The organism is Thioclava sp. DLFJ4-1 (assembly GCF_002020145.1).
Lineage (GTDB): Bacteria > Pseudomonadota > Alphaproteobacteria > Rhodobacterales > Rhodobacteraceae > Thioclava > Thioclava sediminum.
Genome location: NZ_MPZT01000006.1, coordinates 54,933 through 111,223 on the forward strand (window position 1 = coordinate 54,933; position 56,291 = coordinate 111,223).

Genomic DNA, 56,291 nt, shown 5'->3' on the forward strand with positions numbered 1-56,291 from the left:
GGTGTTGCAACACGAATTGGCCCGTGGGGCGCACGATCTGCTGCACCTTGCCCGAGACGCTCATTGCGATCAGCAGGAAGATCATCCCCAGAACCGGTCCGGGAAGCGGCAGCTGCAAGGCGCGGGACAGGATCTCGCCAGCGAGTTGGCAGGCGAGGATCAGGGACAGGGCTGGGATCATCGGACGGCTCCTTGGGACGCACCTGATGCTAAGCCTCCGCGATCAAAAGGAAAAGACAGCGGAGATGCATACCCGACTGCGTCGACGGGCATCTCGCACCCCCGATACCTGCGCAAGAATGCGCCAATATATTGTGGATAACAGCCCCATCATCGCCAGATGCGGTGTCTTTCCATTGACTCGCAGGCCTGCTCTACGGACACTTCTCAGAACTCAGTCAGATTCGGAAAGTTCGGCAATTGCGCTTCTCTCGGCTTCGTCTCAACGGTTTCAAGAGCTTCGTGGACCCCACGGATCTCGTGATCCATGACGGGCTGACCGGCGTCGTCGGGCCCAATGGCTGCGGCAAGTCGAACCTCCTAGAAGCGCTGCGCTGGGTGATGGGCGAGAACCGCCCCTCGGCGATGCGCGGCGGCGGGATGGAAGACGTGATCTTCGCGGGCGCCTCGTCGCGCGGGGCGCGCAACTTCGCGGAAGTCGCGTTGCAGATCGACAATACCGAACGGCTCGCGCCGTCGGGGTTCAACGACAGCGACGGGCTGGAGATCGTGCGCCGGATCACCCGCGATGCGGGCTCGGCCTATAAGGTGAACTCCAAGGATGTGCGCGCCCGCGACGTGCAGATGCTGTTCGCCGACGCCTCGACCGGCGCGCATTCGCCCGCGCTCGTGCGGCAGGGCCAGATTTCCGAACTGATCAACGCCAAACCGAAGAACCGCCGCCGCATCCTCGAGGAAGCAGCCGGGATCTCGGGTCTCTATCAGCGCCGCCACGAGGCGGAGCTGAAGCTGAACGGCGCCGAACAGAACCTGACCCGCGTCGATGACGTGATCGAGCAACTCGCTTCGCAGCTGGCCACCCTCGCCCGGCAGGCGCGCCAAGCCGCGCGCTACCGCACCATCGGCGAAGAGCTGCGCCGCGCCGAGGGGATGCTGCTGTATCGCCGCTGGCGCGAAGCCGATCTGGCCCGCACCACCGCCGAAGAGGCGCATCGCGAGAAGGTCGCCGGGGCCGCGCAGGCCGAGAAAGCCTCCCGCGAGGCGGCGAAGGCCCGGCAGGGCAAAGAAGACGCATTGCCGCCGCTGCGCGAGGAAGAGGCCATCGCGGGCGCGATCCTGCAGCGCCTCACCGTGCAACGCGACGCGCTCTCGGATCAGGAAGATCAGGCGATCGCGCGGATCGAGACGCTGAAGGCGCGGATCGAGCAGCTCGTGCGCGACATGGAGCGCGAAGCGGGGCTCAACCGCGATGCGGGCGAGACGATCGGGCGGCTCGAATGGGAGCAGTCGCAGATCGCGAAAGCCTCCGAAGGGCATGAAGACAAACTGGCGGCGGCGGTCGATGCCGCCCATGAGGCCGCACAGATTTTGCAGGAGCGCGAGGCGCAACTGTCGGAGCTAACCGAGGATGTCGCGCGGCTCGCCGCCCGCCACCAGTCGTCCCAGCGCCTCGTCACCGACAACCGCGCGACGGCGGAGAAATCCGAAGCCGCCGCGGCGCAGGCGAAGCAATCCGCTGAGGCCGCTGCCGCCGCGCTTGCGAAGGCGAACACCGAATTCGAGGCGGCCGAAGGCGCTCAGACACAGGCGCAGGCCGCCGCCGAAGCCGCCGAGGAAGCGCTTGGCCAAGCCGATGACGCGCGCGCCGAGGCGCAGGGCCGCGAAAGCGCGGCCCGGGCGGCGCGCTCGGAAGCCGAGGGCGAAGCGGGGGCGTTGCGGGCCGAGGTGTCGGCGCTCGCGCGTCTGGTCGAGCGCGAAGCCTCCAACGGTCAGCAAATTCTCGACCGCGTCCGGGTGGATCGCGGCTACGAGGCGGCGCTTGGTGCCGCGCTCGCCGATGACCTGCGCGCGCCGGAAGTCGGCGAGGATGACGCGACCGGCTGGCAAGCCCTGCCCGACTATCCCGCGCCGCAGCCCCTGCCCGTCGGTGTCGAGCCGCTCTCGGCTCATGTCGATGTGCCCGATGTGCTGGTCCGCCGGATTTCGCAGATCGGTCTGGTTGAGGATTACGACGAGGGCGTGCGGCTGCAGGATCAACTGGCCCCCGGCCAGCGGCTCGTCTCGACCGAGGGCGACCTGTGGCGCTGGGACGGCTATCGCGCCGGCGCCGAGGATGCGCCGACCGCCGCCGCATTGCGCTTGCAACAGCTCAACCGTCTGGTGGAGTTGAAGCGCGATCTGGAAGAGGCCGAGGCGCGCGCTTCGGGCGCGAAATCCGCCCATGAGGCGTTGACCGCCGCGCTGGCCGAGGCCACCCGCGCCGATGCCGCCGCGCGCGAGGCGCGCCGTGACGCGGATCGCCGTCTGGCCGAAGCGGGCCGCGCGCTCAGCCGGGCCGAGGCCGATCGCTCGATCGCCAGTTCCAAGCTGGAAAGCGCCCAGCTCGCCGTCGCCCGCCACGAGGAAGAGGCTGGCAGCGCGCGGATGGCGCTACGCGAAGCGGAGAATGCGCAATCCTCCCTGCCCGATCTGGACGCCGCGCGCGGCGACGTCGAGGCGGTGAAGATGACCGTCGAAGCGGCGCGGATGACGATGATGACCAAGCGCTCCGCCCATGACGAAATCCGTCGCGAGGGCGAGGCGCGGCTGAAGCGTCGGCAGGAGATCACCAAGGAAATCTCCGGCTGGCGGCACCGCTTGGAGACCGCCGAGAAACGCTCTGCCGAGCTGGAAACCCGCAAGATCGAGAGCGAGGCGGAGTTGAAGGACGCCTCCGCCGCGCCCGAGGAACTGGCCGCGAAACGCGCCGAGCTGTCGGAGGCCATCGCCACCGCCGAAGCGCGTCAGGCCGAGGCGTCGGACAAGCTGTCGGGCGCGGAAAGCGCCCTGCGCGAGGCGCAACTGGCCGAGCGCGAAGCCGAACGTCTGGCCGGTGAGGCGCGCGAAGCCCGCGCCCGCGCCGAGGCCCGCGTCGACGCGGCCCGTGAAACCGTCGCCTATGCCGCCGAACGTATCCTCGAGGAAACCGAGAAGTCGCCGCAGGATCTTCTGGAAAGCCTCGATGCCGATCCCGAGAAAATGCCCGACGCGGAGAAGCTCGACGCGGAAGTGAACCGGCTCAAGCGCCTGCGCGAAAGCCTTGGTGCGGTGAACCTGCGCGCCGAGGAAGACGCCCGCGAAGTGCAGGAAGAGCATGACACGCTGGTGCAGGAGAAATCCGATCTCGAAGAGGCGATCCGCAAGCTGCGCGCCGGGATTTCGGGTCTGAACCGCGAAGGGCGCGAGCGTCTGCTGACCGCATTCGAGCAGGTGAACGAGAACTTCCGCACGCTGTTCACCCACCTCTTCGGCGGCGGCTCGGCGAACCTGCAGCTGGTCGAAAGCGACGACCCGCTGGAGGCCGGTCTCGAGATCATGTGCCAGCCGCCGGGCAAGAAGCTGTCGACGCTGTCGCTGCTGTCGGGTGGCGAGCAGACGCTGACCGCGATGGCGCTGATCTTCGCGGTCTTCATGGCCAACCCCGCCCCGATCTGCGTGCTCGACGAGGTCGACGCGCCGCTCGATGACGCCAACGTGACGCGCTTCTGCGACCTGCTCGACGAGATGACGCGGCGCACCGATACGCGCTTCCTGATCATCACCCACCACGCGGTGACGATGGCGCGGATGGACCGGTTGTTCGGTGTGACGATGCAGGAGCAGGGCGTGAGCCAGCTGGTCTCGGTCGACCTGAAGAAGGCCGAGGCGCTGGTGGCATAACGGCGAGGGGCTCGGCCCCGCGCTATCGCGCCCCCGGGATATTTCGATCAAGAAGAAGAGACGCGAATCCGCTTGCGGGGAAACAGGCGCGCGCCTAGCCTCGCCGCGAAATTTCATGGAGGGCGCAATGGCCAAGATCGAAGCACGTCTCGAAGAGCTGGGAATTCACCTTCCCGATGCGCCCGCACCGGCGGCAAATTACGTGCCCTTCGTGCGCACCGACAATCAACTGTTCGTCTCGGGACAGATCTCGAACGGGCCCGAGGGGCTGATCCGCGGCAAGCTCGGCGACGGGATGGATGTCGAAGAGGGCGCGATGGCAGCGCGGTTTTGCGGGCTGGCACTGATCGCGCAGGCGAAAGCGGCGATTGGCGATCTCGACAAACTCCGCGTGGTGAAGCTGGTGGGCTTCGTGAATTCGACGCCTGAGTTCACCGATCAGCCCAAGGTCGTGAACGGCTGTTCGGACCTGATGGTCGAAGTCTTCGGCGACGCGGGGCGTCACGCGCGTTCGGCGGTCTCGGCGGCTTCGCTTCCGATGGGCGTCGCGGTCGAAATCGAGGCGATTTTCGAGGTCGCGTGATGGCATTGCATCCTGATTTTCTCCGGCTTCCGATCGCGCATCGGGCGCTGCACGACTACACGCTCGGCCGTCCCGAAAACAGCCGCGGCGCAATCCGCGCGGCCATCGCGGCGGGCTACGGGATCGAGATCGACGTGCAACTCTCGGCCGATGGCGTGCCGATGGTGTTTCACGATTACGCGCTGGACCGGCTGACCGCAGAGCGCGGCCCGGTACGCCAGCGCACGTCGGCAGAGCTTGGCGCGATCCATCTAAGCGGCACGCAGGAGGGCATTCCGACACTCGCCGAAGTGCTCACGATCGTCGACGGGCAGGTTCCGCTTCTAGTCGAGATCAAGGATCAGGACGGCGCGCTCGGCCAGCAGATCGGCCCGCTGGAAGAAGCTACGGCGCTGTTGCTGCGCGACTATGAAGGCCCGGTTGCGGTGATGTCCTTCAACCCCCACGCGGTGGCGGCGTTCGGCGAGCTGGCCCCGGGCGTGCCTGTCGGGCTGACCACCTCGGCCTATCAGCCCAATGACTGGGCGCTGCTGCCCGCGGCCCGCGGCGACGAACTGCGCCATATCCCCGATTTCGAGCGCGTCGGCGCGGCCTTCATCTCGCACGAGGCGAAGGACCTGAACGCGCTGCGGGTGACCGAGCTGAAATCGCTCGGCGTGCCTGTTCTGTGCTGGACGATCCGCTCGGTCGACGAGGAGGCGCTGGCGCGTCGGGTGGCCGATAACGTGACCTTCGAAGGCTACCTCTCGGCGCTTCCGGCTTGACGCCGCGCGCTCAGGGTACAGATTCAGGCAAAGGATGGCCTAACCACCCGGGATAAAATGGATCAAAGCGTTGAAATCACGCTTTATTCGGATATTTCCGAAATAAGTGAAGAAGACTGGAACGCCTGCGCCTGCCCCGAAATCGGGGATGGGGAGCGGGCGTTCGACCCGTTCACCACGCATCGGTTTCTCGCCGCCCTCGAGGCTTCCGGCTCGGTCGGTCCGGGGACGGGATGGGATGCGCGGCATCTCGTGGCGCGGATGGGCGACCGGGTGATCGGCGTCGCACCGCTTTACGTGAAATCGCACAGTCAGGGCGAATATGTCTTCGATCACGGCTGGGCGGATGCGTTCGAGCGCGCGGGCGGGCGCTATTACCCCAAGCTGCAATGCGCAGTGCCCTTCACGCCCGTGGCCGGCCGGCGTCTGCTGGTTCTGCCGGGACTGGAAGAGGCCGGGGGCCGCGCGCTGCTGGCCGGGATGGCGCAGATCGCGGAAGGGGCCGGGGTCTCGTCGGTCCATATGACCTTCTGCACCGAGGACGAGGCGGAGCTTGCCGCCGAGGCGGGCTGGCTGCCGCGGCTCGGGCAACAATTCCACTGGTTCAACGACGATTACGAGAGCTTCGAGCAGTTCCTTGGCGATCTGAGTTCGCGCAAGCGCAAAACGCTGCGCAAGGAACGCCAGCGGGCACAGGCCTTCGGTGGCGAGATCGTGCAGCTGACTGGCGACGATATTCGACCCGAGCATTGGGACGCGTTCTGGCAGTTCTATCAGGACACAGGCGCGCGGAAATGGGGCCGCCCTTACCTGAGCCGAGCCTTCTTCGATCTTCTGCACGAGATGCGCGAGGACGTGCTTCTGGTGCTTGCGATGAACGGAGACAGCCCGATTGCGGGTGCGCTGAACCTGATTGGGCGAGATGCTCTGTTCGGACGCTATTGGGGCTGCATCGAGGATCACCCCTTCCTGCACTTCGAGCTTTGCTACCATCAGGCGGTCGATTACGCCATCGCGCACAAGCTGAGCCGGGTCGAAGCCGGGGCGCAGGGCGAACATAAGCTGGCGCGCGGTTATCTTCCCGTCGCGACCCATTCGGCGCATTGGATCGGCCATGAAGGTCTGCGCGGGGCGGTCGCGGAGTACTTGGAAGCCGAACGCGCCGCCGTAGACGAAGATATCGAGATACTTACCGAAATGGGGCCGTTCCGGAGCCCCTCGGGTGGCAGCGATGAGCAGGCGTGATAAGTAGCAGTGTTAAAGGACGTATGACGGGAGCGATGAATGAATTTCAATGACCTGACCGATGTCAGCGCATGGCTGACGCAGGATCGGATCGATGCGGCCATCATGGTTGCGGTGAATGTGGTGGCTGCGCTGGTGATCCTGCTGGTCGCGATGGCGATCTCGGCCTGGGCCAAACGACGCATCGTGGCGCTATCGCAGCGCTACAAACGGCTGGACGACACGCTCTTCGGCTTCCTCGGCAATATGGTGAAATACCTGATCCTCGCGATCGGGGTGATCTTCATCCTCAACCGCTTCGGTATTCAGACCACCTCGCTGGCCGCCCTTGTCGGTGCCGCCGGTCTGGCCATCGGTCTTGCGCTGCAAGGAACGCTGTCGAACCTCGCGGCGGGTGTGATGATCATCCTGTTCCGCCCGTTCCGCCAAGGCGATTTCATCGCGGCGGGCTCGGAAAGCGGCACGGTGACCGAGATCCAGCTCTTCTACACGGTGCTGACGACCTATGACGGCATCCAGATCATCGTGCCCAACAGCGACATCTGGTCGAGCGCGATCACCAATTTCTCCGCCAACCCGACGCGGATGATGGATCTGACCATCGGCGTCGCCTATGACGCGGACCTGAAGAAGACGCAGGAAGTGCTGGAGAATATCTCGCTCTCCGATCCGCGTGCCCTTCAAGAGCCCGCGCCCGTGATCCGGGTGAAGCAACTGGGCGACAGCTCGGTCGATTTCACCTTCCGCGTCTGGGCCAAGACGGAAGATTTCTGGGGCCTGCAGGCGGAATATACCCGCAAGATCAAGGTGGAGTTCGACGCGAACGGCATCGGCATCCCCTTCCCCACGCGGACGCTCGAAGTGGTGCAGGTGCCGAAGATCGAGACCCGCAGCGTGACCCGCGAAAGCGGCGCCGCTTGAACTGGCGGCCCGGGGCTGCAAGGCTGCGGGCCAGCTTAACGCATCAGGGAGTAAGCGATGACATCGAAGCTCGAACCCGAGGAACGCAAGGCGCTGCTCAATGCGCTTGAAGATACCGGATGGCGCGCGGCCGATGGGCAGGATGCCTTGATCAAGCGGCTTCTGTTCAAGGATTTCTCCGCCGCTTGGGGGTTCATGAGCCAAGCCGCGCTCTGCGCCGAGAAGATGGATCACCATCCCGACTGGCGCAATGTCTACAACAAGCTCGAAATCACGCTGACGACCCATGATTGCGGCGGCATCAGCGTCCTCGATATCGAGCTGGCCGGTGCGCTGGATTCGCTGGCCGAGGGCGTGGCCGAGGTCGACCGCGATATCGGACGCCCGGTGATGCGACTGACCGAACCTGTCGAAAAAGACGACGACTAAACGAAAAACGCCCGGCTCCTTGGCCGGGCGTTTTCATGTTCCGGTAAGGGCGCGCGTCAGATTGCCGCGAGGAGCCCTTCGCCTGCCGAGGCTTCGCAGGTGCCGGGGCTATCCTCGACATGCAGCAGCTTGACCACGCCATCCTCGACCAGCATCGCATAGCGCTTCGAGCGGTTGATGAGGCCCGCGGGCGGCGCGGTGAAATCCATCTCGATCGCCTGCGTGAAAGCGGCTTCCGGGTCGGCCAGCATGGTCAGCCCCGCCTCGGTCGCGCCGGTCTCTTCGCCCCAGGACTTCATCACGAAGGGGTCATTGACGGAGATGCAGACGATCTCGTCCACGCCCTTTTCGGCGAATTGGTCCTTGGTGCGGATGAAGCTGGGCACATGGGCGGTGGTGCAGACGCCGGTATAGGCGCCCGGCACGGCGAAGATCACGATCTTGCGGCCCTTCATCTTGTCGCCAAGGCTCACGGGTTGCGGCCCTTCATCGCCCACGGCGAGGAAAGTCGCGCCGGGAAGAACGTCGCCGGTCGTTAAGGTCATAGAAAGCTCCGATTTGTTCGCGTTGCACTTGTTCCGCCCGTCGATATAGGGTCAGGCGCGAGCCGGGCCAGTGGAGAAAGTTATGAGCGGAATAGTGATCGTCGGCGCGGGACAGGCCGCAGCCTCCATGGCCGCGAAACTGCGGGCGCTGAAATTTGACGGGGCGATCACCGTGATCGGCTCGGAGCCCATTCAGCCCTACCAGCGACCACCCCTGTCGAAAGCCTATCTGCTGGGCGATATGGAGCTGGAGCGGCTCACGCTGCGCGCCCCCGACTGGTGGCAGGAGAACGACATCATGCTGCGGCTCGGCACCTCCGTCACCGCGATCGATGCCGAGGCGCAGACGGTCACCCTGTCGGATGGCGAGACGCTCGATTATTCCGAACTCGCGCTCTGCACCGGGGCCACGCCGCGCCGTCTGCCCGCGGCGATCGGCGGCGATCTGGGCAATGTCTTCACCGTGCGCAACCTCGCGGATGTCGACCGGATGCAGCCTCATTTCACCGAAGGCAAACGGCTCTTGGTGGTCGGCGGCGGCTATATCGGGCTGGAAGCAGCGGCAGTCGCCCGAAAGCTCGGCCTTGAGGTCACGCTGGTCGAGGCGGCCCCGCGCATCCTCGGCCGCGTCGCCTGCGAAGAAACTGCAGACGCGATCCGCAAGCTGCACAGCGAGCGCGGCGTCGAAATCCTCGAAGGGGTCGGCCTGACGCGTTTGACCGGCGAGGAGACCGTCACCGGCGCGATCCTCGAGGACGGGCGCGAATTGCCGGCCGATTTCGTGATCGTCGGCATCGGCATCACCCCCGACGAAGAGGTCGCCCGCGAAGCCGGTATCCATTGCGAAAACGGCATCGCCGCCGACGCGCAGGGCAGCACCTCCGCGCCCCATATCTGGGCGGCGGGCGACTGCGCTTCCTTCCCCGGGACCGAGGGACGTATCCGCCTCGAATCCGTCGGCAACGCCATCGACATGGGCGAGCTGGTCGCCGAGAACATGCTGGGAGCAGGCCGCGCCTATGCCCCAAAACCGTGGTTCTGGTCCGATCAGTTCGACGCGAAGCTGCAGATCGCCGGGCTCAATGCGGGCTACGATCAGGTCGTCAGCCGCCGCGATGACGGCAGCAGCTTCTGGTATTTCCGCGCAGGCCGCCTGATCGCGGTGGACGCGATCAACGATGCGCGCGCCTATATGGTCGGCAAGCGTCTCATCGAAGCGGGCAGGCCCGTTACGCCCGAAGCAGTCGAGACCACGGCAGAGCTGAAAGCCCTGATGAAATGAGAATTATCGGTGGGGCGAAACGCGGGCTGAAACTGGCGGATGTGGGTGCAGGCGACATGGATGCGCATCTGCGCCCCACGACCGACCGCGTGCGCGAGTCGATCTTCAACCTGCTGATGAATGGCGGGCATGGCAATCCGGTGCCCGAGGCGCGGGTGCTCGATCTCTTCGCAGGCACCGGCGCGCTGGGGCTGGAGGCGCTGTCGCGCGGCGCGGCCCGCGTGGCCTTCGTCGATGACGGCACCGCCGCCCGCGCACTTCTGCGCCGCAATATCGAGGCGATGCGCGCGATGGGCGTCACCGATGTCTGGCGGCGCGATGCGACCAATATGGGTCCCAATCGCGGCCCCGGCTACGATCTGATCTTCCTCGACCCGCCCTATGGGATGGGGCTGGGCGAACGCGCCCTCGCCTCCTGTCTCGAGAATGGATGGATCGCTCCGGGCGCGATGATCGTTTGGGAAGAGAACACCCCGCCGATCCTGCCCGCCGCCCTCGAACAGCTCGACCAACGCCGCTATGGCGACACGCTCGTAACCCTTGCCCGGATGCCTGAATGACAAACCACCCGAAGATCCCCCATGCCGTCCTGTTCGATTGCGACGGTGTGCTCGTCGACAGCGAGCCCGCGACCTTCGACCTGATTCAGGAAGAATTCGCCCGCTACGGCGTGCATAAGACGATCTCCGAACTGGAAGACGCCTTCATCGGCTCCACCATCGAGAATGTCTATCAATGGGGCCGCGCGCATGGGGCCGATCTGCCCGAGGGCTGGGTCGACAGCTATTACGAAGGGCTCTACGCCCGGCTGCGCGAGGGGACCGAGTTGATGCCCGGCATCCCGCGCCTTCTCGCCCGGCTCGATGCGGAGGGAATTCCCTTTGCGGTCGGCTCGAACGGACGGCAGGCGAAGATGGAGGCGACGCTCGGGCAGCACCCGGATATCCGCACGCGGCTCGAAGGACTTCTGTTCTCGGGGCAGGACATGGGACTGCCCAAGCCGAAGCCCGATCTCTACATCCATGCCGCGCGCCATCTGGGCGCTGACCCGAAGGCTTGCGTGGTGATCGAAGATAGCGCCACAGGCGCGCGCGCGGCGAAAAACGCTGGCATGCGCTGCCTCGGCTATTCGCCGAAAGGCGATAACCCGCGGCTCGCGGCGGAAGGGGCGGAACTGTTCACCGACATGGCCCAAGTGCCGCGGCTCATCGGCCTCGATCCCTGATCTTCGGCTTGGCGGAAATATCCCGGGGGGCTGGCGCAGCCAGCGGGGGCAGAGCCCCCACCAACAGCTAAATCTCAGCGCCAGGTCGGGTGGAAGCGCCCGGCTGGCGAGGTGGTGAAGATCTCGCAGCCATCTGCGGTCACGCCCACCGAATGCTCGAACTGTGCCGACAGCGATTTGTCGCGCGTCACGGCGGTCCAATCGTCAGCCAGAACCTTGGTCTCGGGGCGGCCCAGATTCACCATCGGCTCGATCGTGAAGATCATACCCTCTTCCAGCATCGCGCCGGTGCCCGCGCGCCCGTAATGCAGCACGTTCGGCGGCGCGTGGAAGACCTTGCCCACGCCGTGACCGCAGAAATCGCGCACCACCGACATGCGGTTGCTTTCGACGAATTTCTGGATCGCGTGGCCGATATCGCCAAAGGTGTTGCCGGGCTTCACCTGCTCGATGCCGACCATGAGCGAGTCATGGGTGACCTGAATCAGACGCTCGGCCTTGCGGCTCAGATTGCCTGCCACATACATGCGCGAGCTGTCCCCGAACCAGCCGTCGAGGATCACGGTCACGTCGATATTGATGATATCGCCGTCCTTCAGCTTCTTGTCGCCCGGGATGCCGTGGCAGACGACGTGGTTCACCGAGATGCAGCTCGCGTGCTGATAGCCGCGATACCCGATGGTCGCCGAGGTCGCGCCCAACTCGCCCACGCGGCGTTCGATGAAGGCGTCGAGTGCTGCGGTCGTGACCCCCGGTTCCACCAGATCGGCGACTTCGTCGAGGATCTGCGCCGTCACCTGCGAGGAGGCGCGCATTCCCGCAAAATCGCTTTGATCGTAGATCCGGATTCCGTCCTTCGTGGTGCGGCCCTGAGTATCGTCCAACGGTCTGCTCCTTAAGGGTTTCGGCCTTTAGATAGTCACAAAAGCGGGGCTTGGCCAGTGCCCGGGCTTTTCGCGCCCCGTTCCGCGCCCTATACCAAGTCGAAAGGAGCCAGAAACATGCCAAATCCCACCGCAGCGATCCTGATCATCGGCGATGAAATCCTCTCGGGGCGGACCCGCGAGGGAAACGCGCATTATCTGGCCGGACAGCTGGTCGAGCGCGGAATCACCTGCCGCGAGATCCGCGTGGTGCCGGACGACAATGACGTGATCGTGGCCGCGGTGCGGGAACTCTCGGCAGCCCATGATCACCTTTTTACGGGCGGCGGAATCGGCCCGACCCATGACGACATCACCGCCGATGCGGTGGCCGAGGCGATGGGGGCCAAGCTCGACGTGCGCGAGGATGCCAAGGCGATCCTCGCCGCGCATTACGCAGCCCGCGACACCGAGTTCACCTCCGCAAGGCTGCGCATGGCGCGGATCCCCGACGGCGCGGAGCTGATCGAGAACCCGGTCTCTGCCGCGCCGGGCTTCTCGCTGGGCAATGTCCATGTGATGGCGGGCGTGCCGAACATCTTTCAGGCGATGGTCGAGGGGCTCTTGCCGAAACTCACCGGTGGCGCGCCGATGCTCTCGCGCAGCCTGCAGGTGCTGCGCGCGGAATCCTCGGTGGCCGACGATCTGCGCGCGCTGGCGGGCCGCTATCCCGACCTCTCGATCGGCTCCTATCCCTTCGTGCAGGAGGGCCGCTACGGCACCAATCTCGTGCTGCGCGGCACCGATCCCGTTCAGGTCGACGCGGGCTTCGCCGAGCTGAAGACCGCCTTCCCGGAGGGCACATGATCGACGCCTATGCGATCATCGACGCGACCTGGCCCGCAGCCGAATATCGCCGCGCGGGCGGGTTTCTGATCCGCGACGGGCAAGGTGGCGGGTCGCGCGTCAGCTGCGCGACGCTGGAAGTGCCGCTCGAGCAGGCCGACATTCCGGCCGCCGAAGCCGCGCATCGCGCCTTGGGCCAGCGTCCGCGCTTCATGATCCGCGCGGGCGACGAGGCTTTGGATGCGGTTCTGGAGGCGCGCGGCTACGAATCCTATGACCCGGTGCGGATCTGGTCGGCTCCGATCGCCGTGATGCAGGGCGAGGTGCCGCCCGTGACCGCTTTCGCCCATTGGCCGCCGCTGCAGATCGCCCGCGACCTGTGGACCGAGCTTGATGTCGGCCCCGAGCGCCAAGCGATCATGGATCGCGCCGAGGTGCCGAAAACCTGCGTTCTCGGCCGCAAGGAAGACCGGGCCGCAGGCGTCGCCTATATCGCTGTCTATGAAGGGGCCGCAATGCTCCACGCCCTCGCCGTTGCGCCGCAATATCGCCGGATGAGCCTCGCGCGCGAGATGATCTATGAGGGCGCTCGCTGGGCCGCCGAGGCCGGGGCCGAGCGGTTCGAGATGATCACGACGCTCGCCAATGACGCCTCGAACACGCTCGCCGAAAGCTTCGGTATGGAAGTGCGCGCGCAATATCACTATCGCCGCGCGCCGGAGGTGGCATGAGCAGCCGGGCGACCCTTCTTCTCGCCGGTCTGCTGGCCGTCCCCCTGTCCCACGCGGCGCTGGCCGCATCGGCGGACCTGACACTGCCCGCAGGCGCCACCCAATCCGCGCAGGAAACGAGCCCCGCCACCAGCTACCAGTTGGCGGTCGGGCCGTGGCAGGACGGTCAGCTCGAGACCCGCGATCTGGAAGGCGCACGCTCCGACACCGCCTATCAGCTGCGGGCCAATCAGAACACGACGCTGCAAATCCTCGCGCCCCTGCGCGATCAGCTCGAACAGGCGGGCTACGACATCCTCTATGAATGCGACACGCAGGCCTGCGGCGGGTTCGATTTCCGCTACGCGCTCGACCTGCTGTCAGAGCCCGCGATGCATGTCGATCTGGGCGACTTCCGCTATATCGCGGCGCGCAATGGGTCGGATTACTTCGGAATTACCGTGTCGCGCTCGTCCGAGTCGGGCTTCATTCAGGTGACCGAGATGCGGGTGCAGGACGTCACCCCCGCCCAGCCCGACGATCCGCTCGCCCCGCCGCAAACCGCGCCGATTTTGCCGCGCGCCGATGCGCCGGCCGTCGCCCCCTCCGCGCTTGCGCAGACGCTGGAGGCGCAGGGCTCGGTCGCGCTCGACGATCTCGACTTTCCGTCCGGGGCCTCCGCGCTCGGTTCTGGCGATTTCGCCTCGCTGCAGGCACTGGCCGAGTTCCTCAAGGCCAATCCCGATTTTCAGGTGATGCTGGTGGGTCATACCGATGCGGTGGGCTCGCTTGCGGCCAATATCGCGCTGTCGAAGAAACGCGCGCAATCGGCACGGCAGAAGCTGATCGGCGATTACGGGGTGGCGGCGTCGCAGGTCAGTGCCGAGGGGGCGGGTTTCCTTGCCCCGCGCGCAAGCAATCTGACCAAAGAGGGGCGCGAGAAAAACAGACGGGTCGAAGCGGTTCTCACCTCGACCCGGAGTTAGCGCCAGCCGGCGGAATGGCTCGGCGCGGGAGGGAGTTCGGTCTCACCAGTTGTCGGGGCCCTTCTCGGCGAAGGTCTTGGCGAGGAAATCGATGAAGGCGCGCACTTTCGGCTGCGTGAAACGGCCCGGCGGATAGATCGCATAGATGCCCAGCGTCTCCATCGGCAGATCGGGCATCGCCTCTTCGACGAGGCCTTCGCGCATCGCATCGGCGTAAAGGAACGAGGGCAGGTAAGCGATCCCCAGACCGGCAGTTGCAGCATGCAGCAGCGACTGGCCGTCATTGACCGTCAACCAGCCCGCCGAGCGGACCTGACGCCGCTCGCCCGAAGGCGCGGTCAGCTTCCAGACATTGCCCGCCGATTGGTTGGAGTAATGCAGTAGCTTGTGGTCGTTGAGATCGTCGATCCGCTCGGGGCGGCCGAATTTCTTGAAGTAATCCGGCGAGGCGATCATCCGGCGCGAGGTCTCGGTCAGCTTGCGCGCGCGCAGGCTCGAATCCTCCAGCTCGCCGACGCGGATCGCCATGTCGAACCCTTCGGAGATGAGTTCGACGTATCGATTGTTCAGCACCATATTCACGGTGATTTCGGGGAATTCCTGCAGGAATTCGCCGAGAACCGGCGAGAGAAGATTCACACCGAAATCGGTGGCGACCGAGATGCGCAGCAGCCCCGAGGGCGCCGTCTGCATCGACGTGACCAGCGCATCGGCCTCGCCCGCGTCGTTGAGAACACGACGCGCGCGGTCGTAATAGGCCAGCCCGATTTCCGTCGGCGAAACGCGACGGGTGGTGCGATTCAGAAGACGTGCGCCGAGTCGCGCCTCCAACGCCGAGACGTGTTTCGACACAGCCGATTTGGAGATGCCCATCTTCTTGGCTGCATCGGTGAAGCCCCCTTGATCCACAACGGTGGCAAAGGCTTCCATTTCAGTCAGGCGATCCATCCCAAACACCCTTCGGCTTGTAATTTCTGTTTCTTATTTCCCGCTTATCGGCACGAAATCGGGCGCAATTTAGACTTCGCGGCGACAATACGAGGGTAACAATGGAAGAGAATCCCGCAGGTTGGTGATCCCTGCGAAACGGTGGCGCTTTCGCTCTGACGCCGCGTTCGACGTGACAAGCTTAGCCTTGCGCCGCAGAGTGCGGGCCAAATCAGGGAGGGTTACATGAGCCAATATCCGCATATCTTCACGCCGCTCGATCTGGGCCATGTGACGCTGCCGAACCGCGTGCTGATGGGCTCGATGCACACCAATCTCGAGGAGCGTGGCGACTGGAATGCGGTGGCCGAGTTCTATGCCGAGCGCGCGCGCGGCGGTGTCGCGCTGATGGTGACGGGCGGCATGGCCCCCAATAATGAAGGCGGCGTGTTCCCTGGCGCGGCGGGCCTGTTCACCCCCGAGGATATCGCGCATCACCGCATCATCACTGACCGCGTCCACGAAGCGGGCGGCCGGATCGCGATGCAAATCTTGCACGCCGGGCGCTACGCCTATGGCCCCGATTGCGTGGCCCCGTCGGCCATCAAATCGCCGATCTCGCCTTTCCCGCCGAAAGAGCTCGACGAAGCCGGGATCGAGAAGCAGATCGCCGACATCGCCACCGCCGCCGCGCGCGCCCGCGAGGCGGGCTATGACGGAGTCGAGGTGATGGGCTCCGAGGGCTATTTCCTCAACCAGTTCCTCGTGCGCCACACCAATAAGCGCGAAGACGGTTGGGGCGGCTCGTTCGAGAACCGGATGCGCCTGCCCGTCGAAGTGGTCAAGCGCGTGCGCGAAGCGGTCGGCCCCGATTTCATCGTGATCTTCCGTATCTCGCTGATCGACCTGATCCCCGACGGCTCGACTTGGGAAGAGGTCGTCACGCTCGCCAAAGCCGTCGAGGCGGCGGGCGCCACGATGCTCAACACCGGCATCGGCTGGCACGAGGCGCGGGTGCCGACCATCGTGACGTCGGTGCCGCGCGCGGCCTTCACCTGGCTCACCGGTCGGCTCAAGCCCGAGGTCTCGATCCCGGTCATCACCTCGAACCGGATCAACACGCCGGAAATCGGCGAGAGCGTCCTGGCCGAGGGCTGCGCCGACATGGTGTCGATGGCGCGCCCCTTCCTCGCCGATGCGGATTTCGTGGTGAAGGCGAAAGAGGGCCGCGCCGCCGAGATCGCGCCCTGCATCGCCTGCAACCAGGCCTGCCTGGACCACACGTTCCAGGGCAAGGTCTCGAGCTGCCTCGTGAATCCGCGCGCCGCGCATGAGACCGAGATCGTCATCACGAAAACCGAAGCACCAAAATCCATCGCCGTCGTCGGCGCGGGCCCGGCGGGCCTGTCTGCGGCGATCACCGCAGCCGAGCGCGGCCATGCCGTGACCCTGTTCGACCGCGCCTCGGAACTTGGCGGACAGCTCACCATGGCCCGCGCGATCCCCGGCAAGGAGGAATTCCACGGGCTCACCGACTGGTTCAAGACCATGGTCGAGAAGACCGGCGTGACGGTGAAGCTGGAGACCGACGCCACGCCCGAATTGCTCGCGCCCTTCGACGAGATCATCATCGCGACCGGCGTGCAGCCGCGCGACCCGGAAATCCCGACCGAGGGCGGGCAGGTCGTGACTTATATCGACATCCTCAAGGGCCGCGTCACCGCCGGCAAACGTGTCGCAGTGATCGGCGCGGGCGGCATCGGTTTCGATGTGGCCGAATTCCTGACGGTGACCGACAGCCCGACGCTGGATCTGGAAGAATGGAAGCGCGAATGGGGCGTCGGCGATCCGGCGCAGACACCGGGAGGGCTGACCAAGCCCGAGCCCGAAGCCCCTGCCCGCGAGGTCACCCTGCTGCAGCGCAAGAAGGAAAAGCTCGGCCGCCGCCTCGGCAAGACCACGGGCTGGGTTCATCGCGCGGCGCTGCATATGAAGGACGTGAAAATGATCGGCGGCGTGAATTACGAGAAGATCACTGCCGAGGGGCTGCATGTCACTTTCGGAGAGGCGCGCGAAAATCCGACGTTGATCGAGGCCGATACGGTGGTGCTCTGCGCAGGTCAGCTCTCGGACCGCTCGCTAGCCGATGCGTTGATCGCGGCGGGCCGCACCCCGCATGTGATCGGCGGCGCGGATGTGGCGGCGGAACTCGACGCGAAACGCGCCATCGATCAGGGCACCCGGCTCGCCGCAGCGCTCTGATCACCCTTTCGGCTTGGAAGAAATATCCCGGGGGGCTCGCATCGCGAGCGGGGGCAGCGCCCCCTCATCTTCCTCAGCTGGATCGCCACGCCCCGCCATCCGCGCCGAAGCGCATCGCCAGATCGGCGACCAGTGCCATATCGACCGTATCCAGCGGCCCCTCATGGCGCGGACGGAAGCGCAGGCGGAAAGCGGGCAGGATCGTCGCGAGCGGCGCTTCCGGATAGCCAAGGCTCGAGGCCAGCGCGAGGAAGCTCTCGGGGTCGACCGCGGGAGCCTGTGCCCCACGCTCAGGCCAGATCGCCAAGCCCTGCCGCGCGAGGCGCTGCCAATCGAAACGCGGCCCGGGATCGATCTTGCGCTCGGGCGCGAAATCCGAATGGCCGATGACGTTTTCCGGCGCGATTGCCCAGCGGCGCATGATCTGCGGCAGCAGCGCCTCCAGCGCGGCCATCAGCGGCTCGGGGAACGGACGGTCGCCTTCATTGTCCAACTCGATCCCGATGGAGCGCGAGTTCACATCGCCCAGCCCCTGCCAGCTTCCCAGGCCCGCATGCCAGGCGCGCATCTCCTCCGGAACGAGTTGCTCGACCGAGCCGTCACGCCCGATCAACCAATGCGCGGAGACCTCCGCCTCGGGCAGGCAGAGGCGGGTGCGTGCGGAGTCGCAGGACCGCATCGCGGTGTAATGGATGACGATAAGCTCCGGCACCGCCCCATCGCGGCGCGGGCCGTAATTGGGCGAGGGCCAGTCGGCGCTCACTGACGCGCTTGCTGGAACGGCGTCGGATCCCAACCGCAGGCGAAACCGTCGCCATCGGGATCGAGGTTCAGCCGGTCTTTCTGCGGGCCACCTGCCGAGAGGAAGGCGCGCTGCGCCTGATCGGCGGACGTGTATTTTGCGCAAGCCTTGCTCGCGGAGGTCAGCTTGATGCCCGACCGCTTGTAGACGGAATCACCCGGCCGGTTCGACACCGACAGCGCATAGGCGGCGAGGTTCGGGCCCGAGCTGTCCTGATTGCTGATCGTGTTCTGCGTGACCGGCGCGGTGGCGAGGCTGCTCGACGCGGTGGTGTCGAAGCCCGGCGAGCTGGCCGTGGTGCTCGATCCGGCGGTGCTGTTCGACGCGTCGGTCTGCTGCAGCGCGGCCATCGCATCGGCCCCGATCGCAGCGCCGCTATTGTCGCCGCCATTCGAGCTGGAGGCCGAGGTCGACGGGTCGTCGCCAATGGTGCCGCCCGCGTCGATGGTCGGTGCGGAGAGCGCATTGGTCGTGCCGGGCGTCGCCGTGCCGGTCGCATTCAGCGGCGCGCCGGGTGCGTCGGGGTTCGTCGTGCCGTTGTCGGTCGGCAAGACGCTCTGCGCCGAGGGCGGCACGATGGGCTGGCCGCGCAGTTCGGCCTCGCGACGGGCTTCGGGGCCGCTGTCAGGGATCGAAGAGATACAGCCCGAGAGGGCCAGAACGCCGCCGAGGATCGCGAGTGCCTGTTTCATGTTACCACCATTTCTCCGGTTTGGCTGCGAAGCCCGCCGCCTGTTCGAGGACATGGGCGTGATTCAGCAGATCGCCCTCTTCCCAGGGCCGCCCGATGAGTTGCAGCCCCAGCGGAAGCCCTTTGCTGTCCAGCCTGCACGGCACCGAAACGCCGGGGAGGCCCGCAAGGTTCACCGTCACGGTGAACACATCCTGCATATACATCTCGACCGGATCGGCGCCATCCATCTCGCCCAGCCCGAAAGCGGCCGACGGGGTGGCGGGCGTCAGGATCGAGTCGATGCCCTTCGCGAAGACCTGCTCGAAGTCGCGCTTGATCAACGCGCGGACCTTGCGGGCGCGGTTGTAATAGGCGTCGTAGAAGCCTGCCGACAGCACATAGGTGCCGATCATCACGCGACGCTGGACCTCGGGGCCGAAGCCTTCGGCGCGGGTCTTCTCGTACATGTCGACGATGCCCTCGCCCGCCGCGAGCTTGGCGCGGTGGCCGTAGCGCACGCCATCATAACGCGCGAGGTTCGACGAGGCTTCCGCCGGGGCCACCACGTAATAGGCGGGCAGTGCGTATTTCGTATGCGGAAGCGAGATATCGACGATCTCGGCGCCCGCATCTTTCATCATCGCGATGCCGTCGTCCCAGAGCTTCTGGATCTCGGCGGGCATGCCCTCGATGCGGTATTCCTTCGGGATACCGATCTTCTTGCCGCGAATGTCGCCGGTCAGCGCCGCCTCGAAATCCGGGACCGGAATATCGGCGGAGGTCGAATCCTTCGGATCGTGCGAGCACATCGTGCCCAGCATGATCGCCGCGTCGCGCACCGATTTGGTCATCGGGCCCGCCTGATCGAGCGAGGAGGCGAACGCCACCACGCCCCAGCGCGAGACACGACCATAGGTCGGCTTGATGCCGACGATGCCGGTGAAGGCGGCGGGCTGGCGGATCGAGCCGCCGGTATCGGTGCCGGTCGCGGCAAGGCACAGATCGGCGGCGACAGCAGCAGCGGACCCGCCCGAGGAGCCGCCCGGCGTCAGTTTCCGGTCGTCGATCTTCCACGGGTTCACGGCGGGACCGTAGCACGCGGTCTCGTTCGACGAGCCCATCGCGAATTCGTCCATCGACAGCTTGCCGAGCATCACCGCGCCCGCGTCCCACAGGTTCTGCGTGACGGTGGATTCGTATTCCGGCTTGAACCCGTCGAGGATGTTCGAGGCGGCCTGCGTCGCCACGCCCTTGGTCGCGAAAAGATCCTTGATGCCCAGCGGGATACCGCACATCGCGGGCGCGTCGCCCGACTTGATGCGGGCATCGGCGGCCTTGGCCTGCTCCAGCGCGATCTCGGGGGTCTTGTGCACGTAAGCGTTCAGCGCGCCAGCGCCCTCGATCTCGCTCAGGCAGGACTCGGTCAGTTCGACCGCGGTCACATCGCCCTTTTTCAGCGCGTCGCGCGCGTCGGCAATCGTCAGTTTGTTCAGGCTCATTCGACCACCTTCGGCACGGCAAAGAAGCCCTCGCGGGCATCGGGGGCGTTCTTGAGGATTTTCTCGGGATAACCGCCATCGGTCACCTCGTCGACGCGGCGCTTGAGGCGCATCGGCGTCACGGAGGTCATCGGCTCGACGCCCTCGACGTCGACCTCGCCCAGCTGCTCCATGAAGGTCAGGATGCTCGACAGCTCCTGCGCGAGCTCGGGCAGATGGTCTTCGGGCACCCGGATCCGGGCCAGATGCGCCACTTTGCGGGCGGTGTCGATATCAATGGACATGTGCTTCTCCGCTTGTCTTGGAAGGCGGTTTAGCCCGAGCCACTGGGGCTTTCAAGCGCCGCGCCCCGCATCAGCGGGCCCCTGCCCTGTCACACGCGAATTTGCGCGCTAATCTTGGAACCTGCACAGTGCTGATACGTCACCCTGTCACAATCGAAGTGCCTAACGGAGGAAACCCATATGAAAGTCATTTGGCTCGGCCATTCCGGCTTCCGCATCGAAACCGGCGATGCCGTGATCCTGCTCGACCCGTTCCTGACCGGCTCGCCGGTCTTTCCGGATGACAAGCGCAGCGAAGCGATCAAAGGCGCGACGCATCTGCTGCTGACCCATGGCCACGGCGATCACGCCTCCGATGCGGTGCCGATCGCGAAGGAACTGGGCATTCCGATCTATTGCATTCACGAATTGTCGATCATCCTTGGCGCCGAGGGCGCCGAAACCGTCGGCCTCGGCAAGGGCGGCACAGTCGATGTAGGCGGCGCGAAGGTCACGATGGTCAACGCGACCCATTCGGCCTCGATCGATTACAAGGGCGGCGACCCGGTCTATGCAGGCCAGCCCGCGGGCTTCATGATCGAAGCCGAAGGTCACACGATCTATGTCACCGGCGACACCGACATCATGGCCGACATGGAATGGATGGGCGAACTGCATAATCCCGATATCGGCATTCTTGCCGCGGGCGGCCATTTCACGATGGACATGAAGCGCGCGGCCTGGGCGTCGAAGAAGTATTTCAACTTCAAGACCGTCATTCCCTGCCACTACAAGACTTTCGAAGCGCTGGAGCAATCGGCCCAGCCGCTCATCGACGGCTTGCCCGGCGTGGATGTGATCGAACCCGAGGTGCTCAAAGCGATCGAAATCTGAGCTGCTGCCCGCCGGGCTGCGGGCGGCATTGCTTGCAGCTTGCAGCCCGGCGCGCTAGCTTCTCGCCCGGATCGGGAGGCCGAATAGATGTCAGACTTATTGTCCTTCAAGGAGATGTGCGAGCGGTTCGACGTGACCCCGCGCACGCTGCGCTATTACGAGTATATCGAGCTTCTCAATCCCCAGAAGGAAGGGCGTTCGCGCTATTACGGTCCGCGCGAGGTCGCGCGGATGACGTTGATCCTGCGCGGTCGCCGATTTGGCTTCTCGCTCGAGGAACTGCGCCAGTGGCTGATGATCTACGATCAGCAAGGCACGGAAGAGCAGAACCGCGTCTGGGTCGAACTTGCCGATCGGCAGCTTGACGTATTGACGCAGCAGCGTGAAGAATTGGACGCGGCTATCGACGACCTCCGACAATTGCGTGATCAGGTTCGGGACACACTTGATTCTTGACCCTGAAATGCATTCCTTAACGTCAGCGAGGTCGTGAGAGCGCCTTGTGAGCTTGACGATTATGGCGAGTTTCGAGGAAAGAAACTTGCTTTACCGTACGGTAAAAATTCCCTGACATTACGTCATTGGATTCGTGACGCCACGTTACGGTGACGCGAACGTAAAGAAGTCTTGTAATGTGGCCGCAGGCAGACGATTTGCCGCGTCGCATTACGCAAAGGAAACGCGAGGCAGAGAGTATGACCGACACAGTAATGACGATCCGCGAGATGTGCGACGCCTTCGAGGTGACACCGCGCACCCTGCGGTTCTACGAAAGCAAGGAGTTGCTGTTTCCCATTCGCGAGGGACAGAAGCGGCTGTTTACGCGACGCGATCGCGCCCGGCTGAAACTGATCCTGCGCGGCAAACGTTTCGGGTTTTCGCTGGAGGATATCCGCCAGCTGCTGGACCTCTACGAGATGGGCGACAAGCAGAAGACGCAGCTGAACGAGACGATCAAGCTCGCACAGCAACGTCTGGAGGAAATGACGCGCCAACGCGAGGAACTGGGTCAGGCGATCGACGAACTGGCCGGTCAGATCGAGTGGGCGGAGAAGGAACTGGAGAAGGCGCGCCACGACGACGCGGCCTGATCCGCGAAGACGACTAAAGGGAGCGAACCATGTCGAGCTTTATCGCCAACACCAAGGACATGCAGTTTGTGCTGCATGAGCTGCTCAAAGTCTCGAATTCGGATGTGCCGGGTTACGAGGAAATGGACCGCGACTTCACCGAGGCCGTTCTGGATGCGGCCGGGAAGGTCTCGTCCGAGGTGCTGGCCCCGCTGAACGAGGTGGGCGACAAGGAAGGCTGCGTGCTCGAAAACGGTGTGGTCCGCACGCCCAAAGGTTTCGACAAGGCGTTCGAGGCGATGAAAGAGGGCGGCTGGACCGCGCTCGATTGCGATCCCGAGTTCGGCGGTCAGGGCATGCCCTATCTGCTCAACTGCGCGGTGGGCGAGATGTTCGTCTCGGCCAACATGGCCTTCAACATGTATCAGGGCCTGACCCACGGCGCCTATTCGGCGATCCACACCCACGGCACGGACGAGCAGAAGCAGACCTATCTGCCGAAGATGGTCACCTGCGACTGGACCGGCACGATGAACCTGACGGAGCCCCATTGCGGCACCGATCTGGGTCTCATGCGCACCAAGGCCGAGCCGCAGGACGATGGTTCCTACGCGATCACCGGCACGAAGATCTTCATCTCGGCAGGCGACCACGACCTGTCGGATAACGTGATTCACCTCGTGCTGGCGAAAGCGCCGGGCGGTGGCGAAGGCACCAAGGGCGTGTCGCTCTTCATCGTGCCGAAATTCCTCGTCAACGAGGACGGCTCGCTGGGCGAGCGCAACTCGCTCTCGGTCGGCAAGCTCGAAGAGAAGATGGGCATCCACGGCAACGCGACCTGCGTCATGAACTATGACGGCGCGAAGGGCTGGCTGCTGGGCGATCTCCACAAGGGGATGCGCGCGATGTTCACGATGATGAACGAAGCGCGTCTCGGCGTGGGCCTTCAGGGCTACGCCGTGGCCGAGGCTGCCTATCAGGAAGCCGTGGCTTACGCGAAGGACCGCACGCAGGGTCGCGACGTGACCGGCGTGAAAGCGCCCGAGAAAGCCGCCGATCCGATCATCGTGCACCCGGACGTGCGCCGGATGCTGATGGATCAGAAGAGCTTCGTCGAGGGCGCGCGCGCCTTCACCTTCTGGGGTGCGCATCTGATCGACCGCTCCCATGCGCTCAACGATGCCGAGGCCGAAGGTCTGATCTCGCTGATGACCCCGGTCATCAAGGGCTTCCTGACCGACAAGGGCTTCGAGACTGCCGTCTCCGCGCAGCAGGTCTTCGGTGGCCACGGCTATACCGAGGACTGGCCGATGTCGCAGCATGTGCGCGACGCGCGCATCGCGATGATCTACGAAGGCGCGAACGGCATTCAGGCGCTCGACCTGGTGGGCCGCAAGCTGGCCGCCGACGGTGGCAAGCACGTCATGGCCTTCTTCGAGATGGTCAAAGCCGAGTGCAAATCGCATGACGATGACGAGCGGATGAAGCCCTTCACCGACGCGCTGAAGAACGCCTCCAAGCAGCTTCAGACGGCGGGCATGTTCTTCATGCAAAACGGCATGAAGAACCCGAACGCGGCGCTCTCGGGCAGCTATGACTTCATGCATCTGATGGGGCATGTCTGCCTTGGCCTGATGTGGACGCGGATGGCGAAAGCCGCCTTCACGGCGCTCGACAACGGCGCGACCGATACGTCCTTCTACGAAGGCAAGATCGCGACGGGTCGCTACTACATGGCGCGTCAGCTTCCGGCCTGCGCGATGCACCTCGCGCGGATCGAGACCGGCGCGGACCCGGTCATGGCGCTCGCCGACGACCAGTTCTAAGGCGAACGGATCAAACGAAAATGAACGGTGGGCCTCGGCCCGCCGTTTCAATTTTCAATCACCGCCATGTCAGGCGAAGTGTAGGGCCGGGCAATTGTTTTGCGGCCGTGCGGGTCTACCCTCGGAGTCTCCAACCAGAGACGATTCCCACCGAGTCCCGCCGTCATGTATCTCGACAATGCAGAAACCAACCGCCGTTACGACGCCGCTCTCGCAGAGCTGCGTGCGCGGGGCGTGTTCCGCTCGACCCGGCCGCCAATGGGTGCGCGGGTGCTGCATTGGCTGGGCTTCGAGCCGCGCCCGATTCCCTATCTCGACTGGAAGCAGAACCTGCTGATCTTCGCAGCCGGCTTCGCGGTCGCGCAGCTTCTTGTGGACCACCTGCTGAGCGCGACCGAGGGCATGTCCTTCGCGCCGCATCTGGTGACGCTGGTGATCTCGGCGCTCGCCTTCGGTGCGCTGATGGCGCTGTGGCAGATCCACCGCAAGAACAAGCTCGGGCTGAGCGATTGGGACGACCTCTAGGGGCGATTCCCATGTACGAACCCAAAGCACCGGCGGTCTGGCCAGCGCGCAGGTTTCTTCCTAAGCTGCGCGCAACCTGACGCGCCTTTTCGCGCCATATTGCGGAGCCTGAATGCCCAAACGCCTGCGCCTGACCCGTCGCTTTCCCGTCGCCATGACCAATGACGCCTATCGCAGACTCAACCGCTTCGCGCAGGAGGCGGAAATCACGCCCGACGAGGCGCTGACCTTCCTGTTCGAGCATTTCAACTCCGTCACCCACGAGGAAAATCTCAACCACCGCCTGCGGCTGTTCAAGGCCGAGCTTGGCGAGCGCAAAGCCTGATTTCGAAAGGACATCCATGACCCGCCTGTCTCTCGTTTTCGCTGTCGCGTCCCTTGCCCTCTCGGCCCTGCCTGCGCTCGCGTTCGACGCCGCCGACCGCAACGCGGTCACGCAGGAAGTCGCGGGCTTCACCAAGGCGGTGGACGAGAAGGATTACTCGGTCTTCTTCGACACGGTGCCGCCGAAGATGATGCAGGCGATCGCGGATCAGACGGGCGTCCCGAAAGAGCAGCTCGAAGAGATCATGCGCAAGCAGATCAACGATGCGATGGCCTCGGTGACGATCGACGATTTCGAGATGAACATCGCCGCGATGAAGACCGGAGAGACGTCTTCGGGCCGGGCCTATGCGCAGATCCCGACCTCGACGGTGATGGAGGTGCCCGATATGGGCAAGGTGCGCTCGACCAACACCACGCTGGCGCTGCAGGACGGCGAGGAATGGTATCTGGTGCGCATCGATAGCCCGGCGCAGATCGCGGTCCTGCGCAAGGTCTATCCCGATTTCGAAGGCATCGAGTTTCCCAAAGGCACGATGGAAGCGGTGCGCTAACCGCACCGCGCCGCTCGCTTTTTCCGCGCTTTCCGTTCACGTCCGTTCACCTCTCGCGACGGAACGTCGCCCTCTCCCTCGCGTTGGACGCGACGTCGTGCTGGAATGACGTTGCGGCGAAATGCTCATGAGGGGCTTACGTTCGCGTCACTTAGGGGTCAGATTGGCCCCGTGATCAGGGAGGACCGCAGCGAATGGCGGCACAACTTTATTGCTTCGGAGAGTCTGGCAACGCCTACAAGGCGGCGCTGACGATGGAACTGGCGGGCTACGACTGGGAGCCTGTCTATGTCGATTTCTTCAACGGCGAGGCGCGCAGCGCCGAATATCACGCTCTGAACGAAATGGCCGAAGCACCCGTCTTCAAAGAGGGCGATCTGACCCTGTCGCAATCCTGCGTCATCCAGCTTCATATCGCGGAGCAGACCGGCAAATTCCTCGCCGAGGATCGCAACGAGATGCTGCGCTGGATGTTCTGGGACGCGCAAAAGGGCTCGGGCCAGCAAGGCGGCCTGCGCTTCCTGATGAACTTCCTGCCCGAAGAGAAGCGCCCGCAAGAGGCGATCGGCTGGCTCAAGGGCCGCGTGCTCACCGCGATCAAGACGCTGGAGAAGCATATGGACGGCCGCGACTGGGTCGTCGGCGACCAGCCCAGCTTGGCCGATTTCGCCTGCTGCGGCTACCTCTACTACCCCGAGCCCTTCGGGTTCGACCGCAAGGAATTCCCCAATATCGACCGCTGGCTGGACGGCATCGCCGCCCTGCCCGGTTGGAAACACCCCTATGATTTGATGCCCGGCAATCCTTCCGACCGGGCGTGAGGAGGAACCATGACGGAAGCCTATATCTATGACGCAGCCCGCACCCCGCGGGGCAAGGGCCGCAAGGACGGCTCGTTGCACGAGGTCAGCTCGGTCGCGCTGTCGGCGCGGCTGCTGAACGCGGTGGCCGAGCGTAACAACCTCGAAGGCCACGCGGTCGAGGACGTGATCTGGGGCAACGCGACCCAGGTGATGGAGCAGGGCGGCTGCCTTGCGCGCTCGGCGGTGCTTCTGTCGGCCCTCGACGAGCGCATCCCCGGCCTGTCGATCAACCGCTTCTGCGCGTCGGGCATGGAAGCCGTGAACCTCGCCGCGAACCAGGTACGCGGCGGCGCGGGCATGGGCTATATCGCAGGCGGCGTCGAGATGATGGGCCGCGTCGCGATGGGCTCGGACGGCGCAGCAATCGCCGTGGACCCGTCGCTCGCGATGAAGACCTACTTCGTCCCGCAGGGCATCTCGGCCGATATCATCGCCACCGAATACGGCTTTAGCCGCGAAGACGTCGACGCGCTCGGCGTGGAATCGCAGCGCCGTGCAGCCGAAGCAATCAAGGAAAACCGTTTCGCGAAATCCATCGTGCCGGTGAAGGACCAGAACGGTCTGACCATCCTCGACCACGACGAATTCCCGCGGGCGGGCACCACGATGGAAAGCCTCGGCGGCCTCAAGCCCTCCTTCAAGGAGATGGGCGAGGTGATGCCGGGCTTCGACAAGGTCGCGATGCTGAAATACCCGCATCTCGATCACATCAACCACGTCCACCACGCGGGCAACTCCTCGGGTATCGTGGACGGTGCCGCCGCCGTGCTGATCGGCAACAAGGAATTCGGTGAGGCGCATGGCCTCAAGCCGCGCGCGCGTATCCGCGCCACCGCGAAGATCGGCACCGATCCGACGATCATGCTGACCGGCCCGGTTCCGGTGACCGAGAAGATCCTCGCGGATTCGGGCATGTCGATCTCGGATATCGACCTGTTCGAGGTGAACGAGGCGTTTGCGGCTGTCGTGCTGCGCTTCATGCAGGCCTTCCAGGTCGATGCCGACAAGGTCAACGTCAATGGCGGCGCGATCGCGCTTGGCCACCCGCTCGGCGCCACCGGCGCGATCATCATCGGCACGCTGCTGGACGAGCTGGAACGCCGCGACCTGAACACCGGTCTGGCCACGCTTTGCGTCGCGTCCGGCATGGGCGCCGCGACCATCATCGAGCGCGTGTGAGGGAGGAACAAATGGCTGATTTCAAATACGAACTTGGCAGCGACGGCGTTGCCGTCATCACTTGGGACGTGCCCGAGAAGTCGATGAACGTGATGAGCATGGAGGGCTTCGCGCTCCTCGACAGTTTCATCGACAAGGCGCTGGCGGATGACAAATGCAAAGGTGTCGTCATCACCTCCGGCAAGCCCGATTTCGCGGGCGGCATGGACCTCAACGTCATCGCGCAGATGCGCGAAGGCGGCGCTCAGGCGATCTTCGACGGCGTGATGCAGATGCACCACGTCCTGCGCAAGATCGAGCGTGCCGGCATGGACCCGAAGACCAACAAGGGCGGCAAGCCGATCGCGACCGCGATCCCCGGCACCGCGCTCGGCATCGGTCTGGAACTGCCGCTGTCGACGCACCGCACCTTTGTCGCGGACAATCCGAAGGCGAAGATCGGCCTGCCCGAGATCATGGTCGGCATCTTCCCCGGCGGCGGCGGCACCACCCGTGTCTCGCGCAAGCTCGGTGCGATGGCGGCGGCGCCCTTCCTGCTGGAAGGCAAGCTCTCGGACCCCAAGAAGGCGAAAGCCGCAGGCCTGATCGACGAGGTCGTCGAGGATCCGCTGGCCGCCGCGAAGGAATGGGTGCTGAACGCCAAAGACGCCGATCTGGTGAAACCGTGGGACGCGAAGGGCTTCAAGATGCCCGGCGGCGCGCCCTATCACCCGGCGGGCTTCATGACCTTCGTGGGTGCCTCCGCGATGGTGCATGGCAAGACCGCAGGCGTCTATCCGGCGGCCAAGGCGCTTCTGTCGGCGGTCTATGAAGGCGCGCTCGTGCCCTTCGATCAGGCGATCAAGATCGAGGCGCGCTGGTTCACCAATGTGCTGCTGAACCCGTCGTCGACCTCGATGATCCGCTCGCTCTTCATCAACAAGGGCGCGCTGGAGAAGGGCGCGAACCGTCCCGACGTGTCGGACCAGAAGGTGAAGAAGGTCGGCATCCTCGGCGCAGGCATGATGGGCGCAGGCATTGCCTATGTCTCGGCCAAGGCCGGTATCGAGGTCGTGCTGATCGACAACAGCCAAGAGGCCGCCGATCGCGGGAAATCCTATTCCGAGGGCATCCTCGACAAGGGTATCTCGCGCAAGAAGGTCACCGAAGAGGGCAAGGCCAAGACGCTGGACCTGATCAACGCAACCACGGATTACGCCGCGTTGGAAGGCTGCGACCTGATCGTGGAAGCTGTGTTCGAGGATCCGGGCGTCAAAGCCGAGGTCACCAAGAAGGCCGAAGCCGTGATCCCGCAAGACGCGATCTTCGCGACCAACACCTCGACCCTTCCGATCACCGAACTGGCCAAGGCCAGCGCGCGCCCCGAGCAATTCATCGGCATCCACTTCTTCTCGCCCGTCGACAAGATGATGCTGGTGGAGATCATCAAGGGTGCGCAGACCGGCCCGGTGGCCGTGGCGAAAGCGCTCGATTTCGTGCGCCAGATCCGCAAGACGCCGATCGTCGTCAACGATGCACGCTTCTTCTACGCCAACCGCTGCATCATTCCCTATATCAACGAGGGGATTCGCATGGTGGCCGAGGGGGTGAACCCGACGCTGGTCGAACATGCGGCCACGATGGTCGGCATGCCGTTGGGGCCGCTGCAGCTGGTGGACGAGACCTCGATCGACCTCGGCGTGAAGATCGCGAAGGCCACCAAGGCGGCGATGGGCGATGCCTATCCCGATGAGGCGGTCGATGACGTGCTGTTCTGGATGGCCGACGAAGGCCGGATGGGTCGCAAGTCGAACGCGGGCTTCTACGACTATGACGAGAAGGGCAAACGTCAGGGCCTCTGGGAAGGCCTCGACGCCAAGTTCCCGCGCGCCGACGAGCAGCCCGACGTGCATCACGTCCAGCATCGCCTGCTGATGGCGCAGGTGCTGGAAGCGGTCCGTGCCTTTGAGCAGGGCGTGCTGGAAGACATCCGCGAGGGTGACGTGGGCGCGATCCTCGGCTGGGGCTTCGCCCCGTGGTCGGGTGGCCCGTTCAGCTGGCTCGACATTCTCGGCGCCGGCAAGGCCGTCACGATCTGCGAGGCGCTCACCGCGCAATACGGCCCGCGCTTCGAGGCCCCGGCCCTGCTTCGCGACATCGCAGCCAAGGGCGAGACCTTCTACGGCCGCTACGGCGAAGGTCAGGCCGCGAAAGCCGCCTGATCCGACAACGCCAGAGAAACCAGAACGCCGGGACCGAAAGGCCCCGGCGTTTTTCTATGGCCGGGAGGCACTTCAACGCCCGCCTCCCACCTGCCTCCAAGACAAAGGAAAACGCCGCACCCTGGTCATGGGTGCGGCGTTCGGCCTGTCAGTTGATCAGGAGGGAATCAGGCCGGGCTATCACTCTGCCGCGTAAGCGTGCGCGGTCAGATCTTCGTCGATGAGCCCTGCAACGATCGAGCGTGCCATTTCAAGCGACAGCGTCTCGTAGTTCGGGCCTGCATCATCGTCGAAGAGTGCTTCGAGCCGGTGGCTGTTGATCGAACCGCAATGGACCATGCCAGAACCATTCGCGTAGACGATCTCCTCCTCCTCAAACTCCAGCACGATCACGTCGATCGGACGGTGGGGTGTAATCCGATCGATCCCACGATAGCCTTCAAGAGCAGAGGCAGGGATTACGGCGAAGGGGTCACCGTAAATTGCCTCGGCCATGTCGCTTTCCACCATCATGTTCTGTTCAGGCAAAAGCAGCATCGGGGTTTTGTTGCCCAACGCGCCGACCGGCACGGCGAGCGGCTTGCGATGGTCCGGGCAACGCCCGTGACCGAGCCAGAGTTGAGTTCGCTTGACGTCCACGACGGGACGTAGGCCACTGTCGAAGGTCATGACCATGTCGCCAACCGCAATTGCTTCCACCGGGCGCCAGCCCATAGCGGTCGCGATTCGCGTTCCGGCAACGATCCCCGAAGCAGCCCCGTTATCGAGCACTCGCCCGGAGGTTGCGCCCGCCAGAGCGGAATCAAAGGCGCAATCGTCGTTCCAAGTCGTCGTTGCACTGCGGGTCATGTCGGTCTTCCTTCTGAAAGTCGGCGAGGCCATTTCTTCGTCCTACCTAGATCAATTGATTCCTGGGGAGTTTCCGGGGCCGAAAGGTGACCGAAATGTGGCAAACCTATACTTTCGGACAGTAAGTTGCTCACGGACCCGTGATTGACCTATCTTTTTGGATAGGGGTTCGCGCGTTTGACCTATCTTTTTGGATAGGGGTGCGCTCACAGACCCGTGAGAATCGCCCAAATTGCGTCGCAAATTGCAATTGCACGAAAATTTAGAATCGGTAACCGAACCGCGCGATGTCCTCGGCACAGAGTTTCGAAACCACTTCAGCATCGAATTCTGAAAAATACCCGCGCCAGTTGCGCTTCCGCTCGGAGATGTTGGATCGCGCGAGGGGAGTCACGGAAAAACCGAGATGTGACGCGAGGGGGGCGGCATCGGCTTCGACATCTTCGAGGCGAATATAGAGGTCACAAATCTCCTCACCGTCGGGCAGCCGCATGTAGCTGGCATAGGGGGCCGCGGCGAGCGATGCCTGCGTGTGCGGATGGTTAAGGAAGTCCGAAAAGCTGAGCGACTTTGCTAACGCCACGGCGGGATGCGCCATCCGCTGCTCGCGCAACCAATGGTAGTAGCTGACAACCCGGTCCCACGGGTTCCGCACCAGCGTGAAGGTGAAATAGCTGTGTGCCTCATCTTCGCTATAGAGACCCAGACCGTCGCTCAGCGTGGAATGCTTCCAAAGCCGCCCCCGGGTCTCGCGCCCCTCCAACCTGCGTTTGCGCCGCCGCGCTTTGGGCGTATCACCGATCAGCAGGTCATCCGCCATCGCGCGGTTCTCCAGCGCGAGCGTCAGCGCCGTGCCACCCGTCTTCGGGATATGAACGAAGATGTAGCGGCGGCCATGCGAAACGATCATGCGCGCGACACTAGCTGTGACGAAAGATGACGCAAACCCTCTTTCCTTTCGCGCGATGCCGCCTGAAGATGCCCGGACAATTTACGTGGAGGATTTCATGGGCTGGCTTGCCGACGAGACGGGTCTGGAGAAATGCGCGGCGAATTACGCACCGCTTACACCTTTATCGCATCTCAACCGCGCGCTGGAGGTCTTCCCCGAGCGACCGGCGGTGATCTACGGCAGCCGCTCTTACAGTTACGTTGATTACCACGCGCGCGTGAGTCAGTTGGCCTCCGCCCTCAAGGCGCGCGGCGTGAAACCCGGCGACGTGGTGGCGACGATCCTGCCCAACACCCTGCCCCAGATCGAGGCGCATTTCGGCGTGCCCGCCTGTGGCGCGGTGCTCAACGCGATCAATACGCGGCTCGATGTCGATACCGTCGCCTATATCTTCGAACATGGCGGTGCGAAAATCGTGCTTTGCGACGTGGCCTTCCTGCCGGTGGCCGAAGAGGCCGTGAAGAAGATGAAAGGCCCCGCGCCGCAGATCATCGAGGTCGCCGACCCCGAGCACGGCTTCGAGCCGACCGGGCATTACCTCGAATATGAGGCGCTCGTGGCCGAGGGCGATCCGATGTTCGACTGGATCATGCCCGAGGACGAATGGGAGAGCATCGCGCTCAACTACACCTCCGGCACGACGGGGCGGCCCAAGGGCGTCGTGTATCACCACCGGGGCGCCTATCTTTCGACTCAGGCCAATGCGATCTCGTGGCGGATGCAGCTCTATCCGGTTCTGCTGACCATCGTGCCGCTGTTCCATTGCAACTCGTGGACCCATAGCTGGATGGTGCCGATGATGGGCGGCACGGTCGTCGGCTGCCGCGACGTGACTGCGAAGGCGATCTACGACGCGATCGCGGATCATGGCGTGACGCATTTCGGCGGCGCGCCGATCGTGCTGAACACGATCATCAACGCCAAGGACGAACATCGCCGCGCCTTCGATCATGTGGTGGAGGTCTTCACCGCCGGTGCGCCCCCGCCCGCCTCGACGCTGGCCGCGATCGAGCCGCTGGGCTTCAACGTCACGCAGGTCTACGGGCTGACCGAAACCTACGGCCCGGCGGTGGAATGCACATGGAAGCCCTCCTGGGAGGGAACCGAGGGCGAGGCCCGCGCCGATCTGAAGGCGCGCACCGGGGTCTCGATGCCGATGCTCGAGAAGGTCACCGTCTACGATCAGGGCAAGGAGGTCGCGCGCGACGCCCAGCACCTGGGCGAAATCGTCTTCCGCGGCAACATGGTGATGAAGGGCTATTTCAAGAACCCGCAGGCCACGCGCGAGGCCTTCGAGGGCAGCGTGTTCCATTCGGGCGACATCGCCTTCATGCATCCCGACGGCTACATCAAGATCACCGACCGCGCGAAGGACATCATCATCTCGGGCGGCGAGAACGTCTCCTCGGTCGAGGTGGAGGGCGTGATCTGCGCCCATCCGGCGGTGTCGCTCGCCTCGGTCGTGGCCAAGCCCGACGAGACCTGGGGCGAGGTGCCCTGCGCCTTTGTCGAGCTGAAGGAGGGCAAGGAGGCGACCGAAGAAGAACTGATCAAGTTCTGCCGCGCGCGGCTTGCGGGCTTCAAGACGCCCAAGCGCGTGATCTTCTCGGAACTGCCGAAAACCTCGACCGGAAAGATCCAGAAATTCGAGCTGCGGGCGGTCGCCAAACTGCTCGACGCGTAGGTCTACTTACTACGCGCGCGCCCGCGCGCGAGGGACGCGCGTGAAATGCTCAGCTTTCGCTCTCGGCGCAATGCTGGCGGAAGGCGCGCGACAGCATGTCCAGCTCGGCGCGCAGCAGGTCGATCTCGGCGCGCAGATCGCCCGCCAGCGGCGCGCCTGCGACCAGCGAGAAGCGGTCGATCACCTCGCCATCCGCCTTACGGCAGACGAGGAAGGTCAGCACCCCCTCGCTCAGCAACTCCGCCGGGATCGGCTGCACGATGCGCCAGTCGCCGGGCGCGCCGCTGACCGACAGCCCCTCGAGCACCTCGCCCTGATGACGCACCTCCAGATCGGGCGCCTCTTTCTCATGGCTCACCGCTTCCCAGCGCCCTGCCTTGATCCGCGTGCTGTCCAGCATCCTCGCCTCCGTCACAGTTCGGCGCGCGGGTAGCGCGCGAAGGTGAGATCGCGGATCACCACCTCGTTCATCCGTGGGTTTTCAAAAATCAGATCGACCCACGCCTTTTCCAGCCGCCGCTCGTTCATCCGCGTATAGGCCAGATCGAATTCGACAGAGCGCGCGCCGTCGCCATGGGGTAGTTCGCGCACCAGCTGCTCCGAATTGGGGCCGTGCTTGATGTTGAGGCGGCAGAACACTTCCAGCTCCCGCTCGCAGTCCAGCTGCATCTCCAGCCGGATGAGATGGTTGAGTTGCAGCCCGCCAAGCGCCGCGTCGGGCAGGTCGAGCACCAGCGACAGGAACGACCCTTCGAACCGCAGCACATCGAGCCGCAGCCCGAACGGCGCGAGCGTTTCGCCCTTCGTATTGCGGATCTGGCGCAGCGTGATCTCGGAGCGCGGGCAGTCATGGAACAGGGTGAGGTCATCGCCAAGCTTGTCGCGGCTTTGCGCCCCCGCGATGCCATGCGGATGCGCCTTCACGCGCCACAGCGGCGGACGCCACGCCCAATCGCTGCCCGACGGTTTGCGCACAGAGCTATCGCCGGGAAAAGCCGTCAGCCGCTGTTCGGTCGCGCGCAGCACCGTGTCGACTTCGTTGCGCAGGGCGCGGGCACGTGCGCGCAGACCGCGAAGCCCCTCCGGATCCAATGCAGGGACCTTGGACGCCGCATCGCGCCAGCGCCGCAAGCTGCGCCGCTCGGCAATCCGTTGCAACAGCGATCCGCCGTTCCGTCCTGCCATGTGCTGCCCTTCTTTCCCGCCTGCCGGTGCCATCTGCGGCATCACAGCAGTTATTCCTTATCATCGGGTTGCGAGAAAGGGGGAATTTCCGCACGAACTCATCGCGTTCCGGGGTTTCGGCCGGGAAGGTGACGATGCGTCGGCTTGGGCGGTCAATTCGCGGCGCGGATCGCGGCGATGAATGTCTCCAGCAATTGCCGCTGCTGGGCATAGCTCATTTCGCCTTCCTTCAGCGGCATCACCGACAGCGCCGTGATCCGCCCGCCAAGGGCCGTGACGCCCCGCAGATAGGTCTTCGCAATCGGCGGTCCGCCCGTGCCGGAGCGGTCCTCGACCCGCAGCAGCAAGGTGCCATTCGAGATTTCGGTGCCCTTGATCGTGACGTCAGCGGCTTCGCCCGAGCGCGACAGCGCCGCGCGCCCGATTTCGGAATGGAAGAAATCACCGATTTTCTTGAGCCGGTCCTGCGACAGCTTGCCGGAGCCATCCTCCAAGGCGGGCGGCCCGACCGTGACGCTCAGCAGCGCGGGCTCGGGCGCGTGGGCATCCTCGGCATTGCCGGAGATCGCCGCGCAATTGCCAAAGAGCGCGAAGCCCCCCGCGCCGGAATTGCGCAGGCTTTTCGGATCGATGCACCAGCCTTTCGGCGCCGCCACCGTCAACGCGCCATTGGCCAGCGTGGTGCGGGCCTTCGCGACCTGCGCCGTGCCGAATGACGTCGGCTGGCAGGCGGCCAGCAAACCGGTCATCCCCAGCGCGAAGGCGAGGGGTTTCAAAAGACGTGACGAGCGGTGTCCGACAGCAGAAATCATGCGCTTGGAGATAGCCTCAGGGCGCTCATCGCGCAAGTCTGCCGGGTTTCGCCGCAATGCGGCTGCGCGGGGTTCAGCCCAACGCGATCCGGCGCGAAGCCGCCGCGCCGTCATCCGGATCGTGGCTGACCATGAGGCAGGGGATACGCTCGGCTTGGAGATGCTGCAGCGTGAAACTGCGGATCTCGGCCCGCAACTCCGCATCGAGCGCGGCGAAGGGCTCGTCGATCAGCACTGCACGGGGCCGCGCAAGCAGCGTACGCATCAGCGCGGCACGGGTGCGCTGCCCGCCCGATAGCGTCGCCGGGTCGCGATCCGCCACGCCTGCAAGCCCGGCCCGTTCCAGCGCAGCCTCCACCGCCGCGCGCCGCGCCGCCTTGCCCTTCACCTGCACCGACAGCCCGAAGGCCAGATTGTCGCCGACCGAGAGATGCGGGAAAAGCTGCGCCTGCTGAAACAGCATGCCGATGCCGCGCTTTTCGGCGGGCAGATGCGTGACGCTTTTGCCATCGAGCCGCACATCGCCCGAAGCCTTGAACGCACGCGGCAGATGGCCGCCGATATGGGCGAGCAGGCTCGACTTGCCGATCCCGGAGGGCCCCATCAGGCAGACGGTCTCTCCGGGTGCCACGTCCAGCGACAGCGGCGCGAAGAGCGGCGCGGAGACGCCGGGCGCGGTCAGGCTCAGATCGATCAGTTCGAGGCTCATGCCACTCCTCCGCGCAAGCCGCGCCGGTTGCGATGCCACCATGCCGGGACCGCGAGCGCCAGCGCGAAACCCACCCATGGCAGCGCCGCCTGCATGAGCGCAAGGATCGCGGCCAGCCGCCGATCCGCCCCGGACGCCAGCGCCACGGCTTCAGTCGCCAGCGCCTGAACGCGCCCCGCCCCGGGCAGCAGCACGGCGAGATATTGCGCGACCGACACCGCGACCCCGATCGCCGCCGCCGCGCAGATCGGCCCCAGCAGCATGGGCAGCTTGATCCGCAGCAGCCGCCGCGTCGGCCCAGCCCCGAGGCTCGCCGCACTGGCGAGATGGGCACGGTCGAGCGCGCGCCACGGCCCGGCCAGCGCGATCATCACATAGGGAAAAACGAAGAGCAGCTCGGCCCAAGTCACCGCGACCGGCCCCGGCAGCAGGCCAAGCCAGAGAAACCCGGTGGTCAGACCCTGCAGAAACCCGATCTGCGGCAGCAAGAGCGGCAGGACAATCAGCGCGCCCAGCGGCAGGCGCTTGCCGGAGCGATCCTCGCTTTCCAGCCAGAGCATCGCGAGGATCAGCGCCAGCGCGGTCGAGATGAGCGCAAGCGTCAGGCTGGTCAGCGCGGGCCCCGCCCAGTCGGCGCTGGCCCAGCGTTTGAGGGTCAGATCGGCGGGCAGCGCATCGGGAAAACGCCAGAAGCTCGCGAGGCTCCACAGGATCAACGCGCCAAGCGATCCAAGCGCCAGCAGCCCTCCCGCCCCGATCAGGCCAGCACCACTCCAGTTCCGCCGCGACTTGCCGCGATGCCCATTGCGGATCAGCGCCTTGCCCAGCCGTGCCAGCGCGCGCTCGCCCCCAATCCACAGCGCCGCACTCGCCCCCATCACGGCCAGCAAGATCACCGCCAGCGCCGAGGCGGGCACCGCCTGCGCGGGATCGGGCGCGCCGTAGAGCCGCAGGATGCGCACCGCCAGCGTCGGCGGGTTCGACGGCCCGAGAATCAGCGCCATGTCGACGACCGACAGCGAGAAGGCCAGCACGATCAGCACCGGCAACCGCAGCGCCGGGTACAGCTGCGGCCAGACGATCCGCGCCCAGACGCGGCCCGCCGCGTAGCCAAGCGCACGCCCTGCCGCCATCTGCTCGGCAACCGGGCGCTGCGCGGCGGCCACCAGCGTCATCAACGTCAGGAACGGCACCTCTTTCAGCATCAGCCCGAGGATCAGCGACAGCCCCCACGGATCGCCCAGCGTCACGATCTGCGGCGGCAGATCCCAGCCGGTCGCCCAGGGTGAAATCAGCCGCGCCGCCCAGCCCGAGGGCGCGATCAGAAAGGCCAGCCCGATCGCCAGCGCCGCATGAGGCACCGCCAGCAGCGGCGTCAGCCAGCGCGACGCCGATTGCCGCGTCACCAGCCAGCGCGCCAGCGGGATCGAGGCCGCGAGCGACAGCAGCGCCGCCCCCAGGCCAGTCACCAGCGTCAGCCGCAGAGAGGTGAGGATACCGGGCGCGGCCAGGGCCTCGGTGAAGCCCTCCCAGCCCAGCGCGACGCGCCCCAGCCCCGGCTGCCAGCCGAAACCGGTCGCCAGCGTCAGCGCCGCGCCGAGCAATACCGGCGCGCCGATCACCAGCGTCAGGATCGCCCCGGCGAGCCGCATCAAACCCTCACTTCGTGTAGCGCTGCGCCCAGTCCTCGGTGAGCTTGGTCATCCAGCTCGGATGCGGCTCGGGGAGCGTCGGCCCGAGATCGTTCAACGTCGGCAGCGCGGGCGCGGTAGGCAGGTCCGCGAAAGCCGCCTTCGCGTCGGCATCCAGCTTCGCCGGATCGAGCACCGAGAAACTACCCAGCACGCGGATGTCCTGCATATGCGCCTGCGTGGCCGGATCGAGCAGGAAATTCGCGACCAGTTCCGCCCCCGCCCGATGCGCGGCATTATAGGGAATCGCGACGTAGGAGATATTCCCGATCGTGCCGCCATCGGGCACCCAGACGCGGACCGAAGGCGGCAGCACGCCCTGCTCGATCATCGCGGCGGGCGCGGCCGGATCGAAGAACATCGCGAAATCGACCTCACCATCGGCCAGCAATTGCGCCTGTACGCTCTCGTTCTCGGGGAAGGATTTGCCTTCACGCCACATCAGCGGACGCAGCGCGTCGTACCATGCCCAGAGCGGCGCGGTTTCCTTGGCATAGGCCTCGTCCGTCACAGGCTGCGACAGCGCCGCCGGATCGGGCGCCAGCTCGACCAAAGCCTGCTTGAGGAAGCTCGCCCCCATGAAATTCGACGGGTTGGGGTGGGTGAAGCGGCCCGGATGCGCCTTAGCCCAGTCCAGAAGCCCCGCCATATCCTTCGGCGGATCGCTCACCCGCTCCGCATCATAGGCGAAGGCGAATTTCGCGAGCCGCCACGGGCTCTCGTACCCTTCTGTCGGCACGGTGAAATCGGTCGTCGCCGCCGAGCCTTCGGACAGGTCGAGATATTTCGCATTGGGCAGATCGGACACGAACGGCCCATGCAGCAAGCCCGCCTCTTTCATCGCCAGAAAGTTCGGCCCGTTGATCCAGATGAGGTCCACCGCACCGCCCTCATCCTTACCCGCCGCCTTCTCGGCCTGCACGCGCGAGACAGCCTCGGCAGTGTCGGACAGCTTCACCTGTTCGACCGTGACGCCGTATTTCTCCTGCATCTGGTCGGACACCCAGTCGATGAAAGCATTGGTGCGCGGATCGCCGCCCCAAGCGTTGAAATAGACCGTCTGGCCCTTCGCCTCGGCTTCCGTTTGCGCCCAATCGGCGAAAGCGGGCGCGGCAAGCGGCAGCGCGAGACTCGCGGCAAGAACCGGGGCGGCAAGAAGGTTTCTCATACTCTCTCCGTTCAGGAAAACGCCCGCCAGCCCATCAGCCAGCGGGTCACAGTGGTCACGAAACAGGCGACGGCGAAGAGGCCCGCGAGTATCGGGAAGGCCTGCGGAAACAGGCAAATCGCCGCGAAAAATAGGATCGTCTCGGCCCCTTCGGTCAGCCCGCCGAGGTAGTAGATGCCTTTGGTCGGATAGGCATCGGTGCTCATCCCGCGCTTGGCGGCGATGGAGGCGAAGGCGAGGAAGCTCGATCCGGTGCCGACGAAGGCCGCGATCAGGATAGTCGCGGCCAGTGCGTTGCGCGCAGGATCGGCCAGCGCGAAGCCCACCGGGATCAGCGCGTAGAACAGAAAATCGAGCGCAATATCGAGGAACGCCCCGCGATCGGTCGGCCCCTTGATCCGCGCGATGGCCCCGTCGAGCCCGTCCGCGATCCGGTTGATCAGGATCAGCGCCAGCGCCAGCCAATAGGCATGGAATGCCAGCGCCGGGATCGCCAGCAGGCCCAGCGCGAAGCCCGCCACCGTCACCTGATCGGCACGGATACCGCGCGCGGCCAGCGCCTCGGCGGGGGGCTGCATCATGGCACGTTGCAGCGGCAGGAGAGCTGCGTCGATCATCCGCGCCTCCAGGACATGAAACGCTCGGCGATCCGCAGCGTGCGCGGGTTCACATGAGCCTGCCGCCAGCGCCCGGCGGCGTTCTTCGCGGCCTCGGACCAGCTGGGATAGATATGCGGCGTCGAGAGGATCTTGCCCAAGCCCAGCCCGTGCCGCATCGCCAGCGCGAATTCCGCCAGCACCTCGGCCGCGTGCGCCCCGCAAACTGTCGCGCCGAGGATCTTGTCGGAGCCCTCCGCGGTGACGATCCGCACGAAGCCCTGCCCCGCCCCTTCGGCGAGCGCCCGGTCCAGATCGCCCAGCGGATAGGTCGTGACCTCGTGATGCACGCCCTCGGCCTCGGCTTCCGCCGCCGTCATTCCCACCCGTGCCAGTTCGGGCGAGGTGAAGACCGCATGCGGGATCGGCGCGGCATGGGCCTTGAAGCGCCAGAAGGGGGAGGCCAGCGCATTGGCCGCCGCGATCCAGCCCTGATGACCTGCGGCATTGGTCAGCTGCAATGGCCCCGCCGCATCGCCCGCGGCGTAGATATTGGGCATGAGGGTTTCGAGGTAGTCGTTCGTCTCGATCACCTTGTTCGCCGGAATGCCCAGCTCCTCCAGCCCGAAGCCTTCGAGCCGCGCCTTTCGCCCGACCGCGACCAGAAGCGTGTCGAAGCCGAGTTTGGAGCCGTCCTCCAGTTCCAGCCATTTGCCGCCTTCCGCACCGGAGTCGTCACGCCCGAAACGGATCGCCTTCGCGCCGAGCTTCAGGTCGACCCCATCGTCGCGCAAAGCCGCCGCGATGGCATCCGAGGCCTCCGTATCCTCACGGATCAACAGCCGTTCCGCCGCCTCGACCACGGTGACGCCCGCGCCCAGCCGGGCCAGCGCCTGCGCGATCTCGCAGCCGATCGGCCCGCCGCCGAGGATCACCATTCTCTCAGGCGGCGCAGGCATCGCGGCGAGCGCCTCCCACAGTGTATCCGACGTCAGCGGCTCGACTGATCCGATCCCCTCGATCGGCGGGATCACCGGGGCCGCGCCGGTCGCAAGCACCACTCCGCGCGTCGTCAGGCGTTCATCGCCCACGCGCACCGTCCAAGGGTCTTCGAGCCGCGCATGACCTTCGATCACCTCGACGCCCAAACCCTCATAGCGCTCCACCGAGTCATTCGGCGCGATCTGCGAGATCACCTCGGAAATCCGCTGCGTGACCATCGGCCAATCGACCGAGACATCCGCGCGCACGCCCAGCGCCTCGGAGCCGCGCGCCACGCCCGCGGCCCGAGCCGAGGCGATCAGCGCCTTCGACGGCACGCAGCCGAAATTCAGGCAATCGCCGCCCATCGGGCCTTCCTGCACGAGCGTCACCTTCGCCTTGGCTTGAGCTGCGACATAAGAGGCCACCAGCCCCGCAGCCCCCGCGCCGATCACGATCAGGTTGCGGTCAAACTTGGCCGGGCGCTCATAGCCGCGATAGGCCCGCTTGCGTGCCCAGACCCGCAGCGCCGCGCGCGCCACCCAGGGAAACACCGCCAGCGCCGCGAAGGCGCCCAGCAGCCCCGGCGAGACGATCCCCGACAGGCTGTTCAGATCGCCCAGTTGCGCGCCCGCCGCGACATAGACGGCCGTGCCGGGCAGCATGCCGAGCTGCGAGACGGCATAGAATTTCCACGCCTTCATCCGGGTCAGCCCGAAGGCGAGGTTAATAACGAAGAACGGCACGACCGGGATCAGCCGCAGCGAGAACAGGTAGAATTCCCCGTCGCGCGCCGCCCCTTTCTCGATCTTCGTGAGCCGCGGGCCAAGCCGCCCGCGCACCCAGTCGCGCATCAGATAGCGCGCGACGAGAAAGGCCAGCAGCGCCCCGATGGAAGACGCGAACGAGATCAGCACCAGCCCCTGCCAGAACCCCAAAAGCGCGGCACCCAGCAGTGTCAGCCAGACCGCGAAGGGCAGCGACAGCGCCGTCACCACGACGTAAGTGACGAAGAACCCGATGGGCAGCGCCAGCGGATGCGCCTCGCGCCACGCGGCAAGGCTGTCGCGCAGCGCGCGCAACCGCTCGGGGTCGGGATCGGCCACCAGAAAGGCCGCGATCACCGCCAAAGCGATCAGGCCAAGGAATATCAGAGGTTTGCGCATGGTCCTCCCGTGGGTCACGCCCCAGTGATAGAGGCGATGCGATCTTTCCCCAAGTCGTTTCGCGCGCGGATTTCGTTACGCGCTTTCTCTCGGGGCCGCTATTTGGCACTGTTACGCACAAAACGGAGGCGGGGATGCATTTCATTGCAGTCGATGGCGGAGGCAGCGGGTGCCGGGCGGTGTTCGCCGACGGTTCCGGCCGTGTCATCGGGCGTGGCGAGTCAGGCCCTGCGAATATCGCGTCGGACTATGACGAGGCGCGCCATCACATCTTCACCGCCATCGAAACCGCGATGAGCACTATCGACGCGCGCGAGATTCGCGCGGTGCTCGGGCTGGCGGGGGCGAACCATGCGCCGGCCGCAGAGGCCTTGGCCGCCGAACTGCCTTTTCCCGCCCGCGTCGTGCAGGACGTGACGACCTCGGTGCGCGGTGCGCTGGGGCCCGAGGATGGGATCGTTGCGGCCATCGGCACCGGCTCGTTCTTCGCGCGGCAGCTGGACGGGCAGCAATACGCGATCGGCGGCTGGGGCTTGCGGCTGGGCGATGAGGGCTCGGGCGCCTGGATCGGCCGGGCGCTGGGGATGCGGGCGGGACGCGCGCTCGACGGGTTCTGCGCGGTGACGCCGCTCCTGCGCGAGTTGCTCGAAGAGATGGATGGGCGCAACGGGTTGATCGCTTTCAGCCTCGACGCCACCCCCGCCGATTGGGCGCGGTTTGCGCCGCGTATCCTGCAATCGACCGACCCCGCCGCCGTCGCCGTGCGCGAGGCGGCGCAGGCCGAAATCCGCGCGGCGATTGCGCTGCTGCAACCCGAGGAACCGCTTCCGGTGACGTGGCTCGGCGGGCTTGGGCAAGGTCTTGCGCTGGGCGACTGGCCGCAACGGGCTGCGAAAGGCAACGCGCTGGACGGCGCCTTGGCATTGGCGATGGAGGATGCGTTTTGGACAAGCTGATCCTGACGGGCGCGCGCGTTTTCGACGGCACCGCCTTCCATGAAAACCATGCGATTGTGCTGGAACAGGGTCGAATTTCGGCGCTGTGTCCGATCGCGGAGATGCCCGAGGGCGAGATTGTCGAGTTTCCGGGCGGCACGCTCGCGCCCGGTCTCGTCGATCTGCAGGTGAATGGCGGGGGCGGCGTGATGCTCGACGGGCACGCGACGCTCGAGACGATCTCCACCATCTGCGCCGCGCATGCCAATCTCGGCGCGACCACGATCCTGCCGACGCTGATCACCGATACCCGCGCCGCGACCCAGACGGTGCTGGCCGCTGGCATCGCCGCCGTCACGCGCGTTCCGGGATTCGGCGGGCTGCATCTGGAGGGCCCGCATCTCGACCCGAAGCGCCCCGGCTGCCATCCGCCCGGCTGCATCCGCCCGCTGGACGAGGAAGACATCGAGACGCTGTTGGAGGCGAAGACCGGGCTGCCTACGCTGATCGTGACGCTCTCGCCCGCCAATGCAACGCCCGAGCAGATCGCGCGGCTGTCCGAGGCCGGGATCATCGTCAGCCTCGGCCATTCCGAGTGCAGCTTCGCCGAGGCTCAGGAGGCCATCGCGGCGGGCGCGCGGATGGTCACGCATCTTTTCAACGCGATGAGCCAGCTGGGTTCGCGCGAGCCGGGCCTCGTCGGCGCGGCGCTGTCGCAGCGGGTCTCCGTCGGGCTGATCGCGGATGGCATCCATGTGCATCCCGAGACGATCCGGCTGGCGCTGGCGGCGAAACGGCAGGGCGAGGTCTTCCTTGTCTCCGACGCGATGGCCTGCGCCGGGTCCGATCTGATGGAATTCGAGCTCGCCGGTCGCCGCATCCTGCGCAGTGACGGGGCGCTGCGGCTGGAGGATGGCACGCTTGCCGGGGCCGATCTGTCGCTGCCGCAGGCCGTGCGCTTCATGATCGAGACAGTTGGCGCATCACCGGAACAGGCGCTTGCGATGGCAACCCGTATCCCGGCCGAGGCGATCGGCGCGCCGGTGGGCCGGATCGCGCCGGGTCTCGCGGGCGATCTTGTGCATTTCGATGACGACTGGCGCCTAACGGAAGTCTGGCAGGGCGGTCAGGCGAAATCCTCGACCGCGTAGCCCTGAATGTAGAGCAGCGCGCTTAGATCGCCGAAGTTGATCCGGATGTCGCATTCCGCCGCGACCGAGGGTTTGGCATGCAGCGCCACGCCCGCACCGGCGAGCTTCAGCATCCCCAGATCGTTCGCCCCATCGCCCACCGCCATAACCTGCGCGTGATCTAGTTTCAGCTTTTCCGAAATTTCCAGCAAAGCCTGAACCTTTGCCTCGCGCCCGAGGATCGGCTGTGAGGGCACGCCCGTCAGCTTGCCATCCTCGACCAGCAGCAGGTTCGCGCGGTTCTCGTCAAACCCAAGCGTCTTTGCGACATAGCCGGTGAACGCCGTGAACCCGCCCGAGACCAGCGCGCAATAGGCGCCGTTGGCCTTCATCGTCGCGACCAGATCGTGCCCGCCCGGCATGAAGCTGATGCGCTTCTCGATCACCTCGGAAATCACGCTCTCGGGCAGACCTTTCAGCAGGCCCACGCGCTCGGTCAGCGCGCCCTCGAAGTCCAGCTCGCCATTCATCGCCCGCGCGGTGATCTCTTTCACCCGCTCGCCCACACCCGCGACATCGGCCAGCTCGTCGATGCATTCCTGCTGGATCATCGTCGAGTCCATATCGGCCAGCAGCATCTGCTTGCGCCGCCCCTCCGTGGGCTGCACGACCAGATCGACGCCCAGCCCCTGCAGACCCTCCCAAGCCTGCCAACGATTCGACGGCACGCGGTCCACCATGAACTCCGCCGCGACATTCGGGTTGAGCCAACGCGCCGCGCCACCACCCCATGCACCGCAAAGCGCATCCAGCGTGCCTTGATCCAGATTGGCCTCTTTCGGGTCAGCGATCAGCGTGGCGGTAAACATGCGCGCTCCTTGGGGAATGTCGGTTCAAATGTCGTATCCGTGACCTGATGCGGCGCATTAGACCAAAAATTCTCCTTGCACCAGAGCGGGCGCGAGCGTATCTGCGGCGGCGGGACACCCTTCCCCAACGAAGGGCATATATCTGGAAGGATACCAGCAATGGCTATTCAAGCTCCGGCTACGCGGCCGGCAAACCCGCGTTTTTCTTCGGGCCCCTGCACGAAGATCCCCGGTTTCTCCCTCGACATGCTCAATGACGCGCCGCTGGGCCGTTCGCACCGTGCCGCTATCGGCAAGGCGAAGCTGAAAGAGGCGATCGACACCACCCGCGAAATTCTGGGCGTGCCCGCCGATTACCGCATCGGGATCGTGCCCGCCTCCGACACCGGCGCCGTCGAAATGGCGATGTGGTCGCTGTTGGGCGAGCGCAAGGCGACGATGGTCGCTTGGGAAAGCTTCGGCGCGGGCTGGGTGACCGACGTGGTCAAGCAGCTCAAGATCGAGGCCGAGACGAAGACCGCCGACTATGGCGATATCGTCGATTTCTCCACCATCGACTTCAACACTGACGTGGTTTTCACGTGGAACGGCACCACCTCGGGCGTGCGCGTCCCCAATGGCAATGCGATCCCGGCGGACCGTGAAGGCCTGACCATCTGCGACGCCACCTCGGCCGCTTTCGCGATGGACCTGCCGTGGGACAAGCTCGATGTCACCACCTTCTCCTGGCAGAAAGTGCTGGGCGGCGAAGGCGGTCACGGCGTGCTGATCCTGTCGCCCCGCGCCGTCGAGCGTCTGGAAAGCTACACCCCCGCCTGGCCGCTGCCGAAAATCTTCCGCATGACCAAGGGCGGCAAGCTGAATGAGGGCATCTTCAAGGGTGAGACGATCAACACCCCCTCGATGCTCTGCGTCGAAGATTACCTCGTTTCGCTTACTTGGGCGAAATCGGTGGGCGGGCTGAAAGGCCTCGTGGATCGCGCGACCGCCAACGCGAAAGTCGTCTGGGATTTCTGCGCTGAAAAGCCGTGGATCGCGAACCTTGCCAATGATCCGGCGACCGCGTCGACCACCTCGGTCTGCGTGAAGTTCACCGACGATCGCATCAAGGATGGCGCAGCCTTCGCCAAAGCCGTGGCCAAGCGGCTCGAGAACGAAGGCGTGGGCCTCGATCTCGGCGCCTATCGCGATGCGCCGGCGGGCCTGCGCATCTGGTGCGGCTCGACCGTCGAGACGGCGGATGTCGAGGCGCTGATGCCTTGGGTCGAATACGCCTTCGAGGCCGAGATCGCCGCGCAAGCGTGATCCGTGACAGATTGGCGGGCCTCCGGGCCCGTCCTTTCCCGATATTCTGAAAATTCAAGGAGCCCAGAAAATGGCCCCCAAGGTTCTCGTCTCCGACAAGCTCTCGGAAACCGCCGTCCAGATCTTCCGCGACCGTGGCATCGAGGTCGATTTCGAACCCTCGCTCGGCAAGGACAAGGAAAAGCTCGCCGAGGTGATCGGCAAGTATGACGGTCTCGCCATCCGCTCGGCCACCAAGGTCACGGCGAAACTGCTCGAAAGCGCGACTAACCTGAAAGTCGTCGGCCGCGCCGGTATCGGCACCGACAATGTCGACAAGGAAGCCTCGAGCAAGAAAGGCGTGATCGTGATGAACACGCCCTTCGGCAACATGATCACCACCGCCGAGCACGCCATTGCGATGATGTTCGCCGTTGCGCGCCAGATCCCCGAAGCCGATGCCTCGACGCAGGCCGGCAAATGGGAGAAGTCGAAATTCATGGGGGTCGAGCTGACCGCCAAGACCCTCGGCGTGATCGGTGCAGGCAATATCGGTGGCATCGTCTGCGACCGTGCGCGCGGCCTGAAGATGAAGGTCGTGGCCTATGACCCCTTCCTGAGCGAAGAGAAGGCGGCCAACATGGGCGTCGAGAAGGTCGAGCTGGACGAGCTGCTGCGCCGCGCCGATTTCATCACGCTGCACGTGCCGCTAACGGATTCGACCCGCAACATCCTCTCGAAAGAGAACCTGCAGAAAACCAAGCCCGGTGTGCGCATCATCAACTGTGCGCGTGGCGGTCTGGTCGACGAGCAGGCGCTGGCCGATCTCATCAAGTCGGGCCATGTCGCGGGCGCGGCCTTCGACGTCTTCGCCGAGGAACCGGCGACGGATAACGTCCTGTTCGGCCTGCCGAACGTGGTCTGCACGCCGCACCTCGGCGCATCGACCACCGAAGCGCAGGAAAACGTCGCCCTGCAAGTCGCAGAGCAGATGTCGAACTACCTGCTGGACGGTGCGGTCGAGAATGCGCTCAACATGCCCTCGATGACCGCCGAAGAGGCGAAAGTCATGGGCCCGTGGGTGAAACTCGCGCAGCACCTCGGCGGCTTCATCGGTCAGATGACCGAGGATGCGATCAAGGCGATCAACATCACCTTCGACGGTGTGGCGTCCGAGATGAACCTCAAGGCGCTCGACGCCGCCGTGGTTTCGGGCATCCTGAAAGCCAGCCAGCCGGACGTGAACATGGTCTCCGCGCCGGTCATCGCGAAAGAGCGCGGCATCCAGATCTCGACCACCTCGCAGGACCAGACCGGTATCTTCGAAGGCTACATCAAGGTCACCGTCGTCTCGGAAAGCAAGGAGCGCTCGATCGCGGGCACCGTGTTCTCGGATGGCAAGCCGCGCTTCATCCAGATCAAGGGCATCAACATCGACGCCGAAGTGGGCGAGCACATGCTCTACACCACCAATGACGACGTGCCCGGCATCATCGGCAAGCTCGGCACGATCCTCGGCGAGAAGGGCGTGAACCTCGCGAACTTCACTCTGGGTCGTTCGAAGCAGGGCGGCGAAGCGATCGCGATCGCCTATGTCGACGAGGCCGTCGGCCAGGACGTGGTCGACGCGCTGAAAACCTCGGGTGGCTTCAAGCAGGTCAAACCGCTGGAATTCGTCCTCGGCTGATCTAGCTGAACGGTTGAATCCGGGCCCTCCGCCGCGCGCGGGGGGCCTTTTCATTGGAAGGGACAGGCATGCGGACCTATGCGATCGGCGACATTCACGGACATCTCGACAAGCTCAAGCGCGCGCATGAGCTGATCGCGGCGGATCGCGCGGCATGCGGCGAGACAGAGGCCCCGATCGTGCATGTCGGCGATCTGGTCGATCGCGGGCCGGATTCTGCCGGGGTGATCGACTACCTGATGAAGGGTCAGCAACGCGGCGAGAACTGGATCGTGCTGCGCGGCAATCACGACCGGATGTTCCTCGGCTTTCTCGAGGATCCCTATACAGAAGACCCGATCCTGAGCTCGGAGGTCTCCTATCTCAATCCGCGCGTCGGCGGCGAGGCGACGCTGGAAAGCTACGGCATCTCCGACGCGTTCACCCGCCCGCTCGACGAGGTCGCAAAGGAACTATCGGCGATCCCGCAGGCCCATCGCGACTGGCTCGCGGGACAGCCCGCCCATTTCCCCCGCGGCGAGGCAATCTTCGTTCATGCGGGCATTCGCCCCGGCGTGGCGATGGAGGATCAGGTGGAGGATGACCTGCTGTGGATCCGCAAGCCTTTCCTGACCGACAGCCGCGACCACGGCGCGCTGATCGTGCATGGCCATACGAATATCAAGGCGGCCACCCATTACGGTAACCGCCTCAATCTCGATTCCGGCGCGGGCTACGGCCACCCGCTCTCGACCGCAGTCATCGAAGGCCGCGACGCGTGGTTACTCACGCCCGAGGGCCGGGCCGAACTGCCGCGCGGCTGAGCGTTACCGCGGCTCGAAATAGTCGAGCGGGATTTTCAGGTAAGACCGCCCGTCCCCCTCGGCCTCGGGCTTGCGCCCGCCGCGGATATTCACCTGCAACGCAGCCAGCATCAGTTTCGGCAGCGGCAGGGTCGCATCACGCTCTTCACGCGTCTTGATGTACTCCTCGCGGGTGATGCCGTCCTTGACGTGCTTGTTGCGCTTGCGGTGATCAGCCACGGTCGCGCCGGTCTGCGGCTCCTTGCCCTCGCCGGGATAGTCGTGCCCGATGAACAGCCGCGTCTCGGCGGGCAGATCGAGGATCGCCCGGATCGAATCCCACAGCTCGGCCGCGGAGCCGCCCGGAAAATCCGCCCGGCTCGTGCCGCTTTCGGGTTGCATCAGCGTATCATGCACGAAAGCCGCATCGCCCACGACATAGGTGATCGAGGCCAGCGTGTGCCCGGTCGACAGCATCACCTTCACATCGAGATTGCCGATCTTGAACGTCTCGCCCTCTGCGAACAGGTGATCCCATTGCCGCCCGTCCTGCGGCAGCTCGGGCGTGTTGTAGATCTCGGCCCAGAGGCTTTGCACCTTGCGCACGCGCTCGCCGATGCCGCGCTTGGCGTCCAATTTCTCGGCCAGCCAGACGGCGGAAGAAAAGTGGTCGGCATGGGGATGCGTATCGAGCACCCACTCCACATCGATCCCCTCGGCCTTTACGTAATCGAGGATTTTCTCGGCGTTGCCCAGCGTCGTAGCAGCGGCCTGATGGTCGTAATCCCAGACCGGATCGACCACGGCCCCCTTCATCGTATCGGGGTCGTGAAAGACGTATTGCCAGCTTCCGGTGGGTTTATCCCAGAACCCTTTGACGATCGGGGTGGCAGTCATGTCGGCCTCCTAGTCATATTCGTTTTCTAGAATGTGTCCCCTTGGCCGAGAGTTTCAACCCACCGCCCGGCCAAATGACGTCTCGTCATAACCGCGTGGCCCTTCTGGCGCGGGGTCAGCCCATTCGCTACCGTCGCGCCGACCCAAACATTGGAGGCTACCCATGACCGGTATCGTCATTCTCTCCGGCACCCGCACGCCTATCGGCACGTTCGGCGGCACGCTTTCCGGCTTCGCGCCGATCGACCTCGCCACCCATGTCTCGAAAGAGGCGATCTCGCGGGCGGGCGTATCGGCGGACAAGATCGGTCAGGTGGTCTTCGGCCATATCATCAACACCGAACCGCGCGACATGTATCTCAGCCGCGTGGCGGCGGTGAATGCAGGCGTCCCGGTCGGCACGCCCGCGATGAACGTGAACCGCCTTTGCGGCTCCGGCGTGCAGGCGGTCGTCTCGGCGGCGCAGATGCTGATGATGGGCGACGCCGATTTCGCGCTGGCAGGCGGCGCCGAGGTGATGAGCAAATCGCCCTATATCCTGCCCGCTGCCCGCTTCGGTCAGAAGATGGGCGACGCGAAGATGCTCGACATGATGACCGGCGCGCTCTCGTGCCCCTTCGGCACCGGCCATATGGGCGTGACCGCCGAGAACGTGGCCGCCGAGTGTTCGATTTCGCGCGAAGAGCAGGACGCCTTCGCGATGGAAAGCCAGGAGCGCGCGGCGAAAGCCATCTCGGAGGGCCATTTCAAGGAAGAGATCGCCCCCGTCGAGATCACCACGCGCAAGGGCACGACCGTCTTCGACACCGACGAGCACCCGAAACAGACGAGCCTCGAGAAGCTCGCCTCGCTCAAGCCGGTCTTCCAGAAGGACGGCTCGGTCACGGCGGGCAACGCCTCGGGCATCAATGACGGTGCAGCGGCACTGGTTCTGGCCCGCGAGGAGGCGGCGAAAGAGGCGGGTCTGACCCCGCGCGCCAAGATCACCGGCTACGCCATCGCGGGCGTCCGCCCCGAGGTGATGGGCCTCGGGCCGATCCCCGCCGTGCGCGCGCTGCTGGAAAAGACCGGAATGCAGGCCTCCGATTTCGACTGGATCGAGAGCAACGAAGCCTTTGCCTCGCAGGCGCTGGCCGTCTCGCGCGAGCTGGGTCTGGATGCGTCGAAGGTGAACCCCGATGGCGGTGCGATCGCGCTCGGCCACCCGGTCGGCGCCACCGGCGCGATCCTGATCGTGAAGGCGCTGCACGCGCTGGAGCGCACCGGCGGCAAGCACGGCCTCGTCACCATGTGCATCGGCGGCGGCCAAGGCATCGCGCTCTCGATCGAGCGTCTCTGAGATACATCTCCAAAGCCAAGCGGGCGGGCAATCCATAGCAATTTAAGGATTTTCCCGCCCGCCCATCATCGCGGTTAACCCGCCTTTCACGCAGCACTGCAACTCTGCCTCCCGGACCATACGGGGGGCTTTGCCGCGTCCATGCACAAGGCGATCGCAGAGAAACTGGCACAGGAACGCCGCGGACGGCTCGCGGCGGAAAAACTGTTGGAGCAGAAGCGTCAGGAGCTCTTCGCCGCCAACCAGAAGCTGGCCCAGCACGCGCGCATGCTCTCCGATCAGGTGGTGGAGCAGCGCGAGGGCCTCGCCCGTGCGCTCAGCGAACGCGAAACCCTGCTGGGCGAGAACAGCCGCGTGCGCGACGATCTCGAGCGGGCCAATTCACTCGCCCAGATCGCGCAGGCACGGCTCTGGCATGCGGTCAATTCGATCTCGGACGGCTTCGCGGTCTTCGACAGCGACCTGCGCCTCGTCGCCGCCAACGAACTGTTTCTGGCCTTCTTCGAGGGGGAAATCGCGATCGGCCCCGGCGTCTCATATGACGAGGTGACGCGCATCGCGGCAGAGAGCGGCTTCTTCGACCTGCAGGGGCGCGACCCGCTCGATTGGCATTTCGAGATGTGCGAACGCATCCGCCGCACCGACATCCCCCCGATGGAGCTGCGCACGCAGGATGGCCGCTGGTTCCGGCTCAACGACACATGGGGCGCACAGGGCGATCTCGTCACCTTCGCACAGGACATCACCGGCGCCGTCGCGCGCGAGGTCGAACTGCGCGAGGCCCGCGACCGGGCGGAGGCGGCGAACCGCGCGAAATCCGCCTTCCTCGCCAATATGAGCCACGAAATCCGCACCCCGATGAACGGCGTCGTCGGCATGGCGGACCTGCTGGCCGAGACCGATCTGACCGAGGAACAGCGCCTGTTCGCCGAGACCATCCGGTCTTCGGGCGAGGCGCTTCTGACCATCATCAACGACGTTCTGGATTACTCGAAGATCGAGGCGGAGCGGATGCGGCTTTACCCCGAGCCCTTCGATCTGGAGCGGTGCCTGCACGAGGTCATGGTGCTGTTGCAGCCCTCCGCCAAGGATCGCGAGGTGAAGCTGCTGGTGGATTACGACCTGTTCCTGCCCACCCGCTTCGAGGCCGATCCCGGCCGAATGCGGCAGATCCTGACCAACCTTCTGGGCAATGCGGTGAAATTCACCGATGCCGGTCACGTCCTCGCCCGCGTCGTGGGGGTCGAACGCGAGGCCGGTCACTACGAGCTGCACATCACCGTCGAAGACACCGGCATCGGCATCGCGCCCGAGCTGCTCGATCACGTCTTCGGCGAGTTCAATCAAGTCGAGACCGAGACCAATCGCAAATTCGAAGGCACCGGGCTTGGCCTCGCGATCACCCGCCAACTGGTGGAGCTGATGGGCGGCGAGGTCTGGGTGGACAGCGTACTTGGCGAAGGCTCGTGCTTTGGCCTGAAGGTGGTGCTGCCCCGCGCCGAACTGGTCGAGCCGATCGACGCCCCCTCCCCGCCGATAACGCTGCGCGCGGCGCTGGTCGTCGATGATCTTCTGGTCAATCGCGTCATTCTGGAGCGGCAGTTGCAGACCTACGGGCTGGAGGTCACGCTTTGCCGCTCGGGCGAGGAAGCGTTGCAGGTGATCGAGGATGGCAGCGCCTTCGACGTGATCCTGACCGATCACCAAATGCCCGCGCTCGACGGGGTCGCGCTGGCGCAGAGGCTTCGGGCGGATGGCGGTGACGTGCCGATCCTGCTGCTCAGTTCCGACCCCGTGGCTGCAAAGGCCACGATGGGCGAGGGTATCACCGGCTGTCTGCAAAAACCGGTGCTGCGCTCAGAACTGTTCCGCGCATTGCAGGACCTGTCGCGGGCGGCCGATGCCACGCCTGATCCGCCGCCCCCCGGCCCGCCACCAGAGCTGACCGAGCGGCGCGCGATGCGCGTTCTCGCCGCCGAGGATAACCGCACCAATCAGCTGGTCTTTTCCAAGATGGTGAAGGATCTCGATATCGATCTGCGCTTCGCCAATAACGGCCATGAGGCGGTCGCGCTGTGGCGCAGCTTCCAGCCCGATCTGATCTTCATGGACATCTCGATGCCCGGCATGGACGGGCGCGAGGCGGCGCGCAAAATCCGGGCCGCGGAAGGCGCCGCGCATGTGCCGATCTGCGCGCTGACCGCCCATGCGATGGAGGGCGACAGCGAGGGCATCCTTGCCGCCGGGATCGATCACTACCTGACCAAGCCCCTGAAAAAGCGTGAGATTACCGAACGCATCTTGTCGGACCGCCCCGCAGATGCGCGCCCGCCCGCGATCGACCAACCCGCCTAGCGGTAGTCGGCCAGCACCGCCAGGAACGCCTCGGCAAATCGGTCGAGCTTCGCCTCGGGCAGGTTCGAAATCCGGGCGAGGTCATCGCGCGAGCGCGGCTTCGTCTCAGCGATCTTGCGGATCGTCGAGGCCGAACAGGAGAGCGGGCGATCATAGCCGTCCGCGCCGCGTTCGAGATTTCGCTGCGCGTCGGCCAGACGGTCGTAAATCTCCCCCTCGGTCGAGCCTGCCAGCTTGCGGCGCAGCGGGTGCATCTCTTCCACCGCGCCGGCGATCACCTCCAGAAACTCCGTGCCATAGCTTTCCAGTTTCTTCGCACCGACACCGCTGATCCCGGCCATCTCGTCGAGCGTCCCGGGGCGTTTCTCGGCCATCTCGATCAGGGTGCGATCGGTGAAAACGACATAGGCGGGCACGCCCTGCGCCTCGGCCAGCGCGCGCCGCTTCGCCTTCAGTGCCGACAGCAGCGGCGCGTCGTCGTCGCTCACCAGCGTCCGCACGACATGCTTGGTCTTCGCCTTCGCCACCAGATCGCGGCGCAGGGTGATCGACTGCTCGCCGCGCAGGATCGGATGGGCGGTCTGGGTCATCACCAGCGCGCCGTGCCGCGCAGCGTCGGGCCGGATCAGGTCATGCCCCATCATCTGCCGGAACACCGCCTGCCATTGCGGACGGCTCAGATCGCGCCCGACCCCGTAGGTCGGCAGCTTGTCATGGCCCCATTGTTTGATCTTGTCGGTCTGCGAGCCCAGCAGAATTTCGATCAGATGCCCCGCGCCGAACCGTTCTTCCGAGCGTAGCGCAGCCGACAGCGCCTTGCGCACGGCCTCGGTCCCGTCGAACACCTCGGGCGGCGTATCGCACAGATCGCAATGCCCGCAGGGCGCGGCCTCTTCACCGAAATAGCGCAGCAGCTTCACCCGGCGGCATTCGGTCGCCTCGGCCAGACCGAGCAGCGCGTTCAGACGTCCGTGATCGGCCTCCTTGCGCTCGGGCGGGGCGAGCCCTTCGTCGATCTGGGACCGGCGCAGCTTGATGTCGTCGGGCCCGTAAAGCGTCAGCGTCTCGGCGGCGGCGCCATCGCGACCGGCGCGGCCGATTTCCTGATAATAAGCCTCGATGCTTTTCGGCAGATCGGCATGGGCGACCCAGCGGATATCGGGCTTGTCGACGCCCATCCCGAAGGCGACCGTCGCGACCACGATCAGCCCGTCTTCCTGCTGAAAACGGGTCTCCACGGCGCGGCGGTCATCCGCCTCCATCCCGCCGTGATAGTGACAGGCCAGATGCCCGGCCTCGGACAGCGCCTTGGCCAAGCTCTCGGTCTTCGCCCGCGTCCCGCAATAGACGATGCCGGACTGCCCTTTGCGCGCTGAGGCGAAACGCAGAATCTGCTGGCGCGGCTGATCCTTGGGCGAAAACGCCAGATGAATATTCGGACGGTCGAAGCCACGCAGGAAGCTTTCCGGCGGCTGCCCGTCGAACAGGCGCGTGACGATCTCGGTCCGGGTTTCTTCGTCGGCGGTCGCGGTGAAGGCCGCGAGCGGCACGCCGAGGCTGCGGCGCAACTCGCCGATGCGCAGGTAATCGGGGCGGAAATCATGGCCCCATTGGCTGACGCAATGCGCCTCGTCCACCGCGATCAGGCTGACGCCTGCCCGCTTCAGCAGATGCTGCGCCCCGCCCGAGGCCAGACGTTCGGGCGCCATGTAGAGTAGCTTCAGCCGCCCCTCATCGATCGCGGTGAAGATCTCTTCGGTCTCTTCCTCGGTATTGCCCGAGGTCAGCGCGCCCGCCTCGACGCCGGCCTGTTTCAGCGCGCGCACCTGATCGCGCATCAGCGCGATCAGCGGCGAGATCACCACCGTCACGCCCTCGCGCGCCAGTGCAGGCAATTGATAACACAGGGATTTCCCGCCACCCGTCGGCATGATCGCCAGCACGTTCCGGCCGTCGATCACCGCGCGCACGATCTCTTCCTGACCGGGCCGGAAGGCGTCGAACCCCCAGACCCGCGCCAGTAGCTCTGCGGGGGCTTCGGCTGCCGCAGCCGCTGGCATCAGAAGCTGTTGCCGTAGAAGAAGGCCGCGTTGTTGAACAGCGCCTGACGGATGATGATCAGGATGATGAAGGCCACCAGCGGCGCCAGATCGAGCCCGCCCGTGTCGGGCAGGAAGCGCCGGATGCGCCCGTAGATCGGCTCCAGCAGGTTATTCAGACCGAACCAGATTTGCGCCACCAAGGGTTGGCGCAGGTTCAGCACCTGAAAATTGATAAGCCAGCTCATGATGATATGGGCGATCATGACGAACCAGATGACGTTCAGGATCAGCACCAGGGCCTGAAAGAGCGTGACCATCGAAACCTCCGCTTTGGATCGCAAAGACAGGTAAGCGAGGCGCCGCGGCATTGCAACCGCAGGCTGGCGCGCATTTTCCGTAACGTCTCTCTTGACCGCCCCGCTGCGGCGCAGCACCTCTTGGCGCATGTATCCCGTTATCCGCATGGCCAAAGAGATCGTGAAGTTCCGCAACGCCCCGGCGTTGCCGATCACGGGCACCCATGTCAGCCAGCATATCTGCTGGCCGTGGGACATCGACCTGTGGATGGAGCTCAACAACGGGCGCACGCTGACGCTCTTTGATCTGGGGCGGATTCCGCTCGCGATCCGCACCGGGCTCTGGGACGCGCTCAAGCGCAACAAATGGGGCATCGTGGTCGCCGGGAACACCACGCGGTATCGCCGCCGGGTGCAGGCCTTCCAGAAAATCGAGATGCGCTCGCGCTGCCTCGGCTGGGACGATCGCTGGATCTGGCTCGAACATGCGATGTTCACGAAGGACGGCGAGTGCACTTCGCATGTGCTGATCCGCGGGGCGGTGACCTCCAAGAAAGGTATGATCCCGCCCGCGCAGGTTCTCGCCGAGATGGGGCAGGATGCGACCTCGCCGCCGCTTCCCGAATTCGTGACCGCCTGGGCCGAGGCCGACCACAAGCGCCCCTGGCCGCCGCAGATGTAACACTGCCGCCAGCGCGGCCTGCCTAACCCGTCGAAACCCTTGCCAGATCGTCCCTTTTCG

General features: G+C 65.2%; 54 protein-coding genes (1 of these 54 only partly in view). 32 read left to right on the forward strand and 22 right to left on the reverse strand.

Annotated elements, in window-relative coordinates:
* Positions 1–181, reverse strand: the 5' portion of a protein-coding gene (locus BMI85_RS17925; RefSeq protein ID WP_078602250.1) for a CidA/LrgA family protein. The gene continues 176 nt to the left of window position 1, outside the view; 181 of the gene's 357 nt are visible here — the first part of the coding sequence; the start codon lies at positions 179–181; the stop codon falls past the left edge of the window.
* A 239-nt stretch (positions 182–420) separates the two neighbouring features.
* Between BMI85_RS17925 and smc the strand changes: the two genes are divergently transcribed.
* The 6 genes from smc (at position 421) to BMI85_RS17955 (ending at position 7,821) form a co-directional block, all read left to right on the forward strand.
* Entirely contained in the window at positions 421–3,879 is a 3,459-nt protein-coding gene (smc, locus tag BMI85_RS17930) for a chromosome segregation protein SMC (protein ID WP_078602251.1), read from the forward strand.
* Positions 3,880–4,006: 127 nt separating this feature from the next.
* Positions 4,007–4,462, forward strand: a complete 456-nt coding sequence (locus tag BMI85_RS17935; protein WP_078602252.1) for a RidA family protein — start codon at positions 4,007–4,009, stop codon at positions 4,460–4,462.
* Complete coding sequence (locus BMI85_RS17940) at positions 4,459–5,226, forward strand: glycerophosphodiester phosphodiesterase family protein (RefSeq protein ID WP_078602253.1); 768 nt, start codon at positions 4,459–4,461, stop codon at positions 5,224–5,226. The genes BMI85_RS17935 and BMI85_RS17940 overlap by 4 nt, the downstream gene beginning before the upstream one ends.
* A gap of 57 nt (positions 5,227–5,283) precedes the next feature.
* Positions 5,284–6,471: a GNAT family N-acetyltransferase gene (locus tag BMI85_RS17945; protein WP_078602254.1), complete on the forward strand. Its 1,188-nt coding sequence runs from the start codon at positions 5,284–5,286 to the stop codon at positions 6,469–6,471.
* Positions 6,472–6,510: 39 nt separating this feature from the next.
* Positions 6,511–7,392 (forward strand): mechanosensitive ion channel domain-containing protein, encoded by an 882-nt coding sequence (locus BMI85_RS17950; protein WP_078602255.1) that lies wholly within the window; start codon positions 6,511–6,513, stop codon positions 7,390–7,392.
* A gap of 57 nt (positions 7,393–7,449) precedes the next feature.
* On the forward strand, positions 7,450–7,821 hold the full coding sequence (locus BMI85_RS17955; protein WP_078602256.1) for a 4a-hydroxytetrahydrobiopterin dehydratase: 372 nt from the start codon (positions 7,450–7,452) through the stop codon (positions 7,819–7,821).
* Between the two features lie 56 nt (positions 7,822–7,877).
* Here BMI85_RS17955 and BMI85_RS17960 read toward each other — a convergent pair whose 3' ends face one another.
* Complete coding sequence (locus BMI85_RS17960) at positions 7,878–8,366, reverse strand: peroxiredoxin (protein WP_078602257.1); 489 nt, start codon at positions 8,364–8,366, stop codon at positions 7,878–7,880.
* Between the two features lie 82 nt (positions 8,367–8,448).
* On the opposite strand from BMI85_RS17960, the gene BMI85_RS17965 reads away from it, so the two are divergent.
* Genes BMI85_RS17965 through BMI85_RS17975 form a run of 3 tightly spaced genes read left to right on the forward strand, consistent with a single transcriptional unit; the run spans position 8,449 to position 10,873 of the window.
* On the forward strand, positions 8,449–9,648 hold the full coding sequence (locus BMI85_RS17965) for an FAD-dependent oxidoreductase (protein ID WP_078602258.1): 1,200 nt from the start codon (positions 8,449–8,451) through the stop codon (positions 9,646–9,648).
* Complete coding sequence (gene rsmD / locus BMI85_RS17970; RefSeq protein ID WP_078550842.1) at positions 9,645–10,208, forward strand: 16S rRNA (guanine(966)-N(2))-methyltransferase RsmD; 564 nt, start codon at positions 9,645–9,647, stop codon at positions 10,206–10,208. Before BMI85_RS17965 ends, rsmD begins: the two co-directional genes overlap by 4 nt.
* Complete coding sequence (locus tag BMI85_RS17975) at positions 10,205–10,873, forward strand: HAD family phosphatase (protein WP_078602259.1); 669 nt, start codon at positions 10,205–10,207, stop codon at positions 10,871–10,873. The genes rsmD and BMI85_RS17975 overlap by 4 nt, the downstream gene beginning before the upstream one ends.
* Positions 10,874–10,947: 74 nt before the next feature.
* Here BMI85_RS17975 and map read toward each other — a convergent pair whose 3' ends face one another.
* Positions 10,948–11,757, reverse strand: a complete 810-nt coding sequence (gene map, locus BMI85_RS17980) for a type I methionyl aminopeptidase (RefSeq protein WP_078541690.1) — start codon at positions 11,755–11,757, stop codon at positions 10,948–10,950.
* Positions 11,758–11,874: 117 nt separating this feature from the next.
* On the opposite strand from map, the gene BMI85_RS17985 reads away from it, so the two are divergent.
* From BMI85_RS17985 to BMI85_RS17995, 3 genes are read left to right on the forward strand one after another with little or no spacing between them, the layout of a single operon-like run.
* A complete protein-coding gene (locus BMI85_RS17985) occupies positions 11,875–12,603 on the forward strand; it encodes a molybdopterin-binding protein (protein WP_078602260.1) in 729 nt (242 codons plus the stop codon).
* Positions 12,600–13,313 carry a GNAT family N-acetyltransferase gene (locus tag BMI85_RS17990; protein WP_078602261.1) on the forward strand — a complete coding sequence of 238 codons (714 nt, stop codon included), beginning with the start codon at positions 12,600–12,602 and terminating at the stop codon, positions 13,311–13,313. Before BMI85_RS17985 ends, BMI85_RS17990 begins: the two co-directional genes overlap by 4 nt.
* On the forward strand, positions 13,310–14,278 hold the full coding sequence (locus BMI85_RS17995) for an OmpA family protein (RefSeq protein ID WP_078602262.1): 969 nt from the start codon (positions 13,310–13,312) through the stop codon (positions 14,276–14,278). Before BMI85_RS17990 ends, BMI85_RS17995 begins: the two co-directional genes overlap by 4 nt.
* Positions 14,279–14,320: 42 nt before the next feature.
* Here the strand turns inward: BMI85_RS17995 and BMI85_RS18000 are convergent, their stop codons facing one another.
* A complete protein-coding gene (locus BMI85_RS18000) occupies positions 14,321–15,226 on the reverse strand; it encodes a LysR family transcriptional regulator (RefSeq protein ID WP_078550848.1) in 906 nt (301 codons plus the stop codon).
* A gap of 225 nt (positions 15,227–15,451) precedes the next feature.
* On the opposite strand from BMI85_RS18000, the gene BMI85_RS18005 reads away from it, so the two are divergent.
* Entirely contained in the window at positions 15,452–17,467 is a 2,016-nt protein-coding gene (locus tag BMI85_RS18005; RefSeq protein WP_078602263.1) for an NADPH-dependent 2,4-dienoyl-CoA reductase, read from the forward strand.
* A 73-nt stretch (positions 17,468–17,540) separates the two neighbouring features.
* On the opposite strand, the gene BMI85_RS18010 is transcribed toward BMI85_RS18005, so the two are convergent.
* From BMI85_RS18010 to gatC, 4 genes are read right to left on the reverse strand one after another with little or no spacing between them, the layout of a single operon-like run.
* The gene (locus BMI85_RS18010) at positions 17,541–18,230 is read right to left on the reverse strand and encodes an N-acetylmuramoyl-L-alanine amidase (RefSeq protein WP_246832593.1); all 690 of its coding nucleotides are present in this window, start codon (positions 18,228–18,230) and stop codon (positions 17,541–17,543) included.
* A complete protein-coding gene (locus BMI85_RS18015; RefSeq protein WP_078602265.1) occupies positions 18,227–18,961 on the reverse strand; it encodes a hypothetical protein in 735 nt (244 codons plus the stop codon). The genes BMI85_RS18010 and BMI85_RS18015 overlap by 4 nt, the downstream gene beginning before the upstream one ends.
* A 1-nt stretch (position 18,962) precedes the next feature.
* On the reverse strand, positions 18,963–20,441 hold the full coding sequence (gene gatA, locus BMI85_RS18020) for an Asp-tRNA(Asn)/Glu-tRNA(Gln) amidotransferase subunit GatA (protein WP_078602266.1): 1,479 nt from the start codon (positions 20,439–20,441) through the stop codon (positions 18,963–18,965).
* Positions 20,438–20,725: an Asp-tRNA(Asn)/Glu-tRNA(Gln) amidotransferase subunit GatC gene (gene gatC / locus BMI85_RS18025; protein ID WP_078570776.1), complete on the reverse strand. Its 288-nt coding sequence runs from the start codon at positions 20,723–20,725 to the stop codon at positions 20,438–20,440. Before gatC ends, gatA begins: the two co-directional genes overlap by 4 nt.
* Positions 20,726–20,905: 180 nt before the next feature.
* Between gatC and BMI85_RS18030 the strand changes: the two genes are divergently transcribed.
* The 10 genes from BMI85_RS18030 to BMI85_RS18075 all read left to right on the forward strand — a co-directional run bounded on the left by BMI85_RS18030 (position 20,906) and on the right by BMI85_RS18075 (position 30,140).
* Positions 20,906–21,598 carry a metal-dependent hydrolase gene (locus tag BMI85_RS18030; RefSeq protein WP_078602267.1) on the forward strand — a complete coding sequence of 231 codons (693 nt, stop codon included), beginning with the start codon at positions 20,906–20,908 and terminating at the stop codon, positions 21,596–21,598.
* Positions 21,599–21,685: 87 nt separating this feature from the next.
* Positions 21,686–22,054: a MerR family DNA-binding transcriptional regulator gene (locus BMI85_RS18035; protein ID WP_078522329.1), complete on the forward strand. Its 369-nt coding sequence runs from the start codon at positions 21,686–21,688 to the stop codon at positions 22,052–22,054.
* A gap of 239 nt (positions 22,055–22,293) precedes the next feature.
* Positions 22,294–22,689: a MerR family DNA-binding transcriptional regulator gene (locus BMI85_RS18040; RefSeq protein WP_078522328.1), complete on the forward strand. Its 396-nt coding sequence runs from the start codon at positions 22,294–22,296 to the stop codon at positions 22,687–22,689.
* Between the two features lie 29 nt (positions 22,690–22,718).
* Entirely contained in the window at positions 22,719–24,494 is a 1,776-nt protein-coding gene (locus BMI85_RS18045; RefSeq protein WP_078602268.1) for an acyl-CoA dehydrogenase C-terminal domain-containing protein, read from the forward strand.
* A gap of 165 nt (positions 24,495–24,659) precedes the next feature.
* Positions 24,660–25,019: a DUF6404 family protein gene (locus BMI85_RS18050; RefSeq protein WP_078522326.1), complete on the forward strand. Its 360-nt coding sequence runs from the start codon at positions 24,660–24,662 to the stop codon at positions 25,017–25,019.
* Between the two features lie 112 nt (positions 25,020–25,131).
* A complete protein-coding gene (locus BMI85_RS18055) occupies positions 25,132–25,344 on the forward strand; it encodes a hypothetical protein (RefSeq protein WP_078522325.1) in 213 nt (70 codons plus the stop codon).
* 16 nt (positions 25,345–25,360) lie between these two features.
* Positions 25,361–25,897 carry a hypothetical protein gene (locus BMI85_RS18060; RefSeq protein WP_078602269.1) on the forward strand — a complete coding sequence of 179 codons (537 nt, stop codon included), beginning with the start codon at positions 25,361–25,363 and terminating at the stop codon, positions 25,895–25,897.
* 194 nt (positions 25,898–26,091) lie between these two features.
* Positions 26,092–26,718 (forward strand): glutathione S-transferase family protein, encoded by a 627-nt coding sequence (locus tag BMI85_RS18065; RefSeq protein ID WP_078602270.1) that lies wholly within the window; start codon positions 26,092–26,094, stop codon positions 26,716–26,718.
* Between the two features lie 9 nt (positions 26,719–26,727).
* The gene (locus BMI85_RS18070; protein ID WP_078602271.1) at positions 26,728–27,939 is read left to right on the forward strand and encodes an acetyl-CoA C-acetyltransferase; all 1,212 of its coding nucleotides are present in this window, start codon (positions 26,728–26,730) and stop codon (positions 27,937–27,939) included.
* A gap of 11 nt (positions 27,940–27,950) precedes the next feature.
* Positions 27,951–30,140: a 3-hydroxyacyl-CoA dehydrogenase NAD-binding domain-containing protein gene (locus BMI85_RS18075; RefSeq protein ID WP_078602272.1), complete on the forward strand. Its 2,190-nt coding sequence runs from the start codon at positions 27,951–27,953 to the stop codon at positions 30,138–30,140.
* 180 nt (positions 30,141–30,320) lie between these two features.
* Here BMI85_RS18075 and BMI85_RS18080 read toward each other — a convergent pair whose 3' ends face one another.
* Together BMI85_RS18080 and BMI85_RS18085 are read right to left on the reverse strand one after the other, a co-directional pair.
* A complete protein-coding gene (locus tag BMI85_RS18080) occupies positions 30,321–30,989 on the reverse strand; it encodes a Hint domain-containing protein (RefSeq protein ID WP_168174816.1) in 669 nt (222 codons plus the stop codon).
* 262 nt (positions 30,990–31,251) lie between these two features.
* Positions 31,252–31,899 (reverse strand): sulfotransferase family 2 domain-containing protein, encoded by a 648-nt coding sequence (locus BMI85_RS18085; RefSeq protein ID WP_078602273.1) that lies wholly within the window; start codon positions 31,897–31,899, stop codon positions 31,252–31,254.
* Between the two features lie 97 nt (positions 31,900–31,996).
* Here BMI85_RS18085 and BMI85_RS18090 point away from each other — a divergent pair, with 97 nt between their 5' ends.
* Positions 31,997–33,625, forward strand: coding sequence for an AMP-binding protein (locus BMI85_RS18090; RefSeq protein ID WP_078602274.1), 1,629 nt, complete (start codon positions 31,997–31,999; stop codon positions 33,623–33,625).
* Between the two features lie 49 nt (positions 33,626–33,674).
* Here BMI85_RS18090 and BMI85_RS18095 read toward each other — a convergent pair whose 3' ends face one another.
* The 8 genes from BMI85_RS18095 to BMI85_RS18130 form a co-directional block, all read right to left on the reverse strand.
* Positions 33,675–34,025: a hypothetical protein gene (locus BMI85_RS18095; protein ID WP_078602275.1), complete on the reverse strand. Its 351-nt coding sequence runs from the start codon at positions 34,023–34,025 to the stop codon at positions 33,675–33,677.
* An 11-nt stretch (positions 34,026–34,036) separates the two neighbouring features.
* On the reverse strand, positions 34,037–34,810 hold the full coding sequence (locus tag BMI85_RS18100; protein ID WP_078602502.1) for a DUF6478 family protein: 774 nt from the start codon (positions 34,808–34,810) through the stop codon (positions 34,037–34,039).
* A 152-nt stretch (positions 34,811–34,962) separates the two neighbouring features.
* Positions 34,963–35,559 carry a hypothetical protein gene (locus BMI85_RS18105; RefSeq protein WP_078602276.1) on the reverse strand — a complete coding sequence of 199 codons (597 nt, stop codon included), beginning with the start codon at positions 35,557–35,559 and terminating at the stop codon, positions 34,963–34,965.
* A 136-nt stretch (positions 35,560–35,695) separates the two neighbouring features.
* A complete protein-coding gene (locus BMI85_RS18110) occupies positions 35,696–36,331 on the reverse strand; it encodes an ATP-binding cassette domain-containing protein (protein WP_078602277.1) in 636 nt (211 codons plus the stop codon).
* Entirely contained in the window at positions 36,328–37,983 is a 1,656-nt protein-coding gene (locus tag BMI85_RS18115) for a hypothetical protein (protein WP_078602278.1), read from the reverse strand. Before BMI85_RS18115 ends, BMI85_RS18110 begins: the two co-directional genes overlap by 4 nt.
* Before the next feature lie 7 nt (positions 37,984–37,990).
* Complete coding sequence (locus BMI85_RS18120; RefSeq protein WP_078602279.1) at positions 37,991–39,190, reverse strand: ABC transporter substrate-binding protein; 1,200 nt, start codon at positions 39,188–39,190, stop codon at positions 37,991–37,993.
* Positions 39,191–39,201: 11 nt separating this feature from the next.
* Positions 39,202–39,807 (reverse strand): CDP-alcohol phosphatidyltransferase family protein, encoded by a 606-nt coding sequence (locus BMI85_RS18125; protein WP_078550868.1) that lies wholly within the window; start codon positions 39,805–39,807, stop codon positions 39,202–39,204.
* The gene (locus BMI85_RS18130) at positions 39,804–41,933 is read right to left on the reverse strand and encodes a bifunctional TVP38/TMEM64 family protein/FAD-dependent oxidoreductase (RefSeq protein ID WP_078602280.1); all 2,130 of its coding nucleotides are present in this window, start codon (positions 41,931–41,933) and stop codon (positions 39,804–39,806) included. Before BMI85_RS18130 ends, BMI85_RS18125 begins: the two co-directional genes overlap by 4 nt.
* A 134-nt stretch (positions 41,934–42,067) precedes the next feature.
* Between BMI85_RS18130 and BMI85_RS18135 the strand changes: the two genes are divergently transcribed.
* Positions 42,068–42,889, forward strand: a complete 822-nt coding sequence (locus tag BMI85_RS18135) for a BadF/BadG/BcrA/BcrD ATPase family protein (protein WP_078602281.1) — start codon at positions 42,068–42,070, stop codon at positions 42,887–42,889.
* The gene (gene nagA, locus BMI85_RS18140) at positions 42,877–44,019 is read left to right on the forward strand and encodes an N-acetylglucosamine-6-phosphate deacetylase (RefSeq protein WP_078602282.1); all 1,143 of its coding nucleotides are present in this window, start codon (positions 42,877–42,879) and stop codon (positions 44,017–44,019) included. Before BMI85_RS18135 ends, nagA begins: the two co-directional genes overlap by 13 nt.
* On the opposite strand, the gene serB is transcribed toward nagA, so the two are convergent.
* Entirely contained in the window at positions 43,995–44,867 is an 873-nt protein-coding gene (serB, locus tag BMI85_RS18145; RefSeq protein ID WP_078570757.1) for a phosphoserine phosphatase SerB, read from the reverse strand. The two genes, nagA and serB, sit on opposite strands and share 25 nt — an antisense overlap.
* 159 nt (positions 44,868–45,026) lie before the next feature.
* On the opposite strand from serB, the gene BMI85_RS18150 reads away from it, so the two are divergent.
* From BMI85_RS18150 to BMI85_RS18160, 3 genes are all read left to right on the forward strand, one after another.
* Positions 45,027–46,172, forward strand: coding sequence for a phosphoserine transaminase (locus BMI85_RS18150; protein ID WP_078602283.1), 1,146 nt, complete (start codon positions 45,027–45,029; stop codon positions 46,170–46,172).
* Positions 46,173–46,242: 70 nt separating this feature from the next.
* On the forward strand, positions 46,243–47,838 hold the full coding sequence (serA, locus tag BMI85_RS18155) for a phosphoglycerate dehydrogenase (protein ID WP_078522305.1): 1,596 nt from the start codon (positions 46,243–46,245) through the stop codon (positions 47,836–47,838).
* 68 nt (positions 47,839–47,906) lie between these two features.
* The gene (locus BMI85_RS18160) at positions 47,907–48,641 is read left to right on the forward strand and encodes a metallophosphoesterase family protein (protein WP_078602284.1); all 735 of its coding nucleotides are present in this window, start codon (positions 47,907–47,909) and stop codon (positions 48,639–48,641) included.
* Between the two features lie 3 nt (positions 48,642–48,644).
* Here the strand turns inward: BMI85_RS18160 and BMI85_RS18165 are convergent, their stop codons facing one another.
* A complete protein-coding gene (locus tag BMI85_RS18165; protein WP_078602285.1) occupies positions 48,645–49,517 on the reverse strand; it encodes an MBL fold metallo-hydrolase in 873 nt (290 codons plus the stop codon).
* A gap of 163 nt (positions 49,518–49,680) precedes the next feature.
* On the opposite strand from BMI85_RS18165, the gene BMI85_RS18170 reads away from it, so the two are divergent.
* Both BMI85_RS18170 and BMI85_RS18175 read left to right on the forward strand, forming a co-directional pair.
* Positions 49,681–50,856, forward strand: a complete 1,176-nt coding sequence (locus BMI85_RS18170) for an acetyl-CoA C-acyltransferase family protein (protein WP_078602286.1) — start codon at positions 49,681–49,683, stop codon at positions 50,854–50,856.
* A 141-nt stretch (positions 50,857–50,997) separates the two neighbouring features.
* Positions 50,998–53,211: a response regulator gene (locus BMI85_RS18175; protein ID WP_078602287.1), complete on the forward strand. Its 2,214-nt coding sequence runs from the start codon at positions 50,998–51,000 to the stop codon at positions 53,209–53,211.
* Here BMI85_RS18175 and recQ read toward each other — a convergent pair.
* Both recQ and BMI85_RS18185 read right to left on the reverse strand, forming a co-directional pair.
* Complete coding sequence (recQ, locus tag BMI85_RS18180; protein ID WP_078602288.1) at positions 53,208–55,271, reverse strand: DNA helicase RecQ; 2,064 nt, start codon at positions 55,269–55,271, stop codon at positions 53,208–53,210. The two genes, BMI85_RS18175 and recQ, sit on opposite strands and share 4 nt — an antisense overlap.
* A complete protein-coding gene (locus BMI85_RS18185; RefSeq protein ID WP_075775346.1) occupies positions 55,271–55,570 on the reverse strand; it encodes a YggT family protein in 300 nt (99 codons plus the stop codon). The genes recQ and BMI85_RS18185 overlap by 1 nt, the downstream gene beginning before the upstream one ends.
* A gap of 127 nt (positions 55,571–55,697) precedes the next feature.
* On the opposite strand from BMI85_RS18185, the gene BMI85_RS18190 reads away from it, so the two are divergent.
* Positions 55,698–56,231: an acyl-CoA thioesterase gene (locus tag BMI85_RS18190; RefSeq protein WP_078602289.1), complete on the forward strand. Its 534-nt coding sequence runs from the start codon at positions 55,698–55,700 to the stop codon at positions 56,229–56,231.
* The last annotated feature ends 60 nt before the right edge of the window (positions 56,232–56,291 follow it).

Bases quoted from the DNA above. Each gene is read 5' to 3' on its own strand.
- BMI85_RS17935 (WP_078602252.1), top strand. From the start codon at position 4,007: ATGGCCAAGATCGAAGCACGTCTCGAAGAGCTGGGAATTCACCTTCCC.
- BMI85_RS17945 (WP_078602254.1), top strand. From the start codon at position 5,284: ATGGATCAAAGCGTTGAAATCACGCTTTATTCGGATATTTCCGAAATA.
- BMI85_RS17950 (WP_078602255.1), top strand. From the start codon at position 6,511: ATGAATTTCAATGACCTGACCGATGTCAGCGCATGGCTGACGCAGGAT.
- BMI85_RS17955 (WP_078602256.1), top strand. From the start codon at position 7,450: ATGACATCGAAGCTCGAACCCGAGGAACGCAAGGCGCTGCTCAATGCG.
- BMI85_RS17960 (WP_078602257.1), bottom strand. From the start codon at position 8,366: ATGACCTTAACGACCGGCGACGTTCTTCCCGGCGCGACTTTCCTCGCC.
- BMI85_RS17965 (WP_078602258.1), top strand. From the start codon at position 8,449: ATGAGCGGAATAGTGATCGTCGGCGCGGGACAGGCCGCAGCCTCCATG.
- rsmD (WP_078550842.1), top strand. From the start codon at position 9,645: ATGAGAATTATCGGTGGGGCGAAACGCGGGCTGAAACTGGCGGATGTG.
- BMI85_RS17975 (WP_078602259.1), top strand. From the start codon at position 10,205: ATGACAAACCACCCGAAGATCCCCCATGCCGTCCTGTTCGATTGCGAC.
- BMI85_RS17985 (WP_078602260.1), top strand. From the start codon at position 11,875: ATGCCAAATCCCACCGCAGCGATCCTGATCATCGGCGATGAAATCCTC.
- BMI85_RS17990 (WP_078602261.1), top strand. From the start codon at position 12,600: ATGATCGACGCCTATGCGATCATCGACGCGACCTGGCCCGCAGCCGAA.
- BMI85_RS17995 (WP_078602262.1), top strand. From the start codon at position 13,310: ATGAGCAGCCGGGCGACCCTTCTTCTCGCCGGTCTGCTGGCCGTCCCC.
- BMI85_RS18000 (WP_078550848.1), bottom strand. From the start codon at position 15,226: ATGGATCGCCTGACTGAAATGGAAGCCTTTGCCACCGTTGTGGATCAA.
- BMI85_RS18005 (WP_078602263.1), top strand. From the start codon at position 15,452: ATGAGCCAATATCCGCATATCTTCACGCCGCTCGATCTGGGCCATGTG.
- BMI85_RS18015 (WP_078602265.1), bottom strand. From the start codon at position 18,961: ATGAAACAGGCACTCGCGATCCTCGGCGGCGTTCTGGCCCTCTCGGGC.
- gatA (WP_078602266.1), bottom strand. From the start codon at position 20,441: ATGAGCCTGAACAAACTGACGATTGCCGACGCGCGCGACGCGCTGAAA.
- gatC (WP_078570776.1), bottom strand. From the start codon at position 20,725: ATGTCCATTGATATCGACACCGCCCGCAAAGTGGCGCATCTGGCCCGG.
- BMI85_RS18030 (WP_078602267.1), top strand. From the start codon at position 20,906: ATGAAAGTCATTTGGCTCGGCCATTCCGGCTTCCGCATCGAAACCGGC.
- BMI85_RS18035 (WP_078522329.1), top strand. From the start codon at position 21,686: ATGTCAGACTTATTGTCCTTCAAGGAGATGTGCGAGCGGTTCGACGTG.
- BMI85_RS18040 (WP_078522328.1), top strand. From the start codon at position 22,294: ATGACCGACACAGTAATGACGATCCGCGAGATGTGCGACGCCTTCGAG.
- BMI85_RS18045 (WP_078602268.1), top strand. From the start codon at position 22,719: ATGTCGAGCTTTATCGCCAACACCAAGGACATGCAGTTTGTGCTGCAT.
- BMI85_RS18050 (WP_078522326.1), top strand. From the start codon at position 24,660: ATGTATCTCGACAATGCAGAAACCAACCGCCGTTACGACGCCGCTCTC.
- BMI85_RS18055 (WP_078522325.1), top strand. From the start codon at position 25,132: ATGCCCAAACGCCTGCGCCTGACCCGTCGCTTTCCCGTCGCCATGACC.
- BMI85_RS18060 (WP_078602269.1), top strand. From the start codon at position 25,361: ATGACCCGCCTGTCTCTCGTTTTCGCTGTCGCGTCCCTTGCCCTCTCG.
- BMI85_RS18065 (WP_078602270.1), top strand. From the start codon at position 26,092: ATGGCGGCACAACTTTATTGCTTCGGAGAGTCTGGCAACGCCTACAAG.
- BMI85_RS18070 (WP_078602271.1), top strand. From the start codon at position 26,728: ATGACGGAAGCCTATATCTATGACGCAGCCCGCACCCCGCGGGGCAAG.
- BMI85_RS18075 (WP_078602272.1), top strand. From the start codon at position 27,951: ATGGCTGATTTCAAATACGAACTTGGCAGCGACGGCGTTGCCGTCATC.
- BMI85_RS18080 (WP_168174816.1), bottom strand. From the start codon at position 30,989: ATGACCCGCAGTGCAACGACGACTTGGAACGACGATTGCGCCTTTGAT.
- BMI85_RS18085 (WP_078602273.1), bottom strand. From the start codon at position 31,899: ATGATCGTTTCGCATGGCCGCCGCTACATCTTCGTTCATATCCCGAAG.
- BMI85_RS18090 (WP_078602274.1), top strand. From the start codon at position 31,997: ATGGGCTGGCTTGCCGACGAGACGGGTCTGGAGAAATGCGCGGCGAAT.
- BMI85_RS18095 (WP_078602275.1), bottom strand. From the start codon at position 34,025: ATGCTGGACAGCACGCGGATCAAGGCAGGGCGCTGGGAAGCGGTGAGC.
- BMI85_RS18100 (WP_078602502.1), bottom strand. From the start codon at position 34,810: ATGGCAGGACGGAACGGCGGATCGCTGTTGCAACGGATTGCCGAGCGG.
- BMI85_RS18105 (WP_078602276.1), bottom strand. From the start codon at position 35,559: ATGACCGGTTTGCTGGCCGCCTGCCAGCCGACGTCATTCGGCACGGCG.
- BMI85_RS18110 (WP_078602277.1), bottom strand. From the start codon at position 36,331: ATGAGCCTCGAACTGATCGATCTGAGCCTGACCGCGCCCGGCGTCTCC.
- BMI85_RS18115 (WP_078602278.1), bottom strand. From the start codon at position 37,983: ATGCGGCTCGCCGGGGCGATCCTGACGCTGGTGATCGGCGCGCCGGTA.
- BMI85_RS18120 (WP_078602279.1), bottom strand. From the start codon at position 39,190: ATGAGAAACCTTCTTGCCGCCCCGGTTCTTGCCGCGAGTCTCGCGCTG.
- BMI85_RS18125 (WP_078550868.1), bottom strand. From the start codon at position 39,807: ATGATCGACGCAGCTCTCCTGCCGCTGCAACGTGCCATGATGCAGCCC.
- BMI85_RS18130 (WP_078602280.1), bottom strand. From the start codon at position 41,933: ATGCGCAAACCTCTGATATTCCTTGGCCTGATCGCTTTGGCGGTGATC.
- BMI85_RS18135 (WP_078602281.1), top strand. From the start codon at position 42,068: ATGCATTTCATTGCAGTCGATGGCGGAGGCAGCGGGTGCCGGGCGGTG.
- serB (WP_078570757.1), bottom strand. From the start codon at position 44,867: ATGTTTACCGCCACGCTGATCGCTGACCCGAAAGAGGCCAATCTGGAT.
- BMI85_RS18150 (WP_078602283.1), top strand. From the start codon at position 45,027: ATGGCTATTCAAGCTCCGGCTACGCGGCCGGCAAACCCGCGTTTTTCT.
- serA (WP_078522305.1), top strand. From the start codon at position 46,243: ATGGCCCCCAAGGTTCTCGTCTCCGACAAGCTCTCGGAAACCGCCGTC.
- BMI85_RS18160 (WP_078602284.1), top strand. From the start codon at position 47,907: ATGCGGACCTATGCGATCGGCGACATTCACGGACATCTCGACAAGCTC.
- BMI85_RS18165 (WP_078602285.1), bottom strand. From the start codon at position 49,517: ATGACTGCCACCCCGATCGTCAAAGGGTTCTGGGATAAACCCACCGGA.
- BMI85_RS18170 (WP_078602286.1), top strand. From the start codon at position 49,681: ATGACCGGTATCGTCATTCTCTCCGGCACCCGCACGCCTATCGGCACG.
- BMI85_RS18175 (WP_078602287.1), top strand. From the start codon at position 50,998: ATGCACAAGGCGATCGCAGAGAAACTGGCACAGGAACGCCGCGGACGG.
- recQ (WP_078602288.1), bottom strand. From the start codon at position 55,271: ATGCCAGCGGCTGCGGCAGCCGAAGCCCCCGCAGAGCTACTGGCGCGG.
- BMI85_RS18185 (WP_075775346.1), bottom strand. From the start codon at position 55,570: ATGGTCACGCTCTTTCAGGCCCTGGTGCTGATCCTGAACGTCATCTGG.
- BMI85_RS18190 (WP_078602289.1), top strand. From the start codon at position 55,698: ATGTATCCCGTTATCCGCATGGCCAAAGAGATCGTGAAGTTCCGCAAC.